Source organism: Clostridium carnis (genome assembly GCF_054657435.1).
In genome coordinates, this window is sequence record NZ_BAAHYS010000001.1 from 2,869,550 (window position 1) to 2,927,220 (window position 57,671).

Sequence of the window (57,671 nt, forward strand, 5' to 3'; positions counted from 1 at the left end):
CACAATTATTTGCTTGCATAAATGATTTCAAGCATGATAATACTTTTGGTGCTACGGCTTTTGGTGCTTATGCATTTTTCTGGTATGCAATGGGTATGACTTGGTTAATTCAAAATGGTGTATTTGGTGAAAAATTAGCTTCAGCTTGCGATACTAAACAATTAGGTTTTGCATTTTTAGCTTATTTAATTTTTACTATATTTATGACAATCGGCGCTTTAGAAACACATAAAGTTTTATTTGGTATATTTGCACTAATAGATTTACTATTTATGGGGCTGACTCTTAATGCATTTGGAATAATTCCTGAATTTGCACATCATTTAGCAGCTTTTTCCGAACTTGGAATAGCTATATTATCATTTTATGGTAGTGGAGCAGCTGTACTTAATAAACATTTTAATAAAATATTTTTACCAGTAGGTAAACCGTTTGGAATATTTAAAAATTAAAGGATCTATAAAGGTCCTTTTTTAATTTTGGGGATTTTTTTATATTATGATATAATTATAAAAAGGATGTGATTTTATTGGAAATAAAAGTATTTTTAAAAGGTAAAAAAGATCCAATTGTGTATAGTGGTGATAGAATAGATATTTTAAATTTTACTTTAAATGGCGTAGAGTATAAACAGATTAGATGTTTTAAAAATGGTTTTTCAAAATCAGAGCTTATAGATACTAAAATAATAAATAAATTAGAAGAAATATAAAGGGCATTTTGTTATGCTCTTTTGTTCTATAATAAAATAATTTACATATATTTTATTATAAGAGATACTAACAGCTAAATTTATAAAAAATAGTATCTTGTTAAAGACATATGCAGCTAGAAATAAATCTCCTTTTGGGTTATTTTATATGTGTCTTGATTTACACTTAGTGAGGTGTTAGTATGAAAAATAAAATATTTATAAAAGTAAGAGAAGAATTATGTAAAATATCAGAAATAGATGATATTTCTTGTTTAAATGAATATATATATCTAATAGAATTTATTAATAATATAGAATATTTAAGAAATGCAAATGAAGATGAAATTATTATAAGTTTTACAAAGATTTTAGACTTAAATAGTGAATTAAGCCTAAAAGCATTATTTTATATAAGAGATAAGGTAAATGGACTCGGGGAGAGAAGAGTATTTAGAATTTTGCTTCATTACTTAGCTATAAATTATACAAATTTAATAAAAAACAACTTACATCTGATACCGATTTATGGGAGATGGGATGATTTATATAGTTTTTTTGAGACTCCATTAGAAAATTATACTATTACAATTATAAAAAAACAGTTGAATTTAGATATTAAATCCAATAATCCCTCTTATTTAGCAAAATGGCTTAAATCTGAAAATACTTCCTCTATGAAAAGTAGATTATTAGGGAGAAAAACAAGAGTACTTCTCGGATATAGTCCAAAAGAATATAGAAAAACTTTAAGTTTATTGAGAAAAAGAATAGGGGTAATAGAAAGAGTTTTAAGTGAAAAAAAATACTCTGAAATTAATTATAAGAATTTAACTATAAATAATTTAATATATTATAGAAAAACTCTTATAAAAAATGATAGTTATAATTATATAAATTTTATTAATAACCTGTCTACTAAAAATATAATTAAGTTTTTTAATACTGATTATATAAATTCACCTAATAAAGTGATCAAATATATCCTTAATAATACTGATGAAAATTTTAATGAATTATTTAATGTTGCTTGGGAGGGGATTTGCAATTCTCTAAAAAGTAAATTATTAGATATTAATGAAACTATATTAATTTTTGATATTAATATAGAAGATATTATAAATAAAAATAAATCCTTTGAAATATTCATTACAGCATTAATGTTATTTAATAATTTAAATAAAAACAATCTAAAAGATTATTTTATTTATTCCAAAGGAGTTTCTAAGTTTAGTAAAATAAAAGGAAATACTATTATAGATAAAATACAAAATGTAAATATCAATAATGCTTTTGCAGATATAAATTTAAAGTCTGCTTTAGATTTATTATTATTTACTGCTATAAAAAAGAACTTTTCAAACAATGAACTTCCTGAAAATATTCTTTTAATCACAAGTAAAGATTTTAATTCTTTTAGTATTAGTGAAAAAGAAATTGAAGATATTTCTGATAAATGGACTTCTTTTGGATATAAATTTCCATATTTGAATATCTGGAGTCTTAATCATAAATATTTAAATGTAGATATTGAAAAAAAAGATAATATAACATGTATAAGTGGATTTGATGATAAAATGTGGGAATATATTTTATCTAATACAAATAGAAATATAAACAAAGATGAAATTCTAATTTATAAACTACTAAATGATTTATATAAAGATGTAAAAATTAATTAGTGCTTTAAGCACTAATAGAGATAGCTTTACATAATGTTTATTATGGTTATAAATTTCTATATTATTTAAAAGAAAATAAAATGTTTATCTTTTTTTAATTTAAAATATAAATATAAGAAATAATATATGTACAAATACGTCTAAAATATTCTATAAATAATTTCGCTAAATATACATTTATTATATTTCGTAGTATTGAAGGTATGAAAACTCTGTGATATAATAAAATCAAGGCATTACAGAGTTTTTGGAGGTAAAAAATGAGTTTTGAAAGTAATAAAATATATAAATATAAGAATTTTGAATATGACTCTGAGGTTTTAAAGTTATTAAATACCCCTTTAACTTTAACTGATAAAAAAAAATTACATAAAATCTACTCAAACTACTATAATCTTAATATTGAAAGATCTTATCAATATATTATTGAAGATATTTTTATATTAGTTGTTAAGAAAAAATTAACTACTTCTCAAATTGCATCTATTTACGGAACTGGTGTTAGGAATATTCAATTGTGGTTAAAAGAATTAGGTATTAATAGAGATATTAAAACAGCTTTGAAAATAAAAAAAACAAACTCCTTTTCTGTCGAAAAAATGGATTTAAACTCTAATTCATCTATAGATAATTACGGTATAATTCCATTCGAATCTGAAAATATACCTGAAGCTCTTACTGATTTTTTGAATTATTTAGAAGTTATAAAAGGAAAATCTCCTAATACTATTTCGGGATATAAAATCGATATATCTATGTTCTTTAGATTTCTTAAAATATATAAAGGTTTAATTAATGATCCTAGTTTAGAATTTGGAGAAATTGATATTTCTGATATTAATTCAGAATTTATAAGAAAAATTAAGTTAACAGATATATACGCTTTTCTTTCATATGCTGAAAAACAAAGAGGAAATGGTAATTATTCACGTGCTAGAAAAGTTGCTGCTTTAAAATCCTTTTTTAAATTCCTACATGGAAAAGCAAAAATAATTGATGATAATCCAACACTTGATTTAGAATCTCCTAAAATAAATAAACGTCATCCCGTTTATTTAACTTTAGATGAGAGTTTAACGCTTATCAATTCCTTAGATAAAACAAATAAAAATTATAAAAGAGATTATTGCATTCTTATATTATTTTTAAATTGTGGAATGAGATTATCTGAATTATGCAGTATAAAGATAAGTAAAATAAAAGGTGACACCTTGTCTATAATAGGTAAAGGAAATAAAGAAAGAACTGTTTATCTAAATGATTCTTGTATTAATGCAATAAATGAATATTTAAAAATTAGAGATGATTCAAAATGCACTGTAAATGAAGATAAAGAATTTTTATTTCTATCAACAAGATATAAACCTATAAATAAAAGAACCGTTGAGCTATTAGTAAAAAAACATATTAATTCCGCAGGAATAACAAATGGAAAATATACTCCTCATAAACTTAGACATACCGCCGCTACACTTATGTATAAACATGGCAATGTAGATATCAGAAGCTTACAAAATATACTTGGTCATGAAAATATATCAACAACACAGATATATACTCATGTAGATGATGAACAGTTAAGAGATGCGGTTAAATCTAACCCCCTTGGAAATTTATAATCAAGCATAAAAATTACTCCTTCTTAAAGATGGAAGGAGTAATAATATTTATCTTTTTAATTTTCTAACACCAGGAAAAATCTCTTCAGTTAAATCATCTAAAGTCCCCTCTCCTAGCACTTCTATATCTTCTATATATTCTACATTTTCAAAGGCATCTATGTATTCATTGAAACCTTCATCTTTTAAAAAGTCTTCTGCTGTAAGAATAAGATCTTCTTTATTTTCAAACTCTTTTTCATTTATTGATTTCTTAAACTCTTCTTCTAAATATTCATTTTCTTCTACTGTTTTAGCTATTTCTTCAATATTTATAGCTCTTACATCAATCCCCTGTTCTTCTAAACATTTACCACAATTATCACATATTTTATTAGAATACAAATCACAATAATCATCTTCGTTATATTTATTCATTTTTACACCACTTTCGTTTGAATGTTAAAATTCATTATAACAAAATATGAAAATTTAATCAAATATAATTATATTATCTTTATTTAGAACATAAGTTTCCAGAACGTAAGTTTGATATATTAACATAGTTATGTTATAATAAAGCAAAGATAGCGAGGTGTTAATTATGAACGAAATAAAGGATAAACAATTAGAGATTTATGAGTTCTTAAAAACATATACTGAAAACAAAGGATATCCCCCATCTGTAAGAGAGATTTGTGATGCGGTTAATTTAAAATCAACTTCTACAGTTCATGGACATCTGAAGAGATTAGAAAAAAAAGGGTTAATTAAAAGAGATCCAACTAAGCCAAGAGCCTTGGAAATTGCAGAAATGTCAAAAAAAGAAATGCTTAATATTCCTATAATAGGAAGAGTTACTGCTGGCGAACCTATTCTTGCAACTGAAAATATAGAAGATACTTTTACCTTACCAATAGACTACATAAAGCACGATAAGGATTTATTTATGCTAAAGGTAACTGGTAATAGTATGATAAATGCTGGAATAAATGATGGGGATTTTGCAATTATTGAAAAGGTTCAAACTGCTAATAATGGAGATATAGTAGTTGCACTTATAGAAAATGATGCAACAATAAAAACTTTTTATAAAGAAGAAAATCATATTAGATTACAACCTGAAAATGATACACTTTCACCTATTATAGTTGATGATTGTAGTATTTTAGGAAAATTGGTAGGATTATTTAGAGCATATTAATATTATAAGAGTCATACAGTATATTGTATGACTCTTATTTTTTGAGCATTTATAATACTTAAAGGGGTGAAAAATATGAAATTCTTATTATCCAAAAATAATAATTTAAATTCTTCATTAGAGCTTGGTAATTATTACTTTAATGAAACTATCGACAAAAAAAATTATATGTCAATAATTTTAATATCAAAAATTATATTAGCTTGTTTTTATGCTTTTGGTCTTGGGTACAGCTTATTTTATTGTGCCGATAATATGGTTACTACAGGATTTATATTTTTAGGTTTACTTATTTTATGTTGCTTTGCGTTAGAAATTCCTCATGAGTTTATTCATTTATTGTTCTTTCCTCAAGCTTTAAAAAATAAAGAAACGTACTTAGAATATAACTACAAAAAATTACAAGCTACTACATATTCTGAAAATAAATTAACAAAATTCAGATTTCTTTGTATGTTAATTACACCGTTTATTTTGCTAACAATTATTCCGACGATTATTAGTTATTATTTAGAGTTTAATATTTACCTTTATGCAATTGCCTCAGCAAATGCTATAATTTCCGGATCTGATTTAATATTTTTTATTATTATGTTATATAAAGCCAGCTTTAAAACTGATATATTAGTTAATAACTCAAAGTTTATGTTAGTTAATGAAAACTTAACTAATAAAGAATTATCTGTAGATAATACTAAAAATAATATAGAAAAAAACAATATTTTTAATTCTATCAATAAAAGCCCTAATTTAGATGAATCTTGCTATCAATTACTTGAAAATATTTCAGAAAATCAAGACGAGTTAGAGATAAAAAACAAACTTGAAAAAGAAGATTCTATAAAAGAAAGTATTTTCAATATTGATTAATAAAAAATGCCATGAAAAGTATAATAAAATACTATTCATGGCATTTTTTATAATATATTATTTAAAGATATAAGTATTCCTATTTTAGCATGATCAAAAGTCAATCCACCTTGTAAATAAGCTATATACGGCTCCCTAATAGGTGCATCAGCTGATAATTCTATTGAAGATCCTTGTATAAATGCTCCCGCTGCCATAATTACTTCATCATTATATCCTGGCATAGCCCATGGTTCACATTCAACAAAAGAATCTATCGGTGATCCCTTTTGAATTCCCTTACAGAATTTAACTAAATTTTCTTTATTACCAAACTTAATTGCTTGAATTATATCACTACGTTTTTCATTATATTTTGGAAGAACTTCAAAACCTGCTAATTCCATAATTCTAGAGCAAAAAGTTGCTCCCTTTACAGCTTCAATAGCTATATGAGGTGCTAAAAATAATCCTTGATATAACTGTCTCATAACTCCGAACGTTGAGCCGCATTCTCCCCCAATACCAGGAGTAGTTAACCTAAAACTAGCTTGTTCTACATATTCTTTTTTACCAGCTATATATCCTCCTGTAGGTGATATTCCTCCTCCAATATTTTTTATTAATGATCCTGCTATTAAATCAGCTCCAACATCTGTTGGCTCAATTATATCAATAAGCTCTCCATAACAATTATCTACAAATATAATAATATCTTTTCTTATATTTTTTATATATTCAATTACTTCGCCTATTTCTGATACTAAAAATGAATTTCTCCAACCATATCCTGTACTTCTTTGTATATGAACTAGTCTTATAGTTTTATCACTCTTTAAGATATCCTCTATTTTTTCTAAATCAAACTTTCCATCTTTAAGATCTACTTGTTTATAATTTACTCCATACTCCTTAAGAGATCCTATATTTTCTTTTCCGCTTATTCCTATTATATTATGTAATGTGTCATATGGTGCACCTGAAATACAAACCATAGTATCACCAGTTCTTAAATTTCCCATTAAAGCACAGCCTATTGCATGAGTTCCATTTACAAAATGAGGTCTTACAAGTGCTGACTCAGTATTGAAAATTCTAGCATAAACTTTATCTAAAGAGTCCCTACCAATATCATCATATCCATATCCAGATGAATTAGTAAAATGAGAATCACTAATTCTTTCATCTTGAAATGCTTTTAATACTTTTAATTGATTAAATTCTCTTATTTCATCATAAACTTTAAATTGTTTCTCTACATCTTTTAATGCTTCATTATATAATTTAAATGTCTCCTCTTTAAATTTATAAGATTTTATCATCATTTCTTCAGTTAAATTAAGCATACAATTACGTTACATAAGTCATTATGTAACTACTCCTTTCATTATATAAGAAATTTTCATCTTTCATCTTACCATATTTTTAAAGTTTTTTCAAAGTTCTATATAAAAAGAAATAGGTAAGCAAAACTTACCTATACGTCATCATTATTAAATAAAATAGTTTTTCCTGGTGTTATTGTAGTAATAGCATGTTTATATACAAGCATTTGTTTCCCATCAGAATCTAAAACAACTGTAAAACTATCAAATCCCTTAACATATCCTTTTAATTGAAATCCATTAGTTAAATAAATAGTCACAGGTATCTTATTTTTGCGGGCTCCATTTAAGAAAATATCCTGTAAGTTATTGGTTTGTTTATTCAAACTTAACACCTCCATGTAATTTTATAAATATATTTTTAGTAAGTTACATCATAAATTATCCTTTTAAGTATCTCTTCATCATTAGTATTATCTTTATTTATTATTATTGCTCTTGGATCTCTATTAAACCAAGTTATTTGCCTTTTAGCATAATTTCTAGATCCTTGCTTAATCATATCAATAGCTTTTTCTAAAGTAAATTTTCCTTCTAAATAATAAAGTATTTCCTTATATCCTATTCCTTGCATTGACTGTATAGAAGAATTATACCCCATTTCTCTTAACCTTATACATTCATCTACTAATCCACGCTCTATCATTAGATCAACTCTTTTATTAATTCTTTCATATAGAGTTTCTCTATTCATATTAAGAAAATAAAATTTAATATCATATTCACTTTTATAGAACTCATCACCAGAATTATAAGAACTGAATGGTTTTCCAGTTAATTTATAGACTTCAAGAGCTCTAATAACTCTTTTTCTATTATTCATATGTATATCATTATAACTAATAGGATCTATTTCTTTTAAAAATTCATGTATATATCTATTTCCGTTCTCTTCTGCTATGTTATTTAGATATTCTCTATATTCCTTATCAGTTTCAGCATCTGTAAAATTCATATTACAGGTTAAAGCATTAATATATAATCCAGTTCCCCCTGTAAGTATTGGAATTTTTCCTCTTCTTAATATATCTTTTAAGTACTCTTCTGCTTTAACTTTATAATCTGCTACTGTAAATTGAATATTAGGTTCAATAATATCAATCATATGATGAATAATACCATCCATTTCAATTTTGCTAATTTTAGCAGACCCTATATCCATATATTTATATATTTGCATTGAATCTGTTGAAATTATTTCACCATTTAATTCTTTTGCTAATTTAATAGATAGTTCCGTTTTTCCTATAGCAGTTGGTCCAGCAAGAACTATAACTTTTTCTTTCATTTTCGTCTCCTTAATAATATAAGTTATTATACTATTCTTCTAAATTTTTTGTCTAATTCATAATCTGTAAATTTTATTATCACTGGTCTTCCATGTGGACAATGGAAAGGATCTTCAATATATCTTAACTGTTCAATAAGTTTATACATTTCAATTTCAGATAACGTATCATTAGCCTTTACTGCTGCTTTACAAGCAAGAGATGCAACCTTTCCAAGCTTAACCTCTGATGTTTTTCCGCTCCCTAAAGACTTAAGATTTTCAATAATACTTAAGAATAAATTTTTTGAATCTAATTTACCTAAGAAATAAGGTACCTCTTTTAATGCTAGAGTATTTCCACCAAAAGATTCAACTTTAAATCCTGCCGATTTAAATATTTCTATATTTTCCTCGTAGTAACATAAATCATCTACTGTAAGCTCTATTAAAGTTGGAATAAGTACAGGTTGAATTATAATATTTGAGTTATCAATTTCATTTAAATATTTTTCAAATAATATTTTTTCATGAGCAGCATGTTGATCTATTATATAGAGAATAGATTCGTACTCTGCAAGTATATAAGTTTTATTAAACTGACCGATAACCTTTAATTCTGGAAACTTAGCTATTTTATCTAATACTACATCTGTTTTATACTCATTGTTATTATTGTTTAAACAACAATTTTCTTTTAATTTTAGGTTATTATATACTTCTTTATTTTCTTTTAAATTACTATAATCTATTTTTTTAGTCTTATATATCTCTTTAGTTCCAATACTATTAAAAGTATCTTCTTTTAATAGTATTTCTCCGTTCTCTTTCATAGATCTTAATTTATTATAAAGGTCTTCCTCTGCTTTAACTTCATCAAGTGTGATTCCATCCAGATATTTTAGAGTAGCCTCTTCCTTGTTGATTTTTGAATATGTAGAGGAATTATTTTTATTAATAAAGTCATTAAATTCAATGTTAAATGAAATTTTTTCTAACTGTTCACTTTCATTTTTATTAATAGTTTCTTCTGGTACATAAAATTCATTAAAAACTTCATTTTTAAAAGCTTTATGTACCGTATCAAATACTTTTTTAAATATAACTCTATCTTCTTTAAATTTTATTTCTGCTTTTGTTGGATGAATATTAACATCAATAAACTCAGGATATATATTTATAAATAAAACAAAGAAGGGAAATTTATTTACCGTAGCAAAAGATTTAAAAGCATTTTCTATAGCTACAACAATGGTTTTATTTTTGACATATCTATTATTTATAAATATACTTTGATTATTTCTAGAGCCTCTTGATATTTCCTCTTTGCCTATATAACCATATATAGAAATATTATCTTCATTTGAACTGAAATAAATTAAATTTTCACTAATATTTTTCCCGTAAATGGTTCTTATTACATCACCTAGATTATTATTACCATATGTGTGTAATACTTTCTTACTATTATTATATAGTTTAAAAGAAATACTTGGATTAGATAATGCTATTCTAGTTACTATGTCGTTAATCAAAGCACTTTCTCTTGAGGATGTTTTTAAAAATTTTTTTCTTGCAGGAACATTATAAAATAGGTCTTTAACTTCTATAATACTTCCTGTATTCATACCAATTTCTCTTATTTCTTTAATATTTCCACCTTCAACTAGTATTTCTGAACCAATATCACAATTATTTACTTTACTTTTTAATAGGACTTTAGAAACTGAAGCTATTGATGGAAGAGCTTCCCCCCTAAAACCTAATGTACTAATAGAATATATATCCTCTACTGAATTAATTTTTGACGTAGCATGAGGTAAAAAGGCTTTTTTAATATCTTCACTATGTATTCCGTATCCGTCATCAATAACCCTTATTAAAGCTAACCCGCCATCTTCTATTTCAATAGTTATATTTTTAGACTCTGCATCAATTGAGTTTTCAATAAGCTCCTTTACTACAGAAGAAGGACGCTCAACCACTTCTCCAGCTGCTATTTTATTTGAAGTATGTTCATCTAATATATTAATTCGTTTCAATTTATCACCTCAATTATTTAAGCTTTTTTGCCTCTGATACTAATTTATACAATGTATTCATAGCATCCATAGGAGTTAATGATAAAATATCAACAGATGATATATCATTAATTAAAGAATCCTTTGCTAGCATAGTAAAATCCATTTGGTAATTTATATCTTTAGGTTTTTCTTTTAATAATACTTTTTTATCCTCCTCAATGGTTAATGCTATTTCCTTTTTATAGGATGAATCTACTTTGTTTGTATTAGTGCTTTTATCTAAGCTATAATCAGTTTCTAAAGATTCTAGTATTTCTTTTGCTCTACTAATTACATCTTTAGGTAAGCCTGCTAACTTAGCAACTTCAATACCATAAGATTGATCTGCTCCACCCTCAACTATTTTTCTTAAAAAAATAACTTTATCATCTACTTCACTTACTGCGACAGAATAGTTTTTAACACCTTCTATTACACCTTCTAGTTTTGTTAATTCATGATAGTGTGTAGCAAATAATGTTTTGCATTTAAGCTTTTCATTAGTTGAAATATGCTCTATTACAGACCAAGCAATACTAAGTCCATCATATGTAGAAGTTCCTCTACCAACTTCATCTAATAATACTAGGCTTTTAGATGTTGCATTTTTTAATATATTAGAAACTTCCCACATTTCAACCATGAATGTAGATTTTCCACCAGCTAAGTCATCTGAAGCACCTATACGTGTAAATATCTTATCGCAAATAGAAATATTAGCATCCCTTGCAGGTACAAATGATCCTATTTGAGCCATAAGCGTAATTAATGCAACCTGTCTCATATATGTGGACTTCCCTGCCATATTAGGTCCTGTAATTAATAACATTTGATTATCATACTGATTTAATTTAGTATCATTAGATACAAAAGCACCTTTTTCAATGACTTTTTCTACAACTGGATGTCTACCATCTTTTATATCTATTAATCCATCTTCATTTATATTAGGCTTACTATAGTCATTTTCAACAGCTACTATAGCTAAAGTTGTTAATGCATCTAGATTTCCTATTATTCTGGCACTATGCTTTAATCTGCTTACTTCCATTTCTACTTTTTCTCTTATTAATATAAATAAATCATACTCAATAGAAATAAGTTTTTCTTCTGCTCCAAGAATTTTATCTTCCATTTCCTTTAATTCTTGTGTGATAAATCTTTCTGCATTAGCTAAGGTTTGTTTCCTTATATATCTGCCTTCTGGAATAGAACTATAATTAGCTTTTGATATTTCTATATAATAACCAAATACTTTATTATAACCTACCTTTAAAGATCTAATTCCTGTAAAATCTCTTTCCCTATTTTCTAATGCTGATATCCACTCTTTTCCATGAAGTTTAGCGGTTCTTAATTCATCAACTTCTAAATTATAGCCATCTCTTATGATATTTCCTTCTTTTAAAGATATTGATGGGTCATCTAGCAATGATTCTAAAAGAAGTTCTTTAATATCAGTTAATTCATCAAGCTCTTTATACCAACTATTAAGCAATGGTGACTTACAATTACTTAACTGATTTTTAATAGATGGAATTTTTTCTATTGATGATCTTAGAGATACTAAGTCCTTTGCATTAGCATTTTTATTAGATATTTTACCTACGATTCTTTCTATATCATATATATCCTTTAAAAGACTTCTTAAATCTTCATTAAAATATATATTATTATATAATTCCTCAACTCCAGATAATCTCTTTTCTATTTCACTTTTTATAATTAAAGGCTCTTCTATCCATTTCCTTAATGCCCTTCCTCCCATTGAGGTTGTAGTCTTATCTAGAACCCATATAAGACTTCCTTTTTTTGATTTTTCTTTTAAAGTTTCTGTAAGTTCTAAATTTCTTCTTGAGTTACCATCTATTGTCATATAATTAATTATATTATAATATTCTAAAAGATTTATATTACTTAAGTTCATTTTTTGAGTTTCATATATATACTTAAGTAAAGATGAAGAGGCACTCTTTGAGATTTCTGTCAATATATTAATCTCAATCTCACTAAATTGATCTATTAATTCCTTAGTACTGCACTTAAAACTCTTAAAGTCTCTTTTAGTTATAAGGGCTTGTGATATAGATTTAATTTCACTTAATACCTCATCACTTAAAAATTCATCTACTAATAGTTCTTTAGGTGAAATTTTAGTTATTTCATCTAATAAAGTTGAAATAATATTAGAAAATGATGTTGTTTTAAACTCACCTGTTGATATATCTGAAGAAGCAATACCAAATTCTCCATTACTTTCTATAATAGACATTACGTAAGTATTTCTATATTCTGAATCTCCATTTTTATCTACAAATGTTCCTGGAGTTATAACCTTTATAACATCTCTTTTTACAATACCTTTAGAAGCAGATACATCCTCCACTTGTTCACATATAGCTACTTTATATCCTTTTGCAACTAATCTAGATATATATGATGATGATGCATGAAATGGTATTCCACACATAGGGGCTCTTTCATCCATTCCACAGTCTCTTCCTGTTAATACTAGCTCAAGTTCTCTAGATGCTGTTTTAGCATCTTCAAAGAACATTTCATAAAAATCACCTAATCTAAAAAATACAATACAATCATTGTAATTTTCTTTTATTTCAAAATATTGTTTCATCATCGGTGTTAATCCCATTTTATTTCCTCCATATAATAATATTTTAATAATCTATATATATTTATTAACTAGAAATCAAATAGTTTTAATAATTCATCCTCTTTTAATTCATTAATTAATTTAAAATTTTCTTCATTATCTATTACTTTATCAATTAATTTTCTTTTTTCAGACTGCAATTCAACTATTTTCTCTTCTATAGACCCCTTTGCTATTAATTTAATTACTTCTACAACATTCTTTTGACCAAATCTATGAGCCCTATCTGTAGCTTGATCCTCAACAGCTGGATTCCACCAAGGATCAAAATGTATTACTACATCTGCACTAGTTAAATTAAGCCCTGTTCCTCCAGTTTTTAGACTTATAAGAAATACAGGAGTATTTCCATTGTTAAATTCATTTACTAATTGCATTCTTTTTTCTGAGGAAATTGAACCATCTAAATAGTTATAAGATATATCTTCATATTGTAATTTATTAGCTATATTTTTTAAGATAGATGTAAATTGAGAAAAGACTAATATTTTATGTCCTTCTTCAATACTTTGATGAAGAAGTTCAATTAAAGCTAAAACTTTTCCACTTTCTCCGTTAAAATCATTATAAACAACACTTGTATCTAAACAAATTTGTCTTAGTTTTGTTATATATGATAAGATCTCAATTTTACTTTTTATAAACTCATCATCCTTTATCTTTTTAGATATAAGATCTTTTACATATTCATTATAAATAGAATAAATTTTTTCTTGTTCTTTAGACATTGATACAATTAACTGTTTCTCAATTTTACAAGGTAATTCTTTAATAACACCTTTTTTATATCTTCTTAATATAAATGGCTTTGTTAACTGATTTAATTCACTTATTACTTCAGGACTTTCTTTTAATTTTTTATGATATCTAACACTAAATCTTTTATCATCATATAAATATCCAGGCATTATAAAATCAAAAATTGACCATAAATCCATTAGAGAATTTTCTAAAGGAGTTCCCGTTAAAGCAAATCTTACATTAGCATTAATCATTTTTGCTGATATCGCATTTTGTGAAGTATGATTTTTTATATATTGAGCTTCATCTAATATACAATAATTAAAATTTATTTCTTTATATAATTCAATATCTCTTTTTAATAAATTATACGTTGTAATTATAACATCATAATTTTCTAAGTTTTGTATTACACTTTCTCGCTCTTCTTTATTTCCACTGACTACATTAAATTTTATACTAGGTGCAAAAGTTTCTATCTCTTTAGCCCAATTGTATATTAATGATGTTGGTGCAATAATAAGACTTTTTGAAAATTTATTAGATAATAAAAAAGCTATCATTTGAATTGTTTTTCCAAGCCCCATCTCATCTCCAAGTATTCCACCAAATCCTAGATAATCTAATGTTTTAAGCCAATTATACCCTATTTTTTGATATTCTCTCAATTCTGCAGAGTGTAAATTAGGAACATCAAATTTGCTGCTATTTATCTTTTTAAACTTATCTTTTATAGTTGATAATTCTTTTTTTCCTTTTATGTATCTTATTTTATTTTCTTCTAAATAATAATCTATAAATGGAGCTTTACTTTTATGAAAATTAAAATAGCAAGATTCTAAGTTTACATCGTCTGCTGAAATATCAATGAGTTTTAAGAAATTAGTTAATTCTATTTCTTCTAAATCTAAGAATTCACCATTTTCAAGTTTAAAATATTTAAGATTATCTCTAAAAGCTTTAAGTATATTTTTTATTTCATAGTCCGATATTCCATCTATTTTAAAATCTAATTTAAAATAATCATATTTTCCAGATGTAATATTCCCTTTAATACTTCTAGATGTTATCTTTTTAATTATTTTAAAGTTTTCAGAATAATAAACCGAACCCAATTCCTGTAATTTATCTATTTCATATTTGAAAAACTTAAAAATATAATCATCACTCATAAACAAATAAAATACCCCATCTGAATGGTCGAATCCTAATGCTCTAAGTTTTGAAATAACATCATCTTCTTTTTTAGTATCTCTATATATTATTTTCTCTTCATAAGTATCAAATATATTAAATTAATATTTTCCATATAATACTTTAAGTATCAATGTAATATTATTATTTATCTTATCAAAATAAAAATTAAATACTACATCCTCAGTAACTATCTTATTTTTTATATTTTTTGAAAGAGATATATTACTGGAAAGTAAAGAGATTTCAGGTATTAATTTTGTAAGTATTCTTATTTCATCGTTTTTATTAAATGTAATGCTTTTTACCTTATCAAAAATATTTAAATAATTTTGTATCTTATAACAATAATCATAATTAGGTAAATATATATTACTCCCATAAAGAAATACATCTTTATTATCGCTTAATACTTCTGGTAATCCGCTTAATATAGAAAAAATGTATTCATCATTTATATTTTTTAAATTAAAATCTAAAGCAGGAGAATCAAATAATATTTCTGTTTCTATAGGTCTATAAAAAAAACCTTCATTTAAATAAACTCTATGTATTTTTACTATTTCAAAAAACTGTCTTACCATATATTTAGGAATAATTAAAGTTTTTCCATCAATATATTTATCTTGTCTTCTAATAAAGGAAGAATTGCTTAATTCTAATGATTTTACTTGTAATATAAAATCTATAATACGTAAATCCTTTGTATTTAAAATTTGATTATTTATATCAAAAGTAAAGTCTTTACCATATTTTATAGGTATTTTATTTTCATAGCATGTAAGAAATTGATTTATATCCTTCAATACATAAAGTTTACTAGAATTCATACCTTTTAATCCTATTTTAAACTCAACTAGTATTTTATTACTCCATACCTGCCTATTAATATATACTTCAAATTTAATTTCTTTGAAATCACTTCTATCTTTCAATAATAAATCAAGAATCCCATTAGTATCTTTTTTAAAAACTGAACTATTTTTTACATATACATCTAATTTATTTAAAATATCTTTATTATTTTCTAAATCATAAATAAATTTATAAAAAACAGCAACTAAATGTTTACAGAAATAGTTATTTTTTTTAAACTCATTTTTTTCATAATCAATACAAGTACAATAAGTAGACAAAATTTCTTTACTTCTATTATCTATTTCTATTTTACTAATATATTCACTAAAAAAATTTTCCGATATAACTTTTGAATTAATATTTATAATTTCATTTTTTATAGCAATATCTATATTAGAAACTAAGTCATTATTATAGACACGCTTACCACTAATTAATTTTTTCCCAGTTGTATTCTTATTAAAGTTCTCTAGTAAAATTTGCTTTATCATTTTAAACCTCTTATTATTAATTATCCCTTAATTATAACAAAAAGAAGTGATATTTACCACTTCTTAAATGTTGTTATGATTCCTTCCAAAGAAGAGTAATACTTTTACTATTACTTTCAAAATCATTAATATATTCATAAAATTTATTACTAGATTTTAATTCATTATTTAAAATCTTAATATACTCTAAAATAATTGGCTTTAAATCATTATAAGTCCAAGCTGTAAATAGAATTTCTCCTTCTTCTCCAACAAAAATTATTGGAATTTCATGTTGAAATAAAATCATTTCCAAACATTCTCTGTGTAAAGTATAATCAAACCATCTTCCATAAATAAGTTTATCACTATCAGCTAATTTAATAAGTACTAATAATATTACTTGTCCATTTTTCCTATATATATTAGCTTTCATACTTATAGATAAGTTTTTTTTAATATAGTCTATATTTTTATAGCTTTCCTTTATAAATATAGATTGATACTTTTCATTATTTTTAAATTTTGAAAAGTATGTTGTAAACTCTCCTATCTTAATATCTTTAAGAAAATCGTACACAACTTTTCCACCCCTTTGTTACTAATAAAAATATTATACAATTTAAATTAAATTATTTTAATAGATTTTTATTTCCATTAATCCCAATAAAATTATTTGAAATATAATAAGAGCAGGTTTTATACCTGCTCTTATACAATTAATATAATTTTTAATTTATAAAGCTTCACCAATTAATGAAAATGGTTGAGCTCTTGTAATTTTAACATTTACTAAATCACCAGCTTTAATTCCCTTTCCAGTGAAATTAACTAATCTTCCGTTTCTAGTTCTTCCTGTAAATTTAGTTTCGTCGTTCTTACTTAATCCTTCAACAAGTACTTCTACTACTTTATTTTCATATCCTTTATTTCCTTTAATTACACTTTCATTTACAGCATCTATAAGTCTATTAAATCTATGATGCTTATCTTCATCACTTATTTGATTTGGCATCATATCTGCTGGTGTATTATTTCTTCTAGAATAAATAAATGTAAATGCAGATGAATAACCAACTTCCTTAACTAAATTTAATGTATCTATAAAATCCTCCTCAGTTTCTCCAGGGAATCCTACAATTAAATCAGTTGTTAAGGTAACTTCAGGTATTTCTTCTTTTATCATTTTAACAAGTTCTAAATAATCTTCTCTTGTATAATGTCTATTCATTTTCTTTAATATTCTATTTGATCCACTTTGAACTGGAAGATGAACTTGTTCACATAATTTATCACATTCTTTAATAGCCATTACAACATCTTTATTTAAATCTTTAGGATGAGAAGTCATAAATCTAATTCTTTCTAATCCATCAATTTCATTTATCTTTCTAAGTAATTTTGCGAAATCAATATCTTCTTCTAGGCCTTTACCGTATGAATTTACATTTTGACCTAATAAAGTTATTTCCTTATATCCAGTTGCTATAAGTTCTTTAATTTCATTAACTATATCGTCAGATTTTCTACTTCTTTCTCTTCCTCTTACATAAGGTACAACACAATATGTACAGAAGTTATTACATCCATACATTATTGTAACAAAAGCTTTTACATCACTTTTTCTATCTATAGGAACGCCTTCAACTATTTCTGTTTCTTTGTTGAATATTTCTTTAACTTGTACTCCCTCTGTTCTAACTCTATTTAAGTATTCAGGAAATTTATATGAATTATGTGTTCCAAATATTATATTGACATACGGGAATTTATTTAGTATTTTATCAGCCATTCCTTCTTGTTGCATCATACATCCACAAATAGCAATAATTAAATCTGGATTTTTTCTTTTCATTCCTTTTAGTTGTCCTAAATTACCAAAAACTTTATTTTCTGCATTTTCACGTACACAACAAGTGTTATATATTATTATTCCAGCTTCTTCAATAACTTCTGTTTTTGTATATCCTATTCTTTTTAACATACCAGATAACTTTTCAGAATCCTCTTCATTCATCTGACAACCCCAAGTTTCTATGTAATATTTTAATTGATTATTATCGCTCATACTATTCTCCTTTTTCTTTAAGTTTCTATTCTTATAACATTATAATAAATATTATAAGATATTTAAATAGTTATATAAAAAAATGAGTAACTTAAATCACTCATTTTTATCTTCTTTCCCATTTTATAACCTTTGATTTATCTTTAAACCCCATGAATCTATAAAGTTTTTTAGCAGATAAATTATCTTCATCAACTCTAATATATAATTTAGATAAACCTTTCTTTTTGCAAAGTAAAATTAAATCATTTAATAATAGTTTTCCTATTCCATAGCCTCTATATTTTTCTATAATACCAAAATTAACAACAGTAAACATATCTCTATTATAAATTACTTGTCCATATCCTATATAAATATTATTTATCATTCCAAACAAGCTCATATTATCTAAATAATATTCTTGATTAATATCATTATAAACATCGTCTATTGTTAATGGTTTTCTATTCCATTCTGTAAAAATCTCGTTTTGTAATGAGCATCTTAGTGATTCATCTTTGTTATTTAAGAAATATCTACTGTGAAATGTAGGTTTACTCATTTTCATATTAAATTCTTCTGATATTCTTTTAATAGAGTTTAAATAAATATCTCTAATTTTATTATCAAAATTATACTCATTTAGATTTAATTCCATTAAAATAGTATTTCGAACTGGCTTAAATCCAAGTTTTTTTAAAATAATATTACTTTGGTTTGTTTCAAAAGCTTCATAGCTTAAAATACTATTATCAAGTGAATTTAATGTATCTTCATCTATATCATTAATAATACTATAATCAATATATAATGCCCATATACGTATATTTTTATCTATAGGTGCATCATACCAAATATATCCTACAACTATATTATTTATTTTTATAAGTCTTAGAAACTTTCTATATAAATATTTTATTATAAAATTTTGACTATCATATAATTTAAAGAAATCTTTATCATAACTTTCATTTCTTAAACTTTTATTGTATATATCTTTAAATTCATCCATAGTATTTAAAGTTAGTTTTTCTAGCATACTATCAATCATTCCCCTTCAAGACCTTGTAATATAAGTATAAATCTTCCATGCAAGTCAGGTCAACATAAGATATAAAAAAATAAAAATAAGCGTACATATAATAAAATATATGTACGCTTATAATATAAAATTACTTATTATTTATTTATTTTTATTCAGCATCCTTAATGCTTAATGATATTTTTTTATTTTCACCATCAACTGAAAGAATTATAGCTTTTATCTCTTCACCAATTTTTAAAACATCTGATGGATTTTCAATTCTATCGTGAGTTATTTTTGATATATGAACTAAGCCATCTACTCCAGGTTCTAATTCTACAAAGGCTCCAAAATCACTTATTCTTACAACTTTCCCCAACACAGCTGTTCCTTCAGGATATTTTTCATTTACATTTGCCCAAGGTTCAGGAGTTAATGCTTTAATGCTTAATGATAATTTATTTGACTCTCTATCCGCATCAATTACCTTAACATCTACTAATTGACCTTTCTTTAATACACTTTCTGCTGATTTAACATGGCTCCAAGAAATTTGTGATAAATGAATAAGACCATCAACTCCATTTACATCAGCAAATGCACCAAAGTTTGTAAATCTTTTAATTTCAGCTTTAACTATATCTCCAACGGAAATATTTGCCCAAACTGCATCCTCTTTAATCTTCTTTTCCTCTTCTAATATAGTTCTTCTAGATGCAACAATCTTTGATGGATTTTCTAAAGAAAAATCAATTAACTTTACTTCTAACTCTTTCCCTATAAGATCACTTCTATCATTTGCAAATTTAATATCAACCTGTGAAGCCGGAATAAATATTCTTACTCCTTTAAAGTAAGCTACTAATCCTTTTTCTCTAGCATCTTTTACTTTAACAGTAAATATAGCATTTTCATCAAATATTTTCTTAAGGTCTATTAAAGATTCTTTCTTTTCATATTCTAATCTAGATAAAACTACATTTTTATCCTCATTTTGAAGTTTAATTACTTTTGCTTTTATATTGTCTCCAACTTTTATTTCATTTAAAGCTAGTTCTAAATTTTCACTTGATGTTAATTCTTTAAATGGAATAACACCATCTGATTTATATCCTACTAATGATATTGAAATTTCATCTCTTCCAATTGATAATATTTCCCCGATAACTTCATCACCAATTCTAAATCTTCTATCCATTTCTTCCATTAATTTTAATTGATCTTCCATATTATTTTTCCCCTCCATTATATCCATAACTTCTTTTATAATCCAATCTGGTGTTGACGCACCAGCAGTAACACCAATTTTATTATATTCATTATTATTAATAAATTCATTTGTTAACTCTTTAGCATTTTCTATATGAATTGTATTAATACAATTTGTTTTTGCAATTTGATATAATTTTGTTGTATTTGAACTATTTTTCCCACCTACAACTATCATGGCATCAACAACTTTAGAAAGTTCATCTACACTCTTTTGTCTAACTTCAGTTGCTGAACATATGGTATTAAACGCTAAAAGTTCCTTGCATTCAGAAGAAAGGTTGTTTAAAGTCTTTTTCCATGTTTCTTCTTTTTCTGTAGTTTGAGATACTGCACATATTTTATTAGGTAACTCATTATTAAAGTTACCATCAGAAGTAATTATAGCATTATCGTTACACCATCCATTAATTCCAACAACTTCAGGGTGATTTTCATCTCCTAAAATAACAATTGAATAACCTAAATCAGAATACTTATTAACTTTTTTTTGTATGTTAGTAACATATGGACAAGTTGCATTTATTACTTCTAAATTTCTTTGTTTAAGATTCTCTACAACCTTTTGAGATACTCCATGAGATCTAATTACAATTACATCACCCTCATTAAGACTGTCAATACTATTTAAATCTAATGCAAAAATATCATTTTCTTCTAAATATTTCACCACATCGTTATTATGTATTAATGGTCCTAATGTATATATTCTTTTATTATATTTCTTTTTTATCTTAATTGACTCTTCTACTGCTCTTTGAACTCCAAAGCAAAAGCCAGCATTATCTGCTAATATTATTTCTCTCATTTTATTCTCCTTAGTACATGATTATTTAATTCTATTCTAATTATATTATATTTTAGATAATTTAGAATAACTTTTCTAAAGAAATGTAACTTAATATTATTTTATATATGAAGCTATTTTATTTGTTACTTCTTCAATATTAAGTCCAGTTGTATCTATTTCAATTGCATCATCAGCTTTTTTTAAAGGGTCAGTTTTTCTAGTACTATCTAAATAATCTCTTTTTATTATATCATTTAGTATCTCATTATAATCTACTTTTAAATTTCTATCTGTTAATTCTTTATATCTCCTTTGTGCTCTTTCTTCTGGAGTAGCTGTTAAGAAGAACTTATATGGTGCATCTTTTAAAACTACAGTTCCAATATCTCTACCATCCATAATAACATTAAACTTTTCTGACATTTCTCTTTGTAACTTCACTAATTTTAATCTTACCTCTGGTATAGCTGCATAAGCTGAAACTACGGAACTTATTTCAGGCAATGTTATCTTAGATTGAATATTCTCACCATTAAGGATTAAATCATCATCTTCAAATTTCATATCCATAGTATCAATAATGTCACATATTTCTTCAATATTTTCTTCATTAATACCTCTATTTATAGAGGTAAGAGCTACCGCTCTATACATAGCTCCTGTATTTATATACATAAGATTAAATTTTTCTGCTACTAACTTTGCTATTGTACTTTTTCCAGCCCCTGCTGGACCATCTATTGCTACTGATATTTTCACTATTTTTTCCCCTTCCTAAAACACCTTTACATACTTAAATATAATATATATAATTTTATTAACTATTTAATTATATATTACTACCAGCAACAAATCCAGTTGCTAATGCAATTTGCACATTATATCCTCCTGTAAATGCATCTACGTCTATAACTTCTCCTGCAAATGATAAATTAGAGATAATTTTAGACTTCATTGTAGATGGATCTATTTCTTTTGTATCAACTCCACCAGCCGTTACTATGGCCTCTTCAATAGGTCTTAATCCATTAACTTTCATTTTAAATTCCTTTATTATTTTTATTAATCTTCTTCTTTCTTCTCGTGTAATTTCATTAACCTTTTTATTTTCATCGATAAGTGATAGTTTTATTATTATAGGTATAATTTTTTTTGGTAATAAATCATCTAATGAATTTTTATAATCTCTATTTTTATATTTAAGAAAATCTTTTTGCAATCTTTTATCTAACTCTTCATCTGTAAGTGCAGGTTTTAAATCTAAATTTATAGTATAATTAGTTTTGCTTTTTATAAATCTAGAAGCGCTTAAAACTAATGGACCTGATATACCAAAATGAGTAAATAACATTTCTCCTTGATTTTTAAACAGTGCTTTTTTTCTTCCATTTTCTATTAAAGAAATTTCTATATTTCGTAAAGAAAGTCCCATTAAATCCTTAATCCACGTTTCATCTAATTCTATCGGAACAAGTGATGGTTTAAGTTCTATAATATTGTGACCTAGCTTCTTAGCATATTTTTGTCCTTCTCCTTTTGAGCCAGTTAAAGGATATGATGCACCGCCTGTTGCGATTATAAAATGATCTCCATATATTTTTTCTACCCCATTAATTTCAACACCTATTAGTTTATTTTCTTTGCATATTAAATTTGTTACTTTTTTATTTAGTCTTATATCAACTTTAGAATTAATTAAAGCATTATTTAATCCTTTAATTATATCTGAGGATTTATTAGACTCTGGAAAAACTCTACCACCTCTTTCAGTTTTTAACTTTATACCATTTTCATTAAAAAAATTTATTACATCTATATTTGTATATGTATATAATGCACTATAAAGAAAATATGGATTTCCTGGTATAAAATCAAAAAAATCTGATATATCTTTTGCGTTAGTTACATTACATCGTCCTTTACCAGTTATAAATAGTTTTTTACCCAATCTATCATTACCATCTAATAATATAACTTTATTTTCTTTACTAGAAGTTATTGCCGCCATCATACCTGCTGGTCCAGCACCTATAACAATTACATTTTTCATTTCTTCTAAGCTCCTTATTAACTTTGCTTTTATTTCACTCAATAATAACATTTAATATATTTTTATTCAACTTATGAAAAAAACTAGTAGATTTTAATCTACTAGTTTTAAAATTAGTCATCTCCAACATTTCTATTATTATATGAATAAACGCTATAGTCTTTCCAAATTTGTTCTAATTTATTAAAAGTAGTAGTTATGTTTCCTTTTTCTCTCATTCCTACTGCGATTATTAATGCATTTATAACTGATAAAGGTGCAACCAACGAATCAACAAATGATGCCATGTTACTTTGAGCAATAAGTGAGTAATCCGCTCTAGCTGCTAAAGGTGATAATAAGCTATCTGTTATAGCAACTACATCAGCACCCCTATTTTGTGCAAATTCAAGGGCATCTATAGTCCTAGATGCATATCTTGGAAATCCAATACCTATTACTAAATCTCCTTCTCCAACATTTATCATTTGTTCAAATATATCTGAAATTCCATATCCAACTGTTTTTACATTTTGTAAAATTATATTTAGATAAAATCCTAGAAACTCTGCTAAAGCAGTAGAGCTTCTTAAGCCTATTATATATATTCTTTTTGCTTCAAATATTTTATTTACAACATCCTCAAAGGTGTTGTAATTAATCTTTTCAAGTGTAGACCTTATATTTTCCATATCAGCTTTTAATACACCTTTTAAAGCATATCCTTCACTTATATAGTCATTAGATAGTTCTAGTCTTTGTACTGTAGTAAGTTTATTCTTAATTAACTCTTGAAGAGCTTTTTGCAACTTAGGATATCCAGAAAAACCCAATTCATTTGCAAACCTAACAACGGTAGATTCTGAAACTCCTACAGATATACCTAATTTAGCTGCAGTCATAAAAGCAGCTTTATCATAATTTTTTAATATATATTCTGCAATTAATTTTTGACCTTTGCTTAAACGTGAAAATTTTAATTGTATTAACCTCATTAAATCTTTTGAATTATCTTTTAGATTATTATCCATCCGTATCCCTTCTTTACTATATCTTCAGTAGTATTATTTTATCACTTTATGAATAATCATACAATATATATTTCATTGCATATTTAAATCAGTAAATAATTTTCTTTTTAAATAATCTATTTCTTTTCTATTACAGCTAGGATTGGTGCTACGCTGCTTCTATTTAAATAAGAATGTAACATAACTCCGTATTTACTTTTAGGAAGGTTTTGCAAAAACTCTAAAATGCAAGTTTCCTCTTTTTTACCTTCATTATGACCGTTGTAAATACATATTGTTATTATCCCACCTTTTTTTAATAGGGATAGTCCAATTTTCAAGCTTTCAATAGTTGTAGAATGAATAGTAGTAATTTCTTTATTTCCACCAGGTAAAAATCCTAAGTTATACATTATACAATCTACTTCTTCTTTTATATATATATCAAATTTATCATGGGAATCGTTTATTACCTTAACATTATCCTTTTCTTTTTCTAAATATAGAGTACATGCTATAGATTGTATATCAAAAGAATATACACTTTTAAAGTTTTCACTTAAAAAATCGGAATCATATCCATTTCCTAATGTAGCATCAATAGCAATATTCCTTTCACAAAGGAAATTTTTTATTATGCTTTGAGCTATATCTGTAATTTCTCCAACATATTTAAACATACTTATCCCCTTTTATAACGTATTTATGTATTCTAATTCTTTAGCTGTTAGTTCTCTCCATTGTCCCTTTTGCAAATCTTGTAGTTTAATTTCACCTATAGCTACTCTTTTTAATGTAATAACACTATGATTTAAAGCAGAACACATCTTACGAATTTGTCTGTTCTTTCCTTCATGTATTATAACCTCTACTGTTGAAACTTTTAAACCTCTACTATTTTTAACATTTAAAACTTTTATTTTTGCTGGTGCAGTTATATATCCACCAATATCAATTCCAATTTCAAATTTAAAAATATCTTCCTTTGAAAACTCCCCTTTGCAAGAAACTATATATTTTTTATTTATTTTTACTCTTGGATGAATGATTTTATTATAAATGTCTCCATCATTGGTTAAAAGTATTAGACCTGAACTATCATAATCTAATCTTCCAATAGGATAAATACGTTCTTCTATTTTAACTATATCAAGAATTGTCTCTCTACCCTTTTCATCTTTAACAGATGTTATGTATCCTTCTGGCTTATTTAACATAATATAAACTTTTCTTTCTTCAGGCTTAATAATATTATCATCAAGCTTTACTATATCAACACCTTCAATTACTTTTGCACCTAGGGTAATTATAACTTCATCATTAACCTTAACTCTTCCATTTATTATTAATTCTTCACACTTTCTACGAGATGCTACTCCACACTTTGCCATGTATTTTTGTAATCTTTCTTCCATTTTATCACTCCAACTAGTTATTAACAAATACTATAGTACTATTCCTGTCTTTATAATGCAACCTTTCATTGTTTTTACAGCATTGATTGTAAAAACATTATATATATTTATAATGTTCAGAATTTTAATAAATAGTGATATAATTTTAATAGACTATACTTTAGGGGGAAAATTATGCATTTAGATAAAATTAAACAAGCAAGATCAAATATTAAAGATGTAATAAATAAAACACCAATATTATATAGTGAAATATTTTCAGCTTATACTAATAATAATATTTATATGAAATGTGAAAATTTACAAGTTACTGGTGCATATAAAATTAGAGGAGCATTAAATAAAATAAGATCATTAACAGAAGAGGAAAAAAGTAAGGGAATAGTTTGCTCTTCAGCTGGTAATCATGCTCAAGGAGTTGCATATGGATCAAAATTAACTAAAGTTAACTCTACTATTGTTATGCCCAAAACAACACCTTACTTAAAGGTCCAATCCACAAAAGATTTTGGTGGAAATGTACATTTATATGGTAATTGTTATGATGATGCTTATAATGAAGCTAAAAGAATTGAAATTAATGAAGGTGCTATTTTTTTACATCCATTTAATGATATGGATGTAATTTATGGACAAGGAACGATAGCACTTGAAATTTTTGAAGATTTAAAAGATATTGATATAATTATATGTCCTATTGGTGGGGGTGGACTTATAAGTGGAATTGCATTAGCTGCTAAAGAAATTAAGCAGGATATAAAAATAATAGGAGTTCAAGCAGAAGGTGCTAATGCTATGGAGCTAAGTTTTAAAAGCGGTAATTTAGTTTGTTTAGATACAATAAATACAATTGCTGATGGAATAGCTGTAAAGTGCCCTGGAAATTTAACATTTGAAATCATAAAAAATTATGTAGATGATATTATAACAGTTTCTGATAGTGAAATAGCTGAAGCTTTTTTAATTCTTAGTGAAAAGCATAAACTATTGGCTGAAGCTTCTGGAGCTGCATCACTTGCTGCAATAAAAAAACTAGATTATAAAGACAAGAATATTGTCTCTATAATTAGTGGAGGGAATATTGATATGCTTACAATTTCATCACTAATTAATAATGGATTAGTTGAAAGAGGAAGATTATTTTGTTTTTCAGTTGAACTTCCTGATGTTCCTGGACAACTTCTTGAAATTTCAAAAATACTATCACAGGTTAATGCAAATGTTGTAAAACTAGAGCATAATCAATTTAAAGCAGTAAATAGATTACGAAATGTTCTATTAGAAGTTACTATTGAAACTAATGGATATGAGCACATAGAGTTAGTTACAAATACATTTAAAGAATATGGATTTAAAATAAATAAAATGTATTGAAATAAATAAAAATAAACCTAGCAAAGGTATGCTAGGTTTATTTTTATTTATTTCTTTATTTTCTTATATAACTTTGCATCATGAATTATATCCATAAAATCCTCTGCCATTTCCATTAAAATATTACTCTTTAATTTGTTTTTATGTAATTTCTTTTTCATTTTTTTGACCATTTTATTCATAATAAAAATCCTCCTCTATAAAGATTTATCTATAATAGTTTCCCACTTTTTTAGATTATTATCAGAGGTATAAAATGTTTATATTTCTAATTATATTCCATATTTTCTTAAGATACCCTGTAAAATTTCTTCTCTTTTCTCATTTAAATATTCACCAATAAAACTCTCCACATTAATTTCTCTAATATTCATATTATAATTAGAAATTATACTCATTAGAACTAACGAATCAATATCATATGAATATAATTTTTTTAATTCATATTTTATATCCATTAGATTAGAAAAGTTATTATCTTTTTTATATTTTTTTATTTTTGATTCCATACTAGTATTATATTCTCTTATTTTATATATAACTTTTTCACTTATTTTTGATTTGTTTTTTAAGAATTCCTTTTCATAGCTTGTCTTTATATTAAACAACTCAGTTAAGGTATATTCTTTATTTAATATTTTAACTTTATTATTATTATATAAAGAAGAATTTAATATATATATTAATGTGTTTTCTTCATTATTTAGATTATCTTCTAGTATTTCTTTTCCACCAACAATTTCTATAGCCTTTCTTAAATGTTTTATTTTTTCTAACATTTTTTTATCTTCAAGTTGTATCATCTTTTACTCCTATATAAAAAATATTTTTATTTTAATTATATAATCATAAAAAGTTATTGTCTATAATATACACCTCTTAAGTTTTTTTATTTATATTTTAATTTAAAAACAAAAAACTGTGCACTAATTATTTAGTGCACCAGCTCTTTAATAGTTTCTTAATATTGTTCAGATTTAGTTTTAGTATAATTAATACTTAAAATATTATGATATTTTTTATGTCCTAAAACCTCTTTAAATAAACTCTCAAATAATGCATTTACAAAAGCAAGTTTTCTTTCAGATAGTTTTGGTATTCTACTTGAATAAAAAGATAAAAATGTCTCTACTGGAGATATATTAAGAAAGTCATTATTGAATAATATTATCTTTATAAAATCTTCATCTTTTATAGCTTCCTTAAACACTTCATGAATTCTTCTATTAATTAAATCATGATAATTATTGTATTGTTTTTCAAAGACAGTATTTGTTTTTACTACTAAATTGTCCGGCACACACACTTTTAATCTTTCAGACTTCACTTTTATTTCCACCTCTAATCTTATAAATTTAAATTTCTATACTATTATATTAACATCAAAAGAATACGTTTTCAATATAATTTTCAGAATATTCGCCCATATTATTTTAAAATATAATATGGGCGAATTTTATAATATATTTATAGAATTTATATCAAGATTATATGTTACATCTTTTCTTTCTACTATAACTTTTATTTTTTTTCTTAATTCATCATTCTCTAATATTTTAGATATTAATTCTTTAGTAGGATTTATTGCATACGGTACACCTACTGAATTAAACATAGTAACATCACCTGATGTATCACCATAAGCATAACTTTTGCTTAAATCTATATCATATTTATCTTTTAATTCATATATAGCTTTTAACTTGCTTTCATGATCCCACATAGGTATAATATCACCGCTATATTTTTCATTTTCATCTAATTTATAAATAGTTCCTCTATAATCATCCATATTGTATTTTTCAGACATTTCTTTTACTAGCTCCCTTGGAGAACCTGATATTGCAATTACAATATGCCCTTGCTCCTTATGCCATTTAATTCTTTCTCTACTAAATGTATATACTCTATCACCTTTTTGTTCTATTACCCTCTTTGCTATGTAATCAATATGATGTTTACTTATTCCTTTTATAGCTTCTACATATATATCTACCATTTTTAATAAATATGTATCATAATCTCCCTGTCTTTTATCCCACTTAAGGTATGCAGGTCTTACATCCTTATACCATTTGTTTTCACTTACAAGTTCATATTTAATTATTTTTTTAAATACTTCTGTAATTAATCCTTCTCTATATATAGTTCCATCAATATCAAAAAATGCTGCTACCTTTTTCATTTATTCCTCCTATGTATTTTTAATTATTTTATAGTATTATATCATTAAATATAAATATTTCAATTGTTTTTAAAAATACATTTTTTATAATTATATTTCCATAATTATCGGAATAATTGTAGGCCTTCTTTTTGTTTTTTCATAAATATATTTTTCAACAGACTTTTTAATATTAGTCTTTATTAAATACCACTCTACTACTCTATTATCTAGACATTTTAGCAATTCACTTTTAGCAATTTCTTTTACATCATTAATAAGTTGTTCTGACTCTTTAACATAAACAAAACCTCTTGTTATAATATCCGGTCCCGCAATTATGCTATAGGTATCTCTTTCTATTGTAACTACTATATTAACCATTCCATCTTGTGCTAAAGATTTTCTATCTCTTAAGACTAGAGTTCCTACATCGCCTACTCCTAAACCATCAACAAATATTGTTCCAGTATTAATTTTTCCAGAAACCTTCGCCTCTTCTTCAGTTAATTCAAATACATCTCCATCTTGTAAAATAAATATATTTTCTTTACTCATTCCAAGACTTAATGCTAAATCCTTATGATGTTTAAGATGTCTATATTCTCCATGAATAGGTATAAAATATTTAGGTTTTATTAATCTATGCATTAATTTTAATTCTTCTTGATAAGCATGCCCTGAAACATGAACTTCTTCTAAAGCTTCATATATTACATTAGCACCCTTTTTAAACAATTGATTAATAACCTTTGATATAAGCCTTCCATTTCCAGGTATAGGTGATGCTGATATTATATATAAGTCTTCAGATTCAATTTTTATTTTTCTATGGTTATCATAAGCAATTCTAGCTAAAGCAGACATAGCTTCACCTTGACTTCCTGTAGTTATTATTGTTATTTTATTATTTTCATACTTATTAATATCATCAATTGATATCAAATAACCATCAGGAATATGTAAATAGCCAAGTTCCATAGCAACTTCTGATATACTCTCCATACTTCTACCACTAAATGCTATTTTTCTATCAAATATTATTGATGCATCTATTATTTGTTGCATTCTATGAATATTTGAAGCAAAGGTAGCCACTATAATACGCCCTTTTCCATTAGCAAATATTCTATTTAATGTATTACCTATACTTTTTTCTGACATAGTATGACCTTTACGTTCAGAGTTTGTGCTATCTGCCATTAACAATAATACTTTTTCTTTTCCAAGTGTTGCAAGTCTTTCTAAATCTATATATAAATCATCTATAGGAGTTAAGTCTATTTTAAAATCCCCAGTATGTAAAATAACTCCTATTGGAGTATGTATTGCTATACAACATGAATCTGCTATACTATGTGTACTTCTTATAAATTCAATTTTAAATTTATCTAATTTAATTTCTGCACCTGCTTCTACAGTATTTAAAGAACATAATGATAGTATATTATGTTCTTTTAATTTATTCTTTACTATTCCAAGTGTTAATCTTGTTCCATATACAGGCACATTTAATTCCTTTAAAATATATGGCAATGCCCCTATATGATCTTCATGTCCATGAGTTAAAAATATCCCTTTAACTTTTTCTCTATTATTCAACAAATATGATACATCTGGAATAATTAAATCTACTCCATACATTTCTTCATCTGGAAAAGCTAAGCCACAATCAATAACTATAATTTCATTTTCAATTTCAAAAGCTGTAATATTTTTACCAATTTCACCAAGTCCACCTAACGGTATAATTTTAACAATTTCTTTTTTATCCATATTGATTCCTACTTTCTTAAAATATTACTTTTAGTATATCCAAAGTATAAATAAAATAATTCAAAATAAAAAAACACATGTATATACATGTGTTTTTTTATTAATTATTATAATAAAGACTATCTGTTGGATATTGTGCATCACAAGTAATATCAATTCCAAGCTTTCTAAATGTTTGATCATCACTTCCACTTATTATAGTAGTAGAATGTGCTTGGCAACCTTTTAACATTTGTAATTTATCTAATGCTACTTGTGCTGTTGGATTCGTAGCTGCACATATACTTAAAGCTATTAAAATTTCCTCACAGCTTAAAGCAGTATTATTACTTCCAAGAGTTTTAGACTTTAAATTTATTATTGGTTCTAATATTACAGGTGATATTAAATGTATTTCATCAGATATATTTGCAAAATGTTTTACAGCATTTAAAATTACTGCTGCAGTTGCATCCATAACTTCTGATGTTTTCCCTGTTAAAATTGTTCCATCATGTAATTCTAAAGCTACTGCTGGGCAAACCTCATTTTTATTAGCTAGTTGTTTTAATTTTGCTGAATGATTTCTTGCCGGAATAACTACTTTTCTATCTGTTTCTTTTAAGTTTAGTTCTTCCATAATTAATTTTGCTCTATTAGCAGTTTCTTTGTCTATATATCCTTTTTTATATTCACAGCTCGTCTTAAAATATCTTCTTATTATTTCTTGCTTTGATGCTTCCTTAACAACTTCATCATCTATAATACCATATCCTACTCTATTTACTCCCATATCAGTTGGAGATTTAAATATAGATTCTTCTCCTGTAATTTTTTCAATAATTCTTTTAAGAAGAGGGAAACTTTCAATGTCACGATTATAATTTACTGCAACTTTGTTATAAGCATCCATATGGAATGAATCTATCATATTAACATCCTTTAAATCTACTGTTGCTGCTTCATAAGCAATATTTAGCGGATGTTTAAGAGGTACATTCCAAACAGGGAATGTTTCAAATTTAGAGTATCCTGCAACATTACCACGTTTATTTTCATGATATAATTGGCTTAAACATGTAGCTAGCTTTCCGCTTCCAGGACCAGGAGCAGTTACAACTACAATTGGCTTAGAAGTTTCAATATATGGATTTTTACCATATCCTTCATCACTTACTATTGTATCTACATCTGTAGGGTATCCCTTAGTTGACTTATGTTTATATACTTTAATTCCTCTACGTTCTAATTTATTAATAAATACTGTTGTAGCAGGTTGACTATCATAACGAGTAATTACAACACTATTAACATCAAGTTCATAACTTCTTAAGTCATCTATTAATCTTAAAACTTCTAAATCATATGTAATTCCAAAATCGCCTCTTATTTTATTTCTTTCTATATCCCCTGCATATACACATATAACAACTTCAACTTTTTCCTTTAACTTATGAAGTAATTTTATTTTAGCATTTTCATCAAATCCAGGTAAAACTCTTTTAGCATGAAGATCAAATAGAAGTTTCCCCCCAAATTCTAAATATAATTTATCATAGTTATTTACTCTTTCTAAAATAAACTTAGATTGTTCTTCTAGATATTTTTTATGGTCAAATCCAATTTTCATTTTTTCTCCTCGCTTACTATGTACTTTATTTTTACTTTAATCAAATTCTTATTATACAGTATTTTATTTTCCATTTCTATAATTAAAAAAGTTATTTTCTATTTAAATTCAATAAAAAAAAGAGCATATGCTCTTTTTTATTGAATATTAAATTGATATGCTAATTGGTAATAATAGTAGTATTTCTCCTTCTAAATATAAGTTAGGTTTATCTGGGATAGGAATATTTTCTCCATTCAATAAATTAAAGTATGGTTCTAAACTTTTTAGCATTTTTTCATAATAACTTTCAATAGTACATTTTCTTAATAAACTTATTTTTTCATTGTTCATAATTTTAATAATTTTTCCAAATACTTTACATTTACAATATGCTAAATCAAACATATATGCATTATTATTTAAAAAATTATTTTCATTTATAACCATTAAAATTTTTTTATTTTCATCTATGTCCATAATTAAATCTTGAGTTCCATTTTTTATAAGAGAATTTTTTAGACTAGTTAATATATTAGATATACTCAAAAAATCTAGATTTAATTTATCATCTTTTTTTCTAAGTCCATTTAAAAAATCTATATTATAACTACTTATTATGCTTATTAAAATATCTAAGTATGTTACTATTGATAAAGTATTTATAGTACCTTTTACCTCTATATATTCTCCAACTTGTAACGATGATACGTTTAAATTATTATCATTAATTTCTCTTATTTCATTGCTACTTTTTAAATTATTTAATAACTCTTGATGAAAAGAGAAATTAGCTTTTATTGTTCGTATCTCTTCTTCTCTTCTATTAAAATTTCTATCTTCTAATTGACTATTATTTTCATTACTATTTTGTTGTTGATTATTGCATCCAGTATGTTTACCCTTATATCCATCATTTTCATCATTAATTAATTTTCTCTCTTCATTAGAAGCTCCTCTTGCACTTAATCTTACACTTCCTGTTAAAGTCTTATCTGTAATATTCCTTAGTGTTCTTATATCTATATAACCATTTAAAACCATAGAGTCCAAATTTCTAACTAATGTTTCATCTAAATATACAAATAAATCTAACATAGTGCACTTCTCTCCTTTTAGATTTTAATTCTCCAGTTATACATATATATTAGTTTATTTATATAAATATTTAAGTTTTAAGAATCTTTTTTGTTTTTTAAAAAAATTGCCCTAATCTCATTTAATAATTCTTCCTCAGAATGATCTTTTACTACTTTTTTATTGCCTACTTTTTTTAACATTTCTATAATACTATACTCTTCTTCTAATTCTTTAATTGCTTTATTTAATTCATCTTTATTTTTTTTACTAATCACATAAGAATATATCTCACTTTTACATTCAGTACAAATAGCTTTATAACATTTATATTTAATCTTTCCAATATTAAAATCTTTACTTTTTATTTCTTCCTCAACATTAAAATATTCAAACTTTTTACAGTTTTCACAGTATTCTCTATTTTCAAACATTCTTATCACCTCATATGTATAGTTTGTACTAGTACTAATATTATCTCATATTTTTATAAAAATATAAAAATATTTTTACTGCTATACATATAGATAAAATTTATATAAAATGTTTTATAATATAATACATTTTCTTCAATAGTAATTATATTTTATACTTTTATGTTAATATTTTACAATACTCGTTTTATCAAGAACCTTTTTAACTGCAATTGACAATGGTATAGCAATAATTATTCCTATAGTTGTAGTAACTAAAGATGTACTTAAACTTGCTATTGCAACCGCCCATGTTTTACCAAAAATAATTAAATTAGATATAAAATATCCCATAAGTGATACTATTCCACCACAAATAAAACCTAAAATATTTAGTTTTAAATTTTTACCATTATTTCCATTTGAAAATGATATTTTACCAGCTATATATCCAGTAAGACCTTTTATTATTAGTGTTGGAATTGTCCAAGCTGCAAAATCACTTAATAAATCAAATAATGCACAACCTATTCCTCCTGCTAAGCCTGCATCTTTTCCAATAAGTGTAGCACTTATAAATATTAAAGTAGTTCCTAAATGAATCATTGACATTGATGATCCTATCGGAATTCTAATATTTATAAATGTTCCAACAAAACACATTGCAGCTAACACCCCTATAATTACTATCTTTTTTGTCTTAGAATTCATAAAAAAATCCCCCTTACATTTTTTGTATAATATATATTTATAATATTAGTTTATTATTTTACAGTCAAATGTATCGATATATTATTGCGAAAAAATAAAAGGGTACTATAAAAAGTACCCTTTTATTCTCTTTACCAGAAACAGCCGCCACCAAGTAGCAATAACCAGAATAATGGGAAAAATCCACAACCTCCGCAACCATTTCCCCAACCGCCATTACAGCAATTGTTAAAGTTACATCCGCATCCACATCCGTTTCCGCAACCATTTCCCCAAGAGTTGCAGAAGTTATTGCAACCACAATTTCTGTTACAACAACTGTTACAACAACATGATTTCTTTGACATGTATATCAACTCCTACTCTTTAGTATAGTATATTGTATTCTTTATTTAGCTTTTTGGTTCTGAACTTATAGCTTATTTTTTATTATAATTATTTACGAGTATTTTATTTAAGATGTATATTTATGATATAATAAAGTAAATAGCTTAATGGAGGAGATTAAATGAGTACTAGAAATCGATTAGTAGCCCCTAGAAATGTTGTAAATACTAAGATGTTATATAGCTTTTATATTTTAAAAGAACTATCTAAAGGTGAGAATATATTTGGAAACAAAGTATTAGAAATATTTAAAGAACGTTTTTCAAATTCACAATTACCATTTCCTGTATCATCTAGTTCTATATATGAAACTCTTTACGACTTAGAAAACAAAGGATATGTAGTTAGCACTTGGTCTGGGGATGAATTTCTAAATAAACGCACAAAAAAAATATACTCTATAACTGACGATGGAGTATATTTTTATAAACACCATATTGTAGAGTATATTAATAACTTAAAGAAAACAAAAGCTACTTTAGATATAATGATTGAAATGCTGATTAATTAATTAACCAGCATTTTTTTAATTTTTTTTCTATTCTTTTTAACACTAAATAAGTAATTAAACTTGAAATACTAATAATTATAAATCTATAGACAAATAATTGTACACCATCTAAAGTATAATATAAAAATTCAGACTCTATTAGTGAAATTATTAATGGAGATAATACTAACCCAATGAAGGTACAAATCATAATTTTAAATATTTTCTTTGAAAAATTAAAAATAATTCCATCTCCCATATTCTCTACCTTCATATATTTTGTCATCTTTACAGAGGAAACTAAAAGAATAATTCCTATAAATATAAATCCTAGTGAAATAATAATATTATAGCCTATATTTAAATTTAAAATAATATTACCACCAATAAAATCTAAGATGTAATTTATAAATAAATATATATTATCCATAAACTTTGAATAAAATATATTATTAAATAAATTATAAAATAAAGCAAAAAAATACATAAATCCAAATATAATTCCACCAGTAAGAAATAGTACATTTGAAAAAATATTATCTATAAAAAATAAACTCCCTATTACTATTAATGATATAGAAACTATCTTTAGAATATCTATTACTATGATAGTATTAAAAACAGTTGTATATTTAAGGATGTCCTTATAAATAATAGCTTCTCTAGCGATTATTACCAAGTAAATCCCTATAAATACCAATATAGAAATTAACATAATAATAATTTCTCTTATACGAATATCTTTTCTTCTAAAAGGTCCTGATAAAAGTGTTGACCATTTTTTTCTTTTATGTAGTCCTGCAACTATTAAAAAATTTATGAATAAAAATAGTATAAGTATAAATATTGTTCCATAAGCAAATATTGATTGAAAATATATATTTTTATAAGTATATAAAATTTGTTTTGAAAAATTTCTAAACCACTTTGCTATAATTAGATTTAATATTATAAATGTATTAATATATAAAACCATTAAAAATATAAAAATGTTTTTATCTCCTTGAAAATATAAGCTTTTATTTAAATATTTCTTCATTACCTTCTCCCCCGTCAAGCCTATTAATAAATACTTCTTCTAAACTTAAACCTATTTCATCTATAAACAATGGATTAAGGCTTTCAAGTGAACTTTTAAAATTATCATTATATTTTTCTGTAATAATCGTAAATACTCTGCCAATTTGAGAAATATTTAAAACTCCCTCTAAATTTAAGTCTTCTTCATAAACAGGCTCCTTAAAAGCTACTTGTATTTTTCTCATATTTCTTTTTATATTATCTAAAGAATTATAGTACTCAACTTTACCATTATTAAGTATAACAATATCATTGCATATTCTTTCAAGCTCATATAGATTATGTGATGATATTATTATAGCTTTATTCTTTTTGGATTCATTTACTATTAACTTTAAAACCTTTTCTTTTAATATAGGATCTAATCCAGATGTCGGCTCATCTAAAACAATTATATCTGAGCAAATTGAAAAGGCCATCATCAAATTTACTCTTACCTTCATTCCTTTTGAAAGTTGCAAAAATCTTTTATTTATAGGAATTTTAAATATTCTATTAATCATATAAAATTTATTTTCATCAAAATTTTCATATATACTTTTATAATATTCTATAATTTCTTTTAATGTAATTAAATAAAAACTATTATGTTCATCAGGCACATACGCTATTCTTTTCTTAATTTCTATATTATCATATATATCTTCATTATCTAGTAATACATTTCCTTTAGTCCCTTTATAAATACCAACCATACTTTTAATTAATGATGTTTTACCTACACCACTCGGTCCAACTATGCCTAATATTTTACCTCTTTTAACTTCAAAATTTATATCTTCTAAAATATATTTATCATTTAACTTTAGTGATAAATTATTCACTTTAAACATATATTATATCACCCCTTATTTTCTATATTATAAGGACCATATTCTTCATAATAATCAACTACATAGCCCTCCCCCTCATCAACTATTACTATATATAGGCTAGAATCTACATATTCATTACTATCTATATTTAGTTTATTATTCTTTATATCTCTTTTAATAAACTGTCTATTATATACTCCTTTACCATATACCTTATAATACCTTACATCATTTATGTTTTTATAAGTCTTAATTGCCTCATAAGTTTCTAAATGCTTTTTAGATATATATTCCAGTTCTCTTCCTTTAACTTCTTCTATATCGTACTCTATAAAACTAGGAAGATTACTATTTAGATATCCATAATAGGTGTCATTATCTATATATAATCTATATCTTTTAGAAATGCTTTCATAAAATTCATTTGGTATAACTAACTTAGTATAATTTAGATTTTTCACTATTTCTTCTTTTACATTAAAATAAAGCAAAAAGTTCTCTAACACTTTTTCTGGATCTTCATATTTTATTTGTTTTTCGTAAATCTTATTACAATTTATAAAAGCCGTTATAATAAAAAAAACAATTGCAAGTATTCCAATTGCTAAGCTCGTTGACTTCTTCATTTTTATCCCCCTTATACGTAAAAAGCAAACTATACTATATAATATAGTACAACCTAATTATATTAATATCTTCCTTTAAATTCAATTAACTTTTTCTTAAATTAATATTTTAACTTAGTATAATGTTCAACATATGCTATTTTCTGAAAAATATTATTTTTCTAATTATTCAGAAAAGTAATGTTCTAAATCATTTTTTTATGGTAAAATATTCAATAATAACTGTAACTAAATAAATATATTTCTATATATTATTAATAAATGTAAATTAACTTTTGAGGAGGAATATTATGAACCACAAAAATATAAAAGAAGAAGTTGTTAAAAACTATTTATTTAATTCATCTTTAAAGCATAAACATATATCTTCTTTTGATCTTATAAACTGTAAATTAAATTTGAAATTATCTGAAACTGATTTTTCTTTATATGAAGATTTCGTAGTTGTACTTAAAAACATTAAGACTAGAGAAATATACTATTGTGAGTCAGAAATTCTAAATGACTCATTAATTGTAGATTTAAATTCTTTAAACTTTTTATGTACAGATCATGAATATATGCTTTTAATAGTTACTAAAAATAAAAATGATTATGAAATTTTATATCCTATTCTAAAAAATAAATTTTGTGATAGTATTAGTTCATCAAACGACTCTACTACTATTCCTGTTAAATGGTATACTCGATTTATTGAAAATGGAGAATTTAGATTATCTACTATAGTAAAAAAATATAGCATTTCTTAATTATGTACATGCTTTATATAAAACATAAGTACGGATTACAATGTTATACCCCGTACTTATTTTCATTTAATGTAGATATTTATATTAAATTAAACTAATATTCTAATATATTATAATTGAATATTCATTTCTTTACTTATTTTTCTATAATTTTCAATATGTTTTTCTTCTAAATAAAACACTGGAAAATTTAAATTATAATTTCCCCAAATAGTTAACGGTATATCTAAAAAATAATACGTTATAAAAAATAATTCTCTAGTTGATAATCGTGTTAAAAATGGTATTATCTTTATATCCTTAACAATAAAATAAATTGAGTTTAGTTCTTTATTATTATAAATTTCTTGTAAAATTGGCTTATCTTCATTCTTACTTAACGAAAGTAAATTCCCAAATTCATCTTCATTTAAATTTTTTATATAAAAATCAATTGCAAGTGATATAGATTTTTTATTATTTAATACATATGCTCTTTCTAAAAAAGTAATAAATTCTTTTTCATTATAATTAAAATCTTTATTTTCTTTTATAGTAAGTGTTGAACTTTTAAACATTTCAAACCCATCTAATATATTATTAAATTTAATTTTAACTATGCTATTAAACATATCTTCAGTTATTATTTCTAACTCTTTTCCTAGTATATCTCCCATATTTTATCTCCCAAAATTTAAAATATTTTTATATTAATTTCACTTTTTATATTGCTTATATATAGAAATTAATTTAATATTACTAACCATTTTAAATTTTAAACTTAGCTTTTAATATTCCTAAAACATCTACATAAGAAGATGCTTTTTTTTCTTTTACTATGGTATTTTCAGAAAATAAATAAGCATACCAATAGCTTTTCTTTTCTAAAATATTTTGAATTTTGTATACTAATAAAACATCCTTATTTAAAGTAAATCTAGAACTTTGTATTAACTTATTTATATAACTTATTCTCTCTTTTGAAGACACCTCTAAAAATTGCATAAAAGATTGTGTATTTTTTTCATTACTAATAGTTATCATTAAATTTTCTATAGCTTTTATATCATTAATTAAATCTTCTTCTATAGAAAAATATAAAACTAGTTCCTTTGGTAATGCTTTTTTATCATCATATTTTCTCCAAAGAACTTCAATATTTTTTTTATTATATTCACTAACTTTTTCTCTATTATTTACTAAAGCTGAATATCCTAATACTTCTCCAACAGATATTATATATTTAACTTCTTGATTTATTATATCACTTTTAGAGCTATCATTATTCAACCCAAACTTCACATAATTTCTTACTAATCCCTCAAATATATTCATTAAATCAAACTCAAACATTTACTATACTCTTTCTCCTTTTTAATAACTATAATATTTCTTTAATTTTAACACTATAATTCCCTATATTAAATACTTAAATTTCTTTTTATATTTTTTATGTAGAATTAAAGGGAAATTCATTGATTTAAGAGATATTATAAATGTAACAAATTTAAAATTTTAAAATAAGTTATTATTATGAAATCAATAAATATGGAGAGAGTTAATGATTAAAGAAGCAGTAGATTGTATTGATGCAGGTACAGAGTTTTGTCCTTGTCATTTAGCTGAATCTGGTGAATGTATATTATGTTCTCAGTTACAAGGAAGTTGTTTTTGTGATTGTTTAAATTGGAAAGGTGTATGTATATATCATGAATTTATAGACAATGGATCAAAGGCGAAAGAAGGTAGAAAAACATATAATTGTATCGTTGAAGAAAAAATTCTATATAAGCCTGATGTTTTATTAATTAAATTTAAATCACCTCATAAGCTAGCTATAGATTTAGTTAAACCTGGAAGTTTTATTTTCATTAGATCTGATGAAAATATTTATTTTGATGTTCCAATATCAATTTTAGATTCTAATATAGAAAATAATATAATTACTATTATGATAGAAATACGAGGAATAAAAACTAAAAAGCTATTAGATATAACTAAAGGTGATGAAATAACAATACGAGGACCTTATTGGAATGGAGTATTTGGTATAAAAAACATACAAAGACAAAAAGAAAATGATGTGTTAGTTATAGCAAGAGGAATAGGAATGGCTCCAATGATGCCTGTTATAAGAAAGCTTACATTAAATAATAATAAAGTAAATTTAATTTTAGATAAGACACCCTATAATAGAATATATGTAGAGGATTTATTAAAAGAATATCATTTAAACCCAATAGAAATGAATGTAATAGATAAAGGAAACTTATCTTTAGAAGTTAAACTTGCTATTAAAAATATGATTAATGAAAAAAATATTAAATATATACATGTAGCAGGAGCAGATATATTAACTGTAAAGATAATAGAATATTTAGATGAATTAGGTGCAAGCAATATTCAATTATCATGCTGCAACAATGTAAAAATGTGTTGTGGTGAGGGCGTATGTGGAAGTTGTACAGCTAGATTTTCTGGACATAGAGTTAAGCGTTTTTGTAAAGTTCAAGATGATCCTAGAAATGTTTTTGAAGGGAGAAGATTTATATGATAAAAGTTATAATTGTTGGAGCTGGTTGGGCTGGTTGCGCTGCAGCTGTAACTGCTAAAAAAGCAGGAGCAGAGGTACATCTTTTTGAAAAAACAGACCTTTTATTAGGATTAGGTAACGTTGGTGGAATAATGAGAAATAACGGTAGATGGACGGCTTCAGAAGAATTAATAGATTTAGGTGCGGGTGACTTAATTAATGTTGTTGATGACTCAGCTCGACATAAAGATATAGAATTTCCTGGACATAAACATGCAACATTATATGATGTAAATATAATAGAAGGAAATGTTTCTGAATACCTAAAAAAAATGGGTATAAATATTTATACAGAAAGTCGAGTAAAAGATATAAAAATTGATGGTAATAAAATTAAAGGAATATTTCTAAGTGATGATACTTATATTGAAGGAGATGTATTTATAGAAACAACAGGTACAACAGGTCCTATGGGAAATTGTTTACGATATGGAAATGGTTGTTCAATGTGTGTCTTAAGATGTCCTGCCTTTGGTCCAAGATTAAGTATTAGTGAACGATGTGGTGTATCTGATATACAAGGTGAACGTGATGAGGATATATTAGGTGCATTTTCTGGATCATGTAAACTTGCAAAAGAAAGTTTATCTGAAGAAATTTTAAAAGAATTAAATGAAACAGGAAAAGTAATTTTAAAAGTTCCTAATGAAGATATAAATTACGATAAATTAAATGCGAAGGTATGTCAACAATATGCTTTAAAGGAATTTGCAGAAAATATTATTTTACTAGATACTGGACACGCAAAGTTAATGACTACTTATTATCCTCTAGTAAAGCTAAGAAAAATAAAAGGCTTAGAAAAAGCAAAATATGTTGATCCATATGCTGGAAGTAAAGGAAATTCTATAAGATATCTTTCAGTAGCTCCAAGAACTAATGATTTAAAAGTTAAAGGTGTAGATAATTTATTCTGTGCTGGAGAAAAAAGTGGGCTTTTTGTTGGTCATACAGAAGCTATTTGTACTGGTAGTCTAGCAGGACATAATGCTGTAAGGTTAGCAATAGGTATTCCCCTTTTAATATTACCTGCTTCAATAGCAATAGGAGATATAATTTCTTACGCAAATGAAAAAGCAAGTACTAGAGAGGGAAGAAGAAATAGATATACCTTTGCTGGCGCAGAATATTTTAAAAGAATGTGTGCGTTAGGATTATATTCACTTGATAAAAAAGAAATTTCAAATAGAATTAAAAAGTTAAATTTAGATGGTGTATTTGAACAAAAACTTATATAGATATTAATTTTTATAATGAAAATTTAAAATAAGAAAATCGCTTTTGATAATTTTTATATTATTAAAAGCGATTTTCTTATTTATATAGTAAAATAGTACTAATATTTTTATTAGTACTATTTTAATAAATTCATAATAATTTAGGATACATTCGTAATCATTAATTATTATCCCTAATAGTTAACTTTTTATACTAAAAATCTAAAAATATTAATTAATAAAGGTTTTTAATTAATTATTAAAAATTATCTTCTGAAATTCTTCTTTTGAAATGTTTTTTGTACTTATTAGTGGAGTTTTACATTTTTCAAACTTTTCATCCTTAATACTTACTTTTCCTACTATATCTCCTTCTAAAATATCTTTAGATGGATTAAAAACTTCTACCTCTAAGTTATCTGTCTCCTTATATCCATAAGTAAAATCACTATCTTCTATAATTGAACCTAAATTCATAAATCCTTGTTTTTCTAAAATATCTCTTTTTAATGTACTTTTAAAGGTATTAGTATTAATAACATAATTAAATATTTTTTCTGTTTGGTTCCATCTATCAACACAATTAAGAACTACCATTATTATATTTCTTCCTTCATAATTAACAGATGATACAAGACATTTTCCTGCCTGACCAGTATATCCTGTTTTTACACCATTTGCTCCAGGTATTCTATATAGTATTTTATTTATATTTTGATAATCTCTAGTAAAATTATATTTATCTTTAGTAATTACTTTTTCACCAACAATTTCTCTAAAAACTTCACTTTCCATTCCCTTTGAGGTTAAAATTGCTAAGTCATAAGCTGAAGAATAATGTTTTGAACTATCTAATCCATGTGGAGATTCAAAATGAGAGTCTATTATTCCAATACTTTTTGCAAAGTCATTCATAATATTAGCAAATCCTTCTACTGAACCACCTATATCTTCAGCTATAGCAATTGCTGCATCATTACCTGATCTAAACATAAGTCCAAATAGAAGCTCTCTCATTGTAATTTCTTCACCAGCTGAATATCCTACTGTAGACCCCCTTATTGATGAAGCATTTTTGCTAATAGTTACTTTTCTATCTAAATTACCATAATTAATTGCTATAAGAGAAGTTAAAATTTTAGTTGTACTAGCCATTGGAACTACTTCATATCCATTTTGATTCCATAAAACTTCTTTTGATGATCCATCAATAGCAATTGCACACCTTGCACTAACTCTTAAAGGAGTTTTTAAATCTACCTTATTATTTACATCTGATATATTTATATTGTCTAAATCTATAACCTCATCATCTATGTCCATATAGTCATCTTCTAATAAAAATGCTTTTGGATAATTAATTTGAAATTGTAGACTAACTAAAATAGTTAATATCATTACACTTAATTTTTTAAAATATTTTTTATTCATAAAATCACCCTCTATACTAATCATCTAAAGATAGTTTGTTCATTTTTTTATGTTTTAAACATAAATTTAAGTAATTTTTTAGATTATTTTATTCATTTATGGGAATACTATTAACTAGCCAAAATAGGAGGATAATTATGGTTTTATTATTAATCTTTTCAATTTTACTGTTGCTTTTTTTAATTCCAATTCCATTAAAAATAACGATTATAGTAGATAAAAACTATTATGCTTTAAAATTATTTAAATTAACTATATTTTCGCCTGATAAAGGTATTGGAAATAAATATCTAAGCAGAATAATTTCAAATGTTAATAATAATCGTAAAAACAAATCCTCATCAAAAGATATTAAATCGGAGTCTAATACCTCTACCCCCAATAGCAAAAAATTAAAAGCAAAAAAACTATCACTTAAGTTATTTTACCTAAAAATAACTCAAAATAAGTTTAAACCTGGCTTTTTATTAAAAGGGGATCTTTATTTTGACCTTGAGGATTCTGCATATACTGCAATATCATATGGACTTTTGTGTAATTTAAATCCTTTAATTATATTCTTTATTGATAAAATATTTTCAATAAAAGAATTTGATTTAAAAATACATCCATTATTCAAAGGGAGTAATTTATTAAAATTTAATATTACTAGTATATTTTATACTAATATTGCTCAAATTATATATATATTATATTTAACTTATAAATCTTATATAAAAATAGAGGAGGTGACTCCCTTATAGGGAAATATTATGTCAAATGAACATCCAGTAGAGAACTTAATGAGAAGTACAATGGAAAATTTAAGAGATATGATTGATGTTAATACTGTTATTGGAGAAGCTGTAGAAACAAAAGATGGAAGCTATATAATTCCAATTTCAAAAGTTACTTTCGGATTTGCATCTGGAGGTAGCGAGTTTGGATCACAATCTAAGCCAGCTCCAGATAAAGATGCAAAGCATCCATTTGGTGGTGGATCTGGTGCAGGTGTTACTGTAAAACCAGTAGCCTTTTTAGTAGTTAGAGATGATAATGTTAGACTACTACCTGTAGACCAAAATAATACTTATGATAGAATAGTTGATTCTGTTCCTCAAGTATTAGATATGTTTAAAGGTTTTTATAATGACATGAGTGCAAATAAATCTAAAAAATCATCTAATTGTAAAGATAATTATACTAATAGCGAATGTGATGATAGTGATTCATCATCAAATAATCTATACTAACCTTATAATAAAAAACGGTATATAATACCGTTTTTTATTATAATTTTTCTATTTCCTTATTAATTAAATTTATAGATTCGTCATCATCTTTATCTGAATATAAATCAAGAGATGGTAATTCATTTAATCCACTTAGTCCAAATTGTCTTAAAAATTCTTCTGTTGTTCCAAAAAGCATTGGTCTTCCTGGAACCTCTAGTCTACCTACTTCTTTAACTAGCTCTCTTTCTATTAATTTTTGTATAGCACTATCTGACTTAACTCCTCTTATTTCATCTATATCAACTCTAGTAATTGGTTGTTTATATGCTATAATTGCAAGACTTTCTAAGGAAGCCTGTGATAATGACTGTCTTTTATTCTTTTTAAGTAACTTTTGTACATAATCACTATTTTCTGATTTTGTAGCTAATTGATAATTTCCATCTATAGAAATTATCTTTATTCCTCTATTTTCTTTTTCATATTCAGCTATCATTTCACTTATTGCTGTTTCTATTACTCTAATGGGTTCATCTATACTATTACTTAAATCTTTTATAGTTAAAGGCTCTCCACTTACAAATAGCAATGCCTCTATTGCAGATTTTATTTTAGGATTTGTTATATTTTCAAATTCAAATTGTTTAATATTAACTTTATTCATATTTTCTCCTCTTTAATAGAATATTTCCAAAACTATCATCTTGATAAGCCTTAACTTCCCTTAATTTAATTAATTCTAATAATGCTAAAAATATTACAACTGTTTCTAGCTTACATTCACTATCTATTAATAATTCATTAAATTCTATTATATTTTTATTATGTATCTTTTCCAAAACTTCTTTCATTTTATCTTCTACTTTATATTTATCTATATATATTTTTCTTTGAACAATATTATCATTTAACTTTTGTCTATAATTTTCTAATAAACTATTATAAATATTATATAAATCTAATAAAGTTATATTTTTAAATATGTCTTCTGAAGTTTTCTCTAGTTTAACCTCTTCTATAATTTCAGGCTTTTTAGTATATACTTCTCCTGAAGTTATATATCTATCTCTAAAGAATAAAGTAGCATTTTTTATTTTTCTGTATTCTATTAGTTTTTCTAAAAGTTTTTTTTCTACATCTTCTTCATTATCTTCATCTACCTTTATTTTAGGAAGTAGTTTTTTAGATTTAATTTCTATCAATGTTGCTGCTATAACAATAAACTCTGATGTAATCTCTAGATCCATCTCTTTCATTTCTTCTAAGAAATTTAAGTATTGATTAGTAATTTTATATATTTCAACATTATAAATATCCATTTCATTTTTTTTTATTAAATGTAATAGTACATCAAATGGTCCTTCAAAGTTAGCAATTTTAACATTTGGCTTTTCCATATATATCATACCGCCTTTTGCATGGTTTTCTACAATATATGATATCAATTTTCACTTTAAAGAACAATATATAATACTTTATTTTTACTATTAAAAAGGGACTTGATATAAATCAAATCCCATTTTTATTATACGCCTTTTTTAAACATATGTTTCATATTAAATTTGAAGTTTTCTAATAGTCCACCTAATTTAATATCTCTATCTGAATATAATTCCACTTCTCCAACCTTTTCTTCTCCTAGATAAACCTCACATTTACCTACAATATCTCCAGCTTTATATTCTTTCTTTACTTCATCTAAAACTATTTTCTTCTCTAGTCCTTGATTATTTCCTTTTTCAACTACAACCACCAAATCATCTTTTGCTTTTGCAACTAAATATTTATCTGTTTGCTTGCTTAAATAAATATTTTCTACATCTTCATCTTTAGATACAAATTTTTTACCTTCATATTTAGAAAATCCTAAATTTAAAAGCATTCCTGCATCTCTATTTCTTACTTTATAAGTAGGTGCTCCCATTATTACTGAAAGCATTCTAACTCCACCTTTAGTTGCAGTTGCACTTATACAATATTTTGCTTCTTCTGTATATCCTGTCTTTAATCCATCACAACCTTCAAAGAATCTTACTAACTTATTATGATTTACTAATTCTATTGGAGATTTTCTACCTTCTGATATAGTTTCCATATAAGTACCTGAATACTTTAAAATTGTAGGATGTTTTAATAGTTCTAATGACATAGTAGCTATATCCCTTGCAGTTGATTCATGACCTTGTATTGGCAACCCATTACAATTTTTAAATGTAGTATTAGTCATTCCAAGCTCTTGAGCTCTTTTGTTCATCATTCCAACAAAGGCTTCCTCAGTACCTCCTAAATACTCCGCTAAGGCTACTGCAGCATCATTACCTGATGCAATAGCTACACCTTTTAAAAGTTCTTCTACAGTTCTTACTTCTCCAGTATCTAGTAGCATAGTACTTCCACCCATTTTTTTAGCATTTTCACTACAAGTTACTTTATCATCTAATGATATTTTGCCTGAATCTACAGCCTCCATTGTTAATAGCATAGTCATTACTTTTGTAACTGATGCAGGTGCAAATTTTTCATCTATATTTTTTTCATAGATTATTTTCCCTGTAATAGGCTCCATTAATAATGCAGATCTTGCCTCTACATTAATACCTTCATCATTAAATACCTCAGTGGTCCATTCTTCATAAGTTTCCTCTGCTTCATCATATGGCTCTAAATATGCCTTTACTGGAAAAGAAGTTATACAAAATAAACTTAAACATATTACAGCAATCTTTTTAATGTATTTATTATTCATACTATTGCCTCCCTTCAAGCTTATTATTACCATAAAAAATAAAAATATGATAAAAAGAACGAAAATTCTTCTTATCATATTTATAATATTTATTCTATCACATCATATATAAGTGGAATGTTATTTGTATTGTCTTTAGTAATAATAATGTTCTTTAATATATCATTATTAGCTTTTTCTGCTTTTCTCATATCATTACTATGAATATATGCAAGTACATCCCCCTCCTTTATATAATCTCCTCTTTTTTTGTTTAAAACTATTCCTACTGCTAAATCTATTACGCTTTCTTTTGTCTCTCTTCCAGCTCCAAGTTCCATAGCAATTATTCCAAAAGCTTCAGCATTTATTTTAGATATATAGCCTTCATCTTTTGCTTTTACTGCAATAACATATTCTGCTTTTGGTAATTTAGATGTATCATCTACAAATGAAGAGTCACCATATTGTGCTTCTACAAATTCCTTTAACTTTTCTAAACCTTTACCATTTTCTATGTTTTTAATTAGCAATTCCTTACCTTCTTCAAAGTTACTTGCAATCTTACCACAAACTAACATATAACTACCTAGTGTTAAAACTAACTCAAGCAAATCTTTTGGCCCATTACCTTTTAGTAACTCTATTGCCTCTATTACCTCTAATGAGTTTCCTATAGCATAACCTAATGGTTGATCCATATCAGAAATTACACCTATAGTTTTTCTATTTACTGATGTCCCTATATCAACCATAGCTCTTGCTAATTCCTTTGCTGCCTCTGGAGTCTTCATAAATGCTCCATCACCAACCTTAACATCTAAAACAATTGCATCTGCACCTGATGCTATTTTTTTACTCATTATACTTGAAGCAATTAATGAAAGATTATCAACTGTTGCAGTTACATCTCTTAAAGCATATATTTTTTTATCTGCTGGTGCAATATTTCCAGTTTGACCTGTTAATGCAATTCCTATATTATTTGCATTTTTTATAAAATCTTCTTCACTTAACTCAACTGAGAAACCATCAAAGGCCTCTAATTTATCTATAGTTCCTCCAGTATGTCCTAGACCTCTTCCTGACATTTTTGCAACTGGAGCTCCAAGTGATGCAACAAGAGGAGTTAAACATATACTAGTCTTATCTCCAACTCCACCAGTTGAATGTTTATCTACTTTTACTCCCTTAATAGAACTTAAATCTATTTTATCTCCTGAATTAACCATTGCCATAGTTAAATCAGCTGTTTCCTTTTTACTCATTTTATTAAAGAAAATTGCCATTAATAATGCTGAAGCTTGATAATCTGGAATAGAACCATTTGTAAATCCTTTTACAAAAAACTCAATTTCTTCTTTACTTAGCTCCTCACCTTTTCTCTTTTTTAATATAACGTCGTACATTCTCATGATAACTTCCTCCTACTTAAGTATTTCTTTTAAGAAACTTTTTCCAACAATATTATTTTCTATATTAAAATAATCTAATATAGTCTTTCCTATATCTGTAAAGCTATTCTTGATTCCAATATTCCCACCCTTAACATTATTTCCATATACTAAAATAGGAATATATTCTCTTGAGTGATCTGTACTTTCTGTAGTTGGATCACATCCGTGATCTGCTGTTAATATTAAAATATCGTCATTTTTCATATTTTTAAATATTTCATTTAATCTAATATCAAACTCTTCAATTGCTTTTCCATATCCCTTAGGATCATTTCTATGTCCATATAGCATATCAAAATCTACTAAATTAGTGAATATTAATCCCTCTTTGACTTCATTCATATAATCTAAAGTTTTATCTACACCATCCATATTATTTTTAGTATGAACTGCTTTAGTAACACCTTTTCCATTATATATATCTTCAATTTTTCCAACTGCTGCTACTTCTTTTCCATCTTCTTTTATATATTCTAGAATTGTTTTTGAGAATGGATCTAATGCAAAATCTCTTCTATTAGATGTTCTTTTATAATTTCCTGATTCACCTATAAATGGTCTTGCTATTACACGACCTACTACATTATCTCCAACGAGCATTTCCCTAGCTATTTCACACATTTTATATAATTCTTCAAGTGGAATTACATCTTCATGTGCTGCAACTTGAAATACACTATCTGCTGAAGTATATATTATTGGATATCCTGTTTTTACATGTTCATCCCCAAGCTCTTCTATAATAGCTGTTCCTGATGCTACACAATTTCCTAAAATACCTTTTTTATTAGTTTTAGTTAAAAATTCATTAATAATATTTTCTGAGAATCCATCTGGATAAGTGTTAAGTGGAGTATCTAAAATAACTCCTCCAATTTCCCAGTGTCCAGTTACTGTATCTTTTCCTTTAGATCTTTCCATTGCCTTTCCATAAGCACCAATAGAATTTTCTACTTTTTTTATAGTAGTTACTCCTTCTATATTACCAATACCTAAATTTTCTAAATTGTTTATTTTTAATTCTCCACAAGCTTTATAAATATTATCAAGAGTGTGACTACCTACATCTCCATACTCCTTAGCGTCTGGTAATTCACCTACTCCTAAGCTGTCCATTACTACTAAAATTACTCTTTTCATTATATCTACTCCTTTCAAAATATAAAGCCCCTAAAATACTTCTTATTTATTATGCTCTAGGATGGGAGTTTTTATATACCAAGTTTATTTTATCATTATTTATTATCTCATAATACGTATCCATATATGTTAGAACTTGATTCCCTAGTAACTTTTGTACTGCTCTAACATTTGCACCATTTTGTAGTAAGTGTACTGCGAATGAATGTCTAAATGTATTTAAATTTACTTCCTTTTTAATTCCTGCTCTATGTGAATATTCTTTCACTATTCTCCAGACACCCTGTCTTGTAAGTTGATTTCCATTTAAATTTACAAATAAATTTTCGACACCTGCTGATGCAATTTGGTTTCTAATTTTAAAATATTCTTTTAGTGCTTCCGCTGCACTTCGTCCTATTGGAATTAATCTTTCATAATTTTTATTATCATGGCACTTTACATATGATAATTCAAGGTTTACATCCCATACTTTTAAACCTATTATCTCAGAAACCTTCATACCAGTAGCATACATAAGCTCTAGTAATGCATTATCTCTTATTCCCTTATTACAATCCCTATCAACAATTTTAATTATTTTATCAACTTCTTCAACTGTTAATATCTCAGGTAATTTCTTTGTTGTAGCTGTATTTTTATAGTATATTTTAGGAATCTCATTAACTACCTTCTGATCTTTCAAATAGTTATAAAAGCTTCTTAAACTTATAACTATTCTATTTATTGATCTTTCTGATTTTCCTTGGCTTAATAAATATTGAATATAACCTAATACAGAAACATTATCAGTTTCATTAATATCTAAATTCTTACTATTTAAGTACTTAACATATAAATTTACATCTGTAACATAAGCATAAACCGTATTTTCACTCTTATGACTTCTTAATAAAGACTCCTTATAATCATTTACAATTTCTTTCATAATTCTCCCCTATCCTAATATATTATTAATTCGACAAAAAAACTTTTTTCCCTTTTTATTCTCTTTGGATTATGCTATTTTATAGACTTTTGTAATAATTAATTTAATAAGGCCTGGACATAAATATGCTTCAATCATTACTCCCATGGAAAATACTACAATGAAAAACCCAATTTTAACTAATAAATCTCTTAATACTATTCTATTATTGCTATTTCCATTAAAGAAGCGTTCTTTTAATTTTATTGAAGATATCTCTAATGCAATTATACTTATACCTATAAAAACTGGTATGTAAAATAAATTTTGAGGTATCGTTGAAGAAAGAGCTAACCATAAACCTTTCCCACTAAAAGTTGTTAATAGAAAAGCAAAGGTATATCCAAGTGTAAAACCTTTAATTAAATCCATTATTAATATAAATGGAGCACCAAACACTGTAAAACCTAGCGTTAATATTAAACCAATCATTAAAATATTTTTCTTTAGAATATCTAATATTAATGCAGTACTATTTATTTCTTTACTACCTAATGTTTTTGCAAATGATGTAAAATAATTTGATAAATCTGTAGCATCTGCTGTTCCCATATAATTAATGGTATAAGTTCCTAATAATATCCCTACGAAAAAAAAGGATAATACTAAAAAGTAAAAGATTTTATTTTCTTTAAAATTTGAACTTAGTTTGTTAATAATATTCATTTTATACCTCCTCCATTAGTTGCTATAAAACATAATATGATTAATATTTTGTATATATTCATAATTGAATATATGTAAAATAAATTTTTATTATAAATAATAAAAAAAGAAACCTTAATTGGTTTCTCTTCTATCTATTTATAAATACGCTAAAATACTTATAGTTTTAGTATCTATTATTTCCCCTTTTCTTATCTTATTTTTTACTTCTTCAATACTCATAACAATATTTTCAGTAAACTCATCTTCGTCAGTTGACTTTTCTCCTAAATACAAACCTGTAGCTTTATATAAGTATATAATTTCATCACAAAATCCAGGCGCTGTTGCAATCTTTCCTAGATACTTTATTTCCTTAGCTTTATATCCAGTTTCTTCCTCCAACTCTCTAACTGCAGCTTTTATAGGTTCTTCATTTTTTCCTAATTTTCCTGCTGGTATTTCTAACAGTTCTTTATCTAATGCTTTTCTATATTGGTTTATTAAAACTACCTTATTCTTATCTATAAATGGAATAATTGCTGCTGCTCCTGGATGTCTTATAATATCTCTATTTGCAATATTCCCATCTGGTAATTCAACATCTACATTATAGTATGTCATAAAATTACCTTCATAAACTAACTTTTCTTTTAAAGTTTTCTCTGCTAAACTCATAATTTCTCCCTTACATAATTAAAAAATTTTTATAAAATGATGTTTAATTAAAATAACTACTCCAATTATTAATTAATTTTATATTTACTATATTATTATATTTAATTTATAAAGATAATAATATACAACTTAATAATAATGTACAATATTTAATTTTTGTTTGTATACTTGCAATTTGTTTTATTTTTTATTTATACTCATTTACGAGTATATTATTTACGATGTATATAGTGTTATTTATTAATATTTCCATCCTTTATGTTCAAATTCTAAAACTTTATATAAAAAATAGAGTACTTTATGCACTCTATTTTTTCTCAATTTGCTCCAAACTAACTTGATTCTATATGTTAACTAAATCTTAATACAATAGATTTTTTATCTTTACAACTTTATCCAATATATATCAATCTAACTCTTTTAGGTGATTACACCTTCCAATCATTAATATATAATGGCTTTTAATTCATCATAAGTCAATTTTAAAAATAATGTAACATCAACATCTACTCTTTTTATAGCTCCAGCCATAAGTCCAGTGAATATTCTTCTATTTTCCTTAGTAAAATTCATAGGAGTTGATATTAGAAAATTTTTATTGTTATTCATATTAAATATATCAAAAGTAAGCATATTATTCTCTTCTTCTTCTACTAGCATTATAGTAACCTTTTGCCCTTTCATTGTCACTAATTCATTGATAGCTTCTATAACTTCCTACTCTAACAAATCTTTCACATTCATTTTTAGCTCTTCTGATAATAAAAATTTTAACTCTGAAGTATAAGTTGTAAAACTATATTCAGGATATAAATATAAATCATCTTTAGCCTTTATAACACCATATTGTTCAAAAGCTTTCATCTCTAGGTTTTTTCTGTTTACTTTTCTAATATCGTTAATATTTATTACATTACTCATTTGTACCTACCCCCCTCATTAATCCCTTAAAACAACATAACTATAGATATAAGTGCTAAAACAAAGATAGCAAATGCTATAAATGAGTTAAGTTATAGTTTTCTATAATCTTATCTTTCATTTTTTCATAGGATATATCTCTATTATCCGTTTATGTTTATATTATATCCGTTATTATCAGTATAATCCATATAATAACACCTATAACAAATAAATATACTTTAATAAAAATTCAATTTTATTCAATAGAAAAAAAGCTAAAAATACACTTTGGTACTTCTAGCCTTTTTATTATACCTACTTCCACACTATTTCAAAACAAAGCCTAATTATTTAATACTCCAATCAATATTATTCATTAATTTAGAAATAAAATACTCACAATCACCTTCTAAAAAAACTTTAATATCTTCAAAGTATATTGATTTATTCACTTTGTCTATAAATAGTATTAATTCATTACTAGAATCTTGTATAAGTATATAACCTAAATTATAATGATTTTGCTCAGATAAGAAATAGTCAATTTTATCAAATACTTTTAAAAGTAAATTACCATCTTTTAAAAGTATTTTAAGTAATACTTGTAAGATAGCTATATGTAATTGAGCGCTATCTTGACTTTCTAATACAAACCGATCAGAGATTATCCTTTCCAATCTATCTTCCGAATTAGAATTATTAGAAAATATTATGAAAGTTAAAGTTATAAAAGATAATATTGCTATAAAAAACCCTTAAAAAAAATTGAGGCTGTAAACCCTTTAAATTATTAATTTCCTAAACTGGCTTCTAATTCAGCCTTTTTAGCTTGTAATGATTCTAACTCTAATTTTTTATTTTCTATTGTTTTATTATTAGTTTCAATTTCACTTTTCACTTCATCAACTGTAGATGATATAACTTTTCCAATACCACCTATAGAACTTCCTATTGTTATTCCAATAAGAACTACTATAATTTCTTTATAAAATCTCTTAAAGAAATTTGGTTTTTTTACTCTTGTATTTTCTTCATACTTATATATTTCATTATTAGAACTGCTTTGATGATTACTTTTACTGTTACTATTGCTATATATTTGCTTTTGGTATCTTAATGCACCTTTACCACCATATACTTTAGCCCCTTGCTTGTTTATACTAACTCTAGCACCTTTTACACCAGTAGAAATTCCTACTCCACCTTTAGAAGATAAATTTATTCTTGTGTTTTTACCTATTTTAATTGATTTTCTAAAACTAAATCCCATAATAAATACCTCCTAATAACATCTTTTACAAGCTCTTAATCCTGAAGCTTCTGCATCATCATAAGAAATCTGATACGGTGAACTCATCTTACTACAACTAGATTTAGAATGATATATTTTTGCTCTTGCATCTTTGACCCAAACCATTCTAACATTCTTAATAGTTGGCTGACTACTTTCTTGTTGTGTTTGTTCTTGTGCTAATCTACCTGCTTCTGCTTTTGCAATTCTATCAGCCTCTTCTTTTGCCTTTGCCTCTGCTTTTACCTTTACCTTAGCTTCTTCTTCGGCTTTAGCAATTCTATCTGCCTCATCCTTTTTAGCTAGTAACTCATTAACCTGAGCCTTGCTCTCTTCTAATTGTTCGTCTAATGTTGCTATTTCACTATCTAATTGCTCTTTTTGTTTAACTAAATTATCATACTCAGCTTGTGGTGTATTGCTAAGTCCACCACTGAATCCCATTGCTAAAGCAACTACTAAACAAATAGCAATTCTCTTATTTTTTAAAATAAAATTCTTAATATACATTTTTATTCCTCCATACCCATAATATAATTTATACCCTTGATAATTTTAACATAATTCCCTTTTATTTTACATATATTTTTTTTATTATTATACTGCTATAAAAAAAGACTTAAACTATAATTATTACTGATTTAAGCCTTATTATTGTCTTGTTGTGGCAACACTTTTATACTTACTTATTTTTCATTGTTCTATTTTCCTATTAGTTCGCTGAGTTGGAAATAATAAATTACTTTCTTGTATAACATCTTTAAACTTAATCCATCTTTGCAATAACTTCGTCATCTCATAACTAAAGAATGTAACTCTATCTTTTCTTCCTTTGGTTATATCTCCATCAAGGAATATGGTATATATAAATAAATCTATGTTTTCAAGCTTCAATTCTAAAGTTTCCCCTAACCTCATTTCAGTATCAAAAATTAAATTAATAATTGTAAAATCTCTAAATTCATGAAACTTAGATAAATCTAAAACTTTAATTAACTCAAGGATTTTATTGAATGAATATTAGACTTTTTAACTAAATTATTTTCTTCTACATAGGTAAAAAAAGCTTTAATATTTCTTAAATATTCATTGATAGTAACATCAGAAATTTCTTTACCTACATCATGCCTTTTATATAAATCCGCTTTTTCTATTCCAGCTTCACTTGAAGCAAAACTATATTTACCCATATATTTTGTAAAAGCTAAATAGTTTTCTACAATCTTTTTATTAACTTTCTTTATATCTGTTATTTCTAGTTCTTCTTCAATATATTTTGAAAAAAACATTAAAGTTTGATGATATGATCTTATAGTTTTTAACGAAGCTTGTCAGCTGTGATTGCAATAAATTCTGAATTTGTTGGCTTGCTTATTCTAGTAGCAAAACTACAAACCCTAGTGTTTAAGCCATTTCAGCCTTATGTTTTTATCATTTTATACATACTTTTCATAGCCTATTGGTAGGCTTAACCATTATGTAAAATTAGCTAACTAGCCCTTTTCCTAACTGCTCTATAAAGTCTTTCTCCCCTATCTCCCCTTATATATCTCATTTCTAGTGTTTCTCTCTTTATACCAGTAATTTTACTTAGCTCAGTTAACGTAACACTTATTCCTTCATAATCTATATGGATAGTACACACCTTATTGTTAGCTTGTATATCTTTATCTACCCATCTGCAATTGTTAGGTTCATAATTTCCATCTACATTAATTCTATCAATGCTTAAATTATCATCATATCCACTAGCATAAGCCCAGTTGTGAAAATTTAAATAGTTATGATTCCATTCCTAACATACCTTTATTCCTCTTGCCCCATAATTATAGTAGTCTTTATTATTATAACAACGTTGCTTTATCATAACCCATCTTCCATATAGTTTAGTCTTTTTAGCTAATCCATATTTATTTTTAAT

The 57,671-nt window shown here is 25.4% G+C and carries 59 protein-coding genes and 2 pseudogenes (2 of these 61 running past the window's edge); 13 read left to right on the plus strand and 48 right to left on the minus strand.

What is annotated here, in order from left to right:
• The 4 genes from ACYQ1T_RS13975 to ACYQ1T_RS13990 all read left to right on the plus strand — a co-directional run.
• Positions 1 to 452, plus strand: partial view of an acetate uptake transporter gene (locus ACYQ1T_RS13975; protein WP_459835885.1) — the 3' portion only. It extends 160 nt beyond the left edge of the window; the window shows 452 of its 612 coding nt (coding positions 161-612); its start codon lies beyond the left edge, outside the window; its stop codon occupies positions 450 to 452.
• A 77-nt stretch (positions 453 to 529) separates the two neighbouring features.
• Positions 530 to 712, plus strand: coding sequence for a hypothetical protein (locus tag ACYQ1T_RS13980; RefSeq protein WP_459835887.1), 183 nt, complete (start codon positions 530 to 532; stop codon positions 710 to 712).
• Between the two features lie 182 nt (positions 713 to 894).
• Positions 895 to 2,373 (plus strand): DUF7788 domain-containing protein, encoded by a 1,479-nt coding sequence (locus ACYQ1T_RS13985; protein WP_459835889.1) that lies wholly within the window; start codon positions 895 to 897, stop codon positions 2,371 to 2,373.
• A gap of 599 nt (positions 2,374 to 2,972) precedes the next feature.
• Positions 2,973 to 3,992 carry a tyrosine recombinase XerC gene (locus ACYQ1T_RS13990; protein WP_459836569.1) on the plus strand — a complete coding sequence of 340 codons (1,020 nt, stop codon included), beginning with the start codon at positions 2,973 to 2,975 and terminating at the stop codon, positions 3,990 to 3,992.
• A gap of 48 nt (positions 3,993 to 4,040) precedes the next feature.
• Here ACYQ1T_RS13990 and ACYQ1T_RS13995 read toward each other — a convergent pair whose 3' ends face one another.
• Positions 4,041 to 4,409: a hypothetical protein gene (locus ACYQ1T_RS13995; protein ID WP_459835891.1), complete on the minus strand. Its 369-nt coding sequence runs from the start codon at positions 4,407 to 4,409 to the stop codon at positions 4,041 to 4,043.
• Positions 4,410 to 4,575: 166 nt separating this feature from the next.
• Between ACYQ1T_RS13995 and lexA the strand changes: the two genes are divergently transcribed.
• Both lexA and ACYQ1T_RS14005 read left to right on the plus strand, forming a co-directional pair.
• A complete protein-coding gene (lexA, locus tag ACYQ1T_RS14000; protein ID WP_459835894.1) occupies positions 4,576 to 5,175 on the plus strand; it encodes a transcriptional repressor LexA in 600 nt (199 codons plus the stop codon).
• Between the two features lie 75 nt (positions 5,176 to 5,250).
• Positions 5,251 to 6,045 (plus strand): DUF3267 domain-containing protein, encoded by a 795-nt coding sequence (locus tag ACYQ1T_RS14005; protein WP_459835896.1) that lies wholly within the window; start codon positions 5,251 to 5,253, stop codon positions 6,043 to 6,045.
• Positions 6,046 to 6,092: 47 nt separating this feature from the next.
• On the opposite strand, the gene ACYQ1T_RS14010 is transcribed toward ACYQ1T_RS14005, so the two are convergent.
• From ACYQ1T_RS14010 to ACYQ1T_RS14080, 15 genes and pseudogenes are all read right to left on the minus strand, one after another.
• Positions 6,093 to 7,370, minus strand: coding sequence for a methionine gamma-lyase family protein (locus ACYQ1T_RS14010; RefSeq protein ID WP_459835898.1), 1,278 nt, complete (start codon positions 7,368 to 7,370; stop codon positions 6,093 to 6,095).
• Positions 7,371 to 7,501: 131 nt separating this feature from the next.
• Positions 7,502 to 7,735: an RNA chaperone Hfq gene (gene hfq, locus ACYQ1T_RS14015; protein WP_459835900.1), complete on the minus strand. Its 234-nt coding sequence runs from the start codon at positions 7,733 to 7,735 to the stop codon at positions 7,502 to 7,504.
• Between the two features lie 35 nt (positions 7,736 to 7,770).
• Positions 7,771 to 8,697: a tRNA (adenosine(37)-N6)-dimethylallyltransferase MiaA gene (miaA, locus tag ACYQ1T_RS14020; RefSeq protein ID WP_459835902.1), complete on the minus strand. Its 927-nt coding sequence runs from the start codon at positions 8,695 to 8,697 to the stop codon at positions 7,771 to 7,773.
• A 26-nt stretch (positions 8,698 to 8,723) separates the two neighbouring features.
• Positions 8,724 to 10,718, minus strand: coding sequence for a DNA mismatch repair endonuclease MutL (gene mutL / locus ACYQ1T_RS14025; protein WP_459835904.1), 1,995 nt, complete (start codon positions 10,716 to 10,718; stop codon positions 8,724 to 8,726).
• Positions 10,719 to 10,731: 13 nt separating this feature from the next.
• Positions 10,732 to 13,389: a DNA mismatch repair protein MutS gene (mutS, locus tag ACYQ1T_RS14030; protein ID WP_459835906.1), complete on the minus strand. Its 2,658-nt coding sequence runs from the start codon at positions 13,387 to 13,389 to the stop codon at positions 10,732 to 10,734.
• 50 nt (positions 13,390 to 13,439) lie between these two features.
• Positions 13,440 to 16,694, minus strand: a pseudogene (locus tag ACYQ1T_RS14035) (DEAD/DEAH box helicase).
• A gap of 73 nt (positions 16,695 to 16,767) precedes the next feature.
• Positions 16,768 to 17,253 carry a hypothetical protein gene (locus ACYQ1T_RS14040; protein ID WP_459835908.1) on the minus strand — a complete coding sequence of 162 codons (486 nt, stop codon included), beginning with the start codon at positions 17,251 to 17,253 and terminating at the stop codon, positions 16,768 to 16,770.
• 156 nt (positions 17,254 to 17,409) lie between these two features.
• Positions 17,410 to 18,741: a tRNA (N6-isopentenyl adenosine(37)-C2)-methylthiotransferase MiaB gene (gene miaB / locus ACYQ1T_RS14045; RefSeq protein ID WP_459835910.1), complete on the minus strand. Its 1,332-nt coding sequence runs from the start codon at positions 18,739 to 18,741 to the stop codon at positions 17,410 to 17,412.
• 106 nt (positions 18,742 to 18,847) lie between these two features.
• On the minus strand, positions 18,848 to 19,762 hold the full coding sequence (locus ACYQ1T_RS14050; protein ID WP_459835913.1) for a GNAT family N-acetyltransferase: 915 nt from the start codon (positions 19,760 to 19,762) through the stop codon (positions 18,848 to 18,850).
• 154 nt (positions 19,763 to 19,916) lie between these two features.
• Positions 19,917 to 21,824 (minus strand): bifunctional 4-hydroxy-3-methylbut-2-enyl diphosphate reductase/30S ribosomal protein S1, encoded by a 1,908-nt coding sequence (locus ACYQ1T_RS14055; RefSeq protein ID WP_459835915.1) that lies wholly within the window; start codon positions 21,822 to 21,824, stop codon positions 19,917 to 19,919.
• 96 nt (positions 21,825 to 21,920) lie between these two features.
• Complete coding sequence (gene cmk / locus ACYQ1T_RS14060) at positions 21,921 to 22,565, minus strand: (d)CMP kinase (protein ID WP_459835917.1); 645 nt, start codon at positions 22,563 to 22,565, stop codon at positions 21,921 to 21,923.
• Positions 22,566 to 22,635: 70 nt separating this feature from the next.
• The gene (locus ACYQ1T_RS14065) at positions 22,636 to 23,856 is read right to left on the minus strand and encodes a BaiN/RdsA family NAD(P)/FAD-dependent oxidoreductase (RefSeq protein WP_459835919.1); all 1,221 of its coding nucleotides are present in this window, start codon (positions 23,854 to 23,856) and stop codon (positions 22,636 to 22,638) included.
• Positions 23,857 to 23,969: 113 nt separating this feature from the next.
• Entirely contained in the window at positions 23,970 to 24,866 is an 897-nt protein-coding gene (locus ACYQ1T_RS14070) for a MurR/RpiR family transcriptional regulator (protein ID WP_459835921.1), read from the minus strand.
• 116 nt (positions 24,867 to 24,982) lie between these two features.
• Positions 24,983 to 25,525, minus strand: a complete 543-nt coding sequence (gene mnmM / locus ACYQ1T_RS14075) for a tRNA 5-(aminomethyl)-2-thiouridylate-methyltransferase MnmM (RefSeq protein ID WP_459835923.1) — start codon at positions 25,523 to 25,525, stop codon at positions 24,983 to 24,985.
• Positions 25,526 to 25,537: 12 nt separating this feature from the next.
• Positions 25,538 to 26,260 carry a pseudouridine synthase gene (locus ACYQ1T_RS14080; protein ID WP_459835926.1) on the minus strand — a complete coding sequence of 241 codons (723 nt, stop codon included), beginning with the start codon at positions 26,258 to 26,260 and terminating at the stop codon, positions 25,538 to 25,540.
• A gap of 174 nt (positions 26,261 to 26,434) precedes the next feature.
• On the opposite strand from ACYQ1T_RS14080, the gene ilvA reads away from it, so the two are divergent.
• Positions 26,435 to 27,634, plus strand: a complete 1,200-nt coding sequence (gene ilvA / locus ACYQ1T_RS14085; RefSeq protein WP_459835928.1) for a threonine ammonia-lyase — start codon at positions 26,435 to 26,437, stop codon at positions 27,632 to 27,634.
• Positions 27,635 to 27,681: 47 nt separating this feature from the next.
• Here the strand turns inward: ilvA and ACYQ1T_RS14090 are convergent, their stop codons facing one another.
• The 10 genes from ACYQ1T_RS14090 to ACYQ1T_RS14135 form a co-directional block, all read right to left on the minus strand.
• Positions 27,682 to 27,816, minus strand: a complete 135-nt coding sequence (locus tag ACYQ1T_RS14090; protein ID WP_459835930.1) for a hypothetical protein — start codon at positions 27,814 to 27,816, stop codon at positions 27,682 to 27,684.
• A gap of 90 nt (positions 27,817 to 27,906) precedes the next feature.
• Positions 27,907 to 28,437 carry a hypothetical protein gene (locus ACYQ1T_RS14095; protein ID WP_459835932.1) on the minus strand — a complete coding sequence of 177 codons (531 nt, stop codon included), beginning with the start codon at positions 28,435 to 28,437 and terminating at the stop codon, positions 27,907 to 27,909.
• Between the two features lie 158 nt (positions 28,438 to 28,595).
• The gene (locus tag ACYQ1T_RS14100; protein WP_459835934.1) at positions 28,596 to 28,961 is read right to left on the minus strand and encodes a hypothetical protein; all 366 of its coding nucleotides are present in this window, start codon (positions 28,959 to 28,961) and stop codon (positions 28,596 to 28,598) included.
• A 129-nt stretch (positions 28,962 to 29,090) separates the two neighbouring features.
• Positions 29,091 to 29,819: an HAD-IB family hydrolase gene (locus tag ACYQ1T_RS14105; protein WP_459835936.1), complete on the minus strand. Its 729-nt coding sequence runs from the start codon at positions 29,817 to 29,819 to the stop codon at positions 29,091 to 29,093.
• 90 nt (positions 29,820 to 29,909) lie between these two features.
• Positions 29,910 to 31,574: a ribonuclease J gene (locus tag ACYQ1T_RS14110; protein WP_459835939.1), complete on the minus strand. Its 1,665-nt coding sequence runs from the start codon at positions 31,572 to 31,574 to the stop codon at positions 29,910 to 29,912.
• 100 nt (positions 31,575 to 31,674) lie between these two features.
• A complete protein-coding gene (locus ACYQ1T_RS14115) occupies positions 31,675 to 33,183 on the minus strand; it encodes a DUF1846 domain-containing protein (protein WP_459835942.1) in 1,509 nt (502 codons plus the stop codon).
• A 147-nt stretch (positions 33,184 to 33,330) separates the two neighbouring features.
• The gene (locus ACYQ1T_RS14120; RefSeq protein WP_459835944.1) at positions 33,331 to 34,260 is read right to left on the minus strand and encodes a DUF6414 family protein; all 930 of its coding nucleotides are present in this window, start codon (positions 34,258 to 34,260) and stop codon (positions 33,331 to 33,333) included.
• 77 nt (positions 34,261 to 34,337) lie between these two features.
• Complete coding sequence (locus tag ACYQ1T_RS14125; RefSeq protein WP_459835946.1) at positions 34,338 to 34,673, minus strand: hypothetical protein; 336 nt, start codon at positions 34,671 to 34,673, stop codon at positions 34,338 to 34,340.
• Between the two features lie 165 nt (positions 34,674 to 34,838).
• On the minus strand, positions 34,839 to 35,363 hold the full coding sequence (locus tag ACYQ1T_RS14130) for an ECF transporter S component (protein ID WP_459835949.1): 525 nt from the start codon (positions 35,361 to 35,363) through the stop codon (positions 34,839 to 34,841).
• A 131-nt stretch (positions 35,364 to 35,494) separates the two neighbouring features.
• Positions 35,495 to 35,710, minus strand: a complete 216-nt coding sequence (locus tag ACYQ1T_RS14135) for a hypothetical protein (protein WP_459835951.1) — start codon at positions 35,708 to 35,710, stop codon at positions 35,495 to 35,497.
• A 161-nt stretch (positions 35,711 to 35,871) separates the two neighbouring features.
• Here ACYQ1T_RS14135 and ACYQ1T_RS14140 point away from each other — a divergent pair, with 161 nt between their 5' ends.
• Positions 35,872 to 36,261, plus strand: a complete 390-nt coding sequence (locus ACYQ1T_RS14140; RefSeq protein WP_459835953.1) for a PadR family transcriptional regulator — start codon at positions 35,872 to 35,874, stop codon at positions 36,259 to 36,261.
• On the opposite strand, the gene ACYQ1T_RS14145 is transcribed toward ACYQ1T_RS14140, so the two are convergent.
• The 3 genes from ACYQ1T_RS14145 to ACYQ1T_RS14155 are packed head-to-tail and all read right to left on the minus strand — an operon-like array spanning position 36,254 to position 38,761.
• Positions 36,254 to 37,279: a hypothetical protein gene (locus ACYQ1T_RS14145; RefSeq protein WP_459835955.1), complete on the minus strand. Its 1,026-nt coding sequence runs from the start codon at positions 37,277 to 37,279 to the stop codon at positions 36,254 to 36,256. The genes ACYQ1T_RS14140 and ACYQ1T_RS14145 overlap by 8 nt on opposite strands.
• The gene (locus tag ACYQ1T_RS14150) at positions 37,260 to 38,153 is read right to left on the minus strand and encodes an ABC transporter ATP-binding protein (RefSeq protein WP_459835958.1); all 894 of its coding nucleotides are present in this window, start codon (positions 38,151 to 38,153) and stop codon (positions 37,260 to 37,262) included. Before ACYQ1T_RS14150 ends, ACYQ1T_RS14145 begins: the two co-directional genes overlap by 20 nt.
• Before the next feature lie 8 nt (positions 38,154 to 38,161).
• Entirely contained in the window at positions 38,162 to 38,761 is a 600-nt protein-coding gene (locus ACYQ1T_RS14155) for a hypothetical protein (protein ID WP_459835960.1), read from the minus strand.
• Between the two features lie 290 nt (positions 38,762 to 39,051).
• Between ACYQ1T_RS14155 and ACYQ1T_RS14160 the strand changes: the two genes are divergently transcribed.
• Complete coding sequence (locus ACYQ1T_RS14160; protein ID WP_459835962.1) at positions 39,052 to 39,510, plus strand: hypothetical protein; 459 nt, start codon at positions 39,052 to 39,054, stop codon at positions 39,508 to 39,510.
• A gap of 110 nt (positions 39,511 to 39,620) precedes the next feature.
• Here the strand turns inward: ACYQ1T_RS14160 and ACYQ1T_RS14165 are convergent, their stop codons facing one another.
• The gene (locus tag ACYQ1T_RS14165; protein ID WP_459835964.1) at positions 39,621 to 40,166 is read right to left on the minus strand and encodes a hypothetical protein; all 546 of its coding nucleotides are present in this window, start codon (positions 40,164 to 40,166) and stop codon (positions 39,621 to 39,623) included.
• Positions 40,167 to 40,257: 91 nt separating this feature from the next.
• Positions 40,258 to 40,842, minus strand: coding sequence for a hypothetical protein (locus ACYQ1T_RS14170; RefSeq protein ID WP_459835966.1), 585 nt, complete (start codon positions 40,840 to 40,842; stop codon positions 40,258 to 40,260).
• A gap of 208 nt (positions 40,843 to 41,050) precedes the next feature.
• On the opposite strand from ACYQ1T_RS14170, the gene ACYQ1T_RS14175 reads away from it, so the two are divergent.
• Both ACYQ1T_RS14175 and ACYQ1T_RS14180 read left to right on the plus strand, forming a co-directional pair.
• Entirely contained in the window at positions 41,051 to 42,043 is a 993-nt protein-coding gene (locus ACYQ1T_RS14175) for a sulfide/dihydroorotate dehydrogenase-like FAD/NAD-binding protein (protein ID WP_459835969.1), read from the plus strand.
• Positions 42,043 to 43,320 carry an FAD-dependent oxidoreductase gene (locus tag ACYQ1T_RS14180; protein WP_459836571.1) on the plus strand — a complete coding sequence of 426 codons (1,278 nt, stop codon included), beginning with the start codon at positions 42,043 to 42,045 and terminating at the stop codon, positions 43,318 to 43,320. Before ACYQ1T_RS14175 ends, ACYQ1T_RS14180 begins: the two co-directional genes overlap by 1 nt.
• A gap of 471 nt (positions 43,321 to 43,791) precedes the next feature.
• Here ACYQ1T_RS14180 and ACYQ1T_RS14185 read toward each other — a convergent pair.
• A pseudogene (locus tag ACYQ1T_RS14185) lies at positions 43,792 to 44,622 on the minus strand (D-alanyl-D-alanine carboxypeptidase family protein); the annotation flags it as partial.
• A 245-nt stretch (positions 44,623 to 44,867) separates the two neighbouring features.
• Between ACYQ1T_RS14185 and ACYQ1T_RS14190 the strand changes: the two are divergent.
• Complete coding sequence (locus ACYQ1T_RS14190; RefSeq protein ID WP_459835971.1) at positions 44,868 to 45,473, plus strand: DUF2953 domain-containing protein; 606 nt, start codon at positions 44,868 to 44,870, stop codon at positions 45,471 to 45,473.
• A 9-nt stretch (positions 45,474 to 45,482) separates the two neighbouring features.
• Positions 45,483 to 45,962, plus strand: a complete 480-nt coding sequence (ytfJ, locus tag ACYQ1T_RS14195; protein ID WP_459835973.1) for a GerW family sporulation protein — start codon at positions 45,483 to 45,485, stop codon at positions 45,960 to 45,962.
• 37 nt (positions 45,963 to 45,999) lie between these two features.
• On the opposite strand, the gene scpB is transcribed toward ytfJ, so the two are convergent.
• From scpB to ACYQ1T_RS14275, 16 genes are all read right to left on the minus strand, one after another.
• On the minus strand, positions 46,000 to 46,608 hold the full coding sequence (gene scpB, locus ACYQ1T_RS14200) for an SMC-Scp complex subunit ScpB (RefSeq protein ID WP_459835976.1): 609 nt from the start codon (positions 46,606 to 46,608) through the stop codon (positions 46,000 to 46,002).
• Complete coding sequence (locus tag ACYQ1T_RS14205; protein WP_459835978.1) at positions 46,601 to 47,341, minus strand: segregation/condensation protein A; 741 nt, start codon at positions 47,339 to 47,341, stop codon at positions 46,601 to 46,603. Before ACYQ1T_RS14205 ends, scpB begins: the two co-directional genes overlap by 8 nt.
• 128 nt (positions 47,342 to 47,469) lie before the next feature.
• A complete protein-coding gene (locus ACYQ1T_RS14210; RefSeq protein ID WP_459835981.1) occupies positions 47,470 to 48,690 on the minus strand; it encodes a D-alanyl-D-alanine carboxypeptidase family protein in 1,221 nt (406 codons plus the stop codon).
• 89 nt (positions 48,691 to 48,779) lie between these two features.
• Positions 48,780 to 50,084: a pyrimidine-nucleoside phosphorylase gene (locus ACYQ1T_RS14215; RefSeq protein ID WP_459835983.1), complete on the minus strand. Its 1,305-nt coding sequence runs from the start codon at positions 50,082 to 50,084 to the stop codon at positions 48,780 to 48,782.
• Positions 50,085 to 50,096: 12 nt separating this feature from the next.
• Positions 50,097 to 51,266: a phosphopentomutase gene (locus ACYQ1T_RS14220; RefSeq protein ID WP_459835986.1), complete on the minus strand. Its 1,170-nt coding sequence runs from the start codon at positions 51,264 to 51,266 to the stop codon at positions 50,097 to 50,099.
• A gap of 49 nt (positions 51,267 to 51,315) precedes the next feature.
• Positions 51,316 to 52,194, minus strand: a complete 879-nt coding sequence (locus ACYQ1T_RS14225; protein WP_459835988.1) for a tyrosine-type recombinase/integrase — start codon at positions 52,192 to 52,194, stop codon at positions 51,316 to 51,318.
• A gap of 69 nt (positions 52,195 to 52,263) precedes the next feature.
• Positions 52,264 to 52,899, minus strand: a complete 636-nt coding sequence (gene spoIIM, locus ACYQ1T_RS14230) for a stage II sporulation protein M (RefSeq protein WP_459835990.1) — start codon at positions 52,897 to 52,899, stop codon at positions 52,264 to 52,266.
• A 138-nt stretch (positions 52,900 to 53,037) separates the two neighbouring features.
• Positions 53,038 to 53,556, minus strand: coding sequence for an NUDIX domain-containing protein (locus tag ACYQ1T_RS14235; protein WP_459835992.1), 519 nt, complete (start codon positions 53,554 to 53,556; stop codon positions 53,038 to 53,040).
• A 444-nt stretch (positions 53,557 to 54,000) separates the two neighbouring features.
• Positions 54,001 to 54,240, minus strand: a complete 240-nt coding sequence (locus ACYQ1T_RS14240) for a hypothetical protein (protein WP_459835995.1) — start codon at positions 54,238 to 54,240, stop codon at positions 54,001 to 54,003.
• Between the two features lie 33 nt (positions 54,241 to 54,273).
• On the minus strand, positions 54,274 to 54,477 hold the full coding sequence (locus ACYQ1T_RS14245) for a hypothetical protein (RefSeq protein WP_459835997.1): 204 nt from the start codon (positions 54,475 to 54,477) through the stop codon (positions 54,274 to 54,276).
• Positions 54,478 to 54,806: 329 nt separating this feature from the next.
• Entirely contained in the window at positions 54,807 to 55,136 is a 330-nt protein-coding gene (locus ACYQ1T_RS14250) for a hypothetical protein (protein ID WP_459836000.1), read from the minus strand.
• Between the two features lie 113 nt (positions 55,137 to 55,249).
• Positions 55,250 to 55,729 carry a DUF4236 domain-containing protein gene (locus tag ACYQ1T_RS14255; RefSeq protein ID WP_459836003.1) on the minus strand — a complete coding sequence of 160 codons (480 nt, stop codon included), beginning with the start codon at positions 55,727 to 55,729 and terminating at the stop codon, positions 55,250 to 55,252.
• Positions 55,730 to 55,741: 12 nt separating this feature from the next.
• On the minus strand, positions 55,742 to 56,260 hold the full coding sequence (locus ACYQ1T_RS14260; protein ID WP_459836006.1) for a hypothetical protein: 519 nt from the start codon (positions 56,258 to 56,260) through the stop codon (positions 55,742 to 55,744).
• Between the two features lie 183 nt (positions 56,261 to 56,443).
• Positions 56,444 to 56,755: a site-specific integrase gene (locus tag ACYQ1T_RS14265; RefSeq protein ID WP_459836573.1), complete on the minus strand. Its 312-nt coding sequence runs from the start codon at positions 56,753 to 56,755 to the stop codon at positions 56,444 to 56,446.
• Entirely contained in the window at positions 56,743 to 57,039 is a 297-nt protein-coding gene (locus ACYQ1T_RS14270) for a hypothetical protein (RefSeq protein ID WP_459836008.1), read from the minus strand. The genes ACYQ1T_RS14265 and ACYQ1T_RS14270 overlap by 13 nt, the downstream gene beginning before the upstream one ends.
• Positions 57,040 to 57,545: 506 nt before the next feature.
• Positions 57,546 to 57,671 carry the 3' portion of a hypothetical protein gene (locus ACYQ1T_RS14275; protein ID WP_459836011.1) on the minus strand. It continues 6 nt past the right edge of the window, so only the last 126 of its 132 coding nucleotides appear in the window; the start codon falls outside the window, past its right edge; it ends in the stop codon at positions 57,546 to 57,548.

Excerpts from the sequence above, each read along its gene's own strand:
- miaA (WP_459835902.1), bottom strand. The coding sequence starts at position 8,697 with ATGAAAGAAAAAGTTATAGTTCTTGCTGGACCAACTGCTATAGGAAAA.
- ACYQ1T_RS14090 (WP_459835930.1), bottom strand. The coding sequence starts at position 27,816 with ATGAATAAAATGGTCAAAAAAATGAAAAAGAAATTACATAAAAACAAA.
- ACYQ1T_RS14270 (WP_459836008.1), bottom strand. The coding sequence starts at position 57,039 with ATGTTTTTTTCAAAATATATTGAAGAAGAACTAGAAATAACAGATATA.
- ACYQ1T_RS14155 (WP_459835960.1), bottom strand. The coding sequence starts at position 38,761 with ATGAAGAAGTCAACGAGCTTAGCAATTGGAATACTTGCAATTGTTTTT.
- ACYQ1T_RS14190 (WP_459835971.1), top strand. The coding sequence starts at position 44,868 with ATGGTTTTATTATTAATCTTTTCAATTTTACTGTTGCTTTTTTTAATT.
- ACYQ1T_RS14070 (WP_459835921.1), bottom strand. The coding sequence starts at position 24,866 with ATGGATAATAATCTAAAAGATAATTCAAAAGATTTAATGAGGTTAATA.
- ACYQ1T_RS14115 (WP_459835942.1), bottom strand. The coding sequence starts at position 33,183 with ATGAAAATTGGATTTGACCATAAAAAATATCTAGAAGAACAATCTAAG.
- ACYQ1T_RS14080 (WP_459835926.1), bottom strand. The coding sequence starts at position 26,260 with ATGGAAGAAAGATTACAAAAATACATGGCAAAGTGTGGAGTAGCATCT.
- ACYQ1T_RS14105 (WP_459835936.1), bottom strand. The coding sequence starts at position 29,819 with ATGAAAAAGGTAGCAGCATTTTTTGATATTGATGGAACTATATATAGA.
- ACYQ1T_RS14125 (WP_459835946.1), bottom strand. The coding sequence starts at position 34,673 with ATGTTTGAAAATAGAGAATACTGTGAAAACTGTAAAAAGTTTGAATAT.
- ACYQ1T_RS14050 (WP_459835913.1), bottom strand. The coding sequence starts at position 19,762 with ATGCTAGAAAAACTAACTTTAAATACTATGGATGAATTTAAAGATATA.
- ACYQ1T_RS14255 (WP_459836003.1), bottom strand. The coding sequence starts at position 55,729 with ATGGGATTTAGTTTTAGAAAATCAATTAAAATAGGTAAAAACACAAGA.
- ACYQ1T_RS14005 (WP_459835896.1), top strand. The coding sequence starts at position 5,251 with ATGAAATTCTTATTATCCAAAAATAATAATTTAAATTCTTCATTAGAG.
- ACYQ1T_RS14120 (WP_459835944.1), bottom strand. The coding sequence starts at position 34,260 with ATGTTAGATTTATTTGTATATTTAGATGAAACATTAGTTAGAAATTTG.
- ACYQ1T_RS13990 (WP_459836569.1), top strand. The coding sequence starts at position 2,973 with ATGGATTTAAACTCTAATTCATCTATAGATAATTACGGTATAATTCCA.
- ACYQ1T_RS14065 (WP_459835919.1), bottom strand. The coding sequence starts at position 23,856 with ATGAAAAATGTAATTGTTATAGGTGCTGGACCAGCAGGTATGATGGCG.
- ACYQ1T_RS14210 (WP_459835981.1), bottom strand. The coding sequence starts at position 48,690 with ATGAATAATAAATACATTAAAAAGATTGCTGTAATATGTTTAAGTTTA.
- spoIIM (WP_459835990.1), bottom strand. The coding sequence starts at position 52,899 with ATGAATATTATTAACAAACTAAGTTCAAATTTTAAAGAAAATAAAATC.
- ACYQ1T_RS14010 (WP_459835898.1), bottom strand. The coding sequence starts at position 7,370 with ATGCTTAATTTAACTGAAGAAATGATGATAAAATCTTATAAATTTAAA.
- ytfJ (WP_459835973.1), top strand. The coding sequence starts at position 45,483 with ATGTCAAATGAACATCCAGTAGAGAACTTAATGAGAAGTACAATGGAA.
- ACYQ1T_RS14160 (WP_459835962.1), top strand. The coding sequence starts at position 39,052 with ATGAACCACAAAAATATAAAAGAAGAAGTTGTTAAAAACTATTTATTT.
- scpB (WP_459835976.1), bottom strand. The coding sequence starts at position 46,608 with ATGAATAAAGTTAATATTAAACAATTTGAATTTGAAAATATAACAAAT.
- ACYQ1T_RS14145 (WP_459835955.1), bottom strand. The coding sequence starts at position 37,279 with ATGAAGAAATATTTAAATAAAAGCTTATATTTTCAAGGAGATAAAAAC.
- ACYQ1T_RS14225 (WP_459835988.1), bottom strand. The coding sequence starts at position 52,194 with ATGAAAGAAATTGTAAATGATTATAAGGAGTCTTTATTAAGAAGTCAT.
- ACYQ1T_RS14110 (WP_459835939.1), bottom strand. The coding sequence starts at position 31,574 with ATGGATAAAAAAGAAATTGTTAAAATTATACCGTTAGGTGGACTTGGT.
- ACYQ1T_RS14130 (WP_459835949.1), bottom strand. The coding sequence starts at position 35,363 with ATGAATTCTAAGACAAAAAAGATAGTAATTATAGGGGTGTTAGCTGCA.
- ACYQ1T_RS14205 (WP_459835978.1), bottom strand. The coding sequence starts at position 47,341 with ATGGAAAAGCCAAATGTTAAAATTGCTAACTTTGAAGGACCATTTGAT.
- lexA (WP_459835894.1), top strand. The coding sequence starts at position 4,576 with ATGAACGAAATAAAGGATAAACAATTAGAGATTTATGAGTTCTTAAAA.
- ACYQ1T_RS14175 (WP_459835969.1), top strand. The coding sequence starts at position 41,051 with ATGATTAAAGAAGCAGTAGATTGTATTGATGCAGGTACAGAGTTTTGT.
- ACYQ1T_RS14220 (WP_459835986.1), bottom strand. The coding sequence starts at position 51,266 with ATGAAAAGAGTAATTTTAGTAGTAATGGACAGCTTAGGAGTAGGTGAA.
- mutS (WP_459835906.1), bottom strand. The coding sequence starts at position 13,389 with ATGGGATTAACACCGATGATGAAACAATATTTTGAAATAAAAGAAAAT.
- ACYQ1T_RS14165 (WP_459835964.1), bottom strand. The coding sequence starts at position 40,166 with ATGGGAGATATACTAGGAAAAGAGTTAGAAATAATAACTGAAGATATG.
- ACYQ1T_RS14260 (WP_459836006.1), bottom strand. The coding sequence starts at position 56,260 with ATGTATATTAAGAATTTTATTTTAAAAAATAAGAGAATTGCTATTTGT.
- ACYQ1T_RS14140 (WP_459835953.1), top strand. The coding sequence starts at position 35,872 with ATGAGTACTAGAAATCGATTAGTAGCCCCTAGAAATGTTGTAAATACT.
- ACYQ1T_RS14150 (WP_459835958.1), bottom strand. The coding sequence starts at position 38,153 with ATGTTTAAAGTGAATAATTTATCACTAAAGTTAAATGATAAATATATT.
- ACYQ1T_RS14055 (WP_459835915.1), bottom strand. The coding sequence starts at position 21,824 with ATGAGAGAAATAATATTAGCAGATAATGCTGGCTTTTGCTTTGGAGTT.
- ACYQ1T_RS14240 (WP_459835995.1), bottom strand. The coding sequence starts at position 54,240 with ATGAAAGGGCAAAAGGTTACTATAATGCTAGTAGAAGAAGAAGAGAAT.
- ilvA (WP_459835928.1), top strand. The coding sequence starts at position 26,435 with ATGCATTTAGATAAAATTAAACAAGCAAGATCAAATATTAAAGATGTA.
- ACYQ1T_RS14215 (WP_459835983.1), bottom strand. The coding sequence starts at position 50,084 with ATGAGAATGTACGACGTTATATTAAAAAAGAGAAAAGGTGAGGAGCTA.
- miaB (WP_459835910.1), bottom strand. The coding sequence starts at position 18,741 with ATGAGCGATAATAATCAATTAAAATATTACATAGAAACTTGGGGTTGT.
- ACYQ1T_RS13995 (WP_459835891.1), bottom strand. The coding sequence starts at position 4,409 with ATGAATAAATATAACGAAGATGATTATTGTGATTTGTATTCTAATAAA.
- ACYQ1T_RS14135 (WP_459835951.1), bottom strand. The coding sequence starts at position 35,710 with ATGTCAAAGAAATCATGTTGTTGTAACAGTTGTTGTAACAGAAATTGT.
- ACYQ1T_RS13985 (WP_459835889.1), top strand. The coding sequence starts at position 895 with ATGAAAAATAAAATATTTATAAAAGTAAGAGAAGAATTATGTAAAATA.
- ACYQ1T_RS14245 (WP_459835997.1), bottom strand. The coding sequence starts at position 54,477 with ATGAGTAATGTAATAAATATTAACGATATTAGAAAAGTAAACAGAAAA.
- ACYQ1T_RS14170 (WP_459835966.1), bottom strand. The coding sequence starts at position 40,842 with ATGTTTGAGTTTGATTTAATGAATATATTTGAGGGATTAGTAAGAAAT.
- mnmM (WP_459835923.1), bottom strand. The coding sequence starts at position 25,525 with ATGTTTAAATATGTTGGAGAAATTACAGATATAGCTCAAAGCATAATA.
- ACYQ1T_RS14235 (WP_459835992.1), bottom strand. The coding sequence starts at position 53,556 with ATGAGTTTAGCAGAGAAAACTTTAAAAGAAAAGTTAGTTTATGAAGGT.
- ACYQ1T_RS14095 (WP_459835932.1), bottom strand. The coding sequence starts at position 28,437 with ATGATACAACTTGAAGATAAAAAAATGTTAGAAAAAATAAAACATTTA.